Origin of the sequence: Leptospira bouyouniensis, assembly GCF_004769525.1 — a bacterium.
Classification (GTDB): Bacteria; Spirochaetota; Leptospiria; order Leptospirales; family Leptospiraceae; genus Leptospira_A; species Leptospira_A bouyouniensis.
Window position 1 is genome coordinate 287,572 of sequence record NZ_RQFT01000003.1, and the last position, 56,794, is coordinate 344,365.

The window sequence follows — 56,794 nt, forward strand, 5'->3', positions numbered from 1 at the left end:
AGGTAATCATCGAGTTTTAAAGCATACACAGTGATGTCTGCTTTCACATCATGGAAACGTGGAGAGAGTTGTAAGGCTGATGTATAGATAAATGGTCTTAAGTATACATTTTGTTTGGCTTCATTTTTACGTAGCAAATCCAAAATGATAGATTGGATTTCTTCTGGTGTGATTTTGATTTGAAGTTGCATGATCTTTGTGGAGTTCACAAGACGTTTGCAATGTTCAGGCAATCGGAAAACAAAAAGATTTTTTTTCGCTTCGTTGTAGTAACCTCTAATTCCACCAAAGACACCTGTGCCATATTGAAGAGCATGGGTTTGGACGCTGACTTTTGCGTCTTCGGAAGGAACGATTTTACCTTCAAAGTATGTATAAGGGAATGAATTCTGAGCCATTGAGATTCCTATCCTTCCAATCTTCAGGAGTTTCGAAATTAGAAAATGAATTTTATCTTTTTTTCTCTCGAAGCATAGGCCGATGGTTTTGATATCGTTCTAGAGAGTAGTCTTATCTCTCCTTTATTTTCATAAGACATAAGAATCGTTACACTAAGAAGACATAATATGAATCCATCCTTTTATCCCAACCAATTTGATTGTATCGTTGTTGGTGCCGGACATGCCGGAACAGAAGCCGCTTATATCTCAGCCAAAGCTGGACTCAAAACCTTACTCATCACAATGAACTTAGATACCATTGGCCAGATGAGTTGTAACCCAGCGATCGGTGGGATTGCCAAAGGACATATGGTTCGTGAAGTGGATGCACTCGGTGGCCTTATGGGACGTGTGATCGACCAAACAGGGATTCAATTTAAAATGTTAAACACTTCCAAAGGTCCTTCTGTTTGGGCACCTCGTGCACAAGCAGAGAAGAAACAATACCAACTCATGATCAAACATCAGTTGGAAAAGTTACAACAGCTTTCGATCAGACAAGATACAGTTGAAGATTTGATTGTGGAAGGAAACCAAGTGACTGGTGTCATTACAGGTCGTGGTTTTACTTTTTATACGAAACATGTGATCTTAACTACGGGTACATTTTTATCAAGTGTGATCCATATTGGAACCTATCAAAAAGAATCAGGTCGTATCGGTGAGCCTACCACGAAAGGATTGTCACATACACTTGCCCGTTTTGAATTACGCCTTGGTCGTTTGAAAACAGGAACCCCTGCTCGTGTTCACAAGAACTCTATCAACTTTGAAGGACTTGAAATCCAAGATGGTGATGAGAACCCTCGTCCCTTTTCTTTTTCCACAAAGAAGATCGATCGTAGACAGATCCCTTGTTACATCACTTATACTAATGACACTACTCATGAACTGATCAAACAGAACTTGGAATTCTCACCGATGTATTCAGGTCAGATCAAAAGTGTCGGCCCAAGGTATTGCCCTTCGATTGAAGATAAGGTTGTTCGTTTTGCAGAACGAGACAGACATCAAATTTTTATCGAACCAGAAGGTTATGAAACAAACGAGATGTACCTCAATGGTGTTTCCACAAGTTTACCAGAGGAAGTGCAATGGAAGTTTCTTCGAAGCATCAAAGGTTTAGAAGAAGTAGAACTCATGCGTCCTGGGTATGCGATTGAATATGATTATGTTGATCCAACAGAATTAAATCCAACTCTAGAAACAAAAAAGGTAAAAGGCCTTTACCATGCCGGACAAATCAATGGAACCACTGGTTATGAAGAAGCAGCAGCACAGGGACTAGTCGCAGCATATAATGTGATTCGTTCGGTTCGTAAAGAAGAACCTATTTTATTCAAACGAAGTGAATCCTATATTGGTGTCCTTGTAGATGATCTTGTTTACAAAGGTGTTGAGGATCCGTATCGAATGTTCACAAGTCGTGCCGAGTACCGCCTACTCCTCCGACAAGACAACGCAGACCAAAGACTTATGCAGTATGGATACGAGATGGGTTTAGTGGAAGAATCCTTATACAAAGAAATGAAGGATCGTTATGCAAGAATAGAATCCATCAAATCTCATTTGTTTGTTTCGGCGATGAAACCATCCGAAGAACTCACAAAAGTTTTGGAAGAGAAACAAATCACGAATTATAAATTTGGTCACTCGCTTGCTTCATTTCTCAAACGATCTGATATCAAAATTAAAGATTTAGAATCCATAGTATCTGAACTTTCAATTTTGAATGAAGATGAAAAAGCAGTATTGGAAATGGAAGTGAAGTATGAAGGGTATTTAAAACGGGAACTCGAAACAATCGAATACCGTAAGAAGTTTTTGAACTTCCAGATCCCTTCTGACTTTGATTACACAAGTGTAAAAGGATTGAAAACGGAAGCCATCGTGAAATTGGAAAAACACAGGCCACTTAATTTGGAGACTGCGTTACATATTTCTGGTGTGGATCCTTCTGATGTTGACCTACTCCTCTATCATTTGGTGGATCGAAGATAATTTTAAACAACTAGTCCACACGCTTACACTACCATCCATCGAGAAAACAAAACAACCAACCGAGACGGATCACTTCTTGGTTGGTTTTCTTTTATCTGAATTTTCGAATTTCATTTTCTCTAAACAATTATGGAAAATTCATTTTTAGATTGGAAAGTGTAGAGACATGAGATCTATCAAAATTGCAAATTTTCTAAGCTACTGATCAACCGTCGTAACCAACTTTCTAGATTACATACCTTTGTTCCATTGGAAGGTCATGGCTTGCAATGGTGAGATGTGAATCTAATGTTTCAGCACGAATTGGAAAGGCAACGGAAAGGTGACTGATAAGATGTCGTTTGGTATTTTTTATCCGAGTCATTCATGAGGAGAAACAGATGTGAAACCATATGAAGAATGGAATGATAAACCGCAAACTCCCACAAACGTTTGAACAATCGAAACATACCCAAAACAGAGATGAGATTTTGTTTTCGTATCTGATTCAACAATTGATAAGATAATGATGCTTTCCTTTCGTAAGTGAATGTCCTCGCGAACGGTTATGGATAAATTGATTCTGATTTTAATCGTAAACTAGGACATGGGTTTTTTCCAAGATCCAATTGTCCCCTTGTTTCACGTGAAACGAATGTGACTCCAAACTACCATCTGCTTTGTATTTTAATTTGTGAACTCGGCGAGTTTCCCCTTGGAAAAATTCTCTCTCTACCAAATTACCTTTGCTATCAAATTTAAAGTGAATCTCTCCAAGTTCTTTTTTTTTGTCATCTGTCAGGTACTGGATTTGGACATTTGGTCTTTTAGGATCGATTTGGAAACGGAAGGATTCGTTGTCTTTGGTTTCCATGTTCTTTCCTTCTGCGGCAAAAACATTTCCTTCACCATCACTCTCGATCGAATACACCATCACAAGCTTTCCTTCACTGTCTTTCACATGCATTTTTTTCAAAGCACGACCCTTAAATTGAAAGTCTTTCCGTTCCACAAGATGACCACCATTGTCATAAACTTCTTCACTCGTTAGCAAACCTTCAGTGTATCGAAAAGTTGTTTTACCGTCACCTTTTCCTTCTTTGTCTGAATATGTTTCAGTGATCAATTTTCCATCAGAGTTGTATTCATATTCTGCGACATAAACAACCTGCCCTTCTGCATTCCGAACGATTTCTTTGGTTGGAACCCTTTTCACTTTTTTAAAAAGATAAGCATCTTTGTGGGACCATTTACCCGGTGTGTAACCCAAGATAGGAAAGGATAAGATAATGAAAAAAATAAATGTTCGGAACATGGAAATGATTTCTCCTACAGGAGACATCGGCGAAATTCTATAAAACGATAATACGATTATGTCAGAAAAAACGATCCAAGAAGAAATCCAGTCCATCATACCTGATTTATTTCCTGTCCTTGAACCTGAATTTGATTGGGAACTTGTGAAACACTTTTATGAATTCTTAAAGCGAGACAATGAAAAGGGAGGTTTCTTTTCCAAAAACGATTCTGAAAAAATCCTTGAGAGGCATATTCTAGAATCGCTCATATTTGTTTGGAAAATGAAAACCACAGGGTATGTTTCACGTGAAACAAATATAGCTGATGTAGGAACTGGCCCTGGTCTTCCTGGATTTCTTTTTGCGGTTTTGAAGAAAGCACCCCATGTCTTCCTTGTGGATTCTCAGAAACGAAAACTTGCCTTATTGGAAACTGAGGTGACTTCTGGAAGTTTGACTAAAGTTTCAAAACGAGTGGAGTTTATCTTTGCAAGGACAGAAGAGATCAATTCCAATTTTGATGTTGTGACTTCCCGAGCAATGGTGCCCTATCCTTATATTGCGGAAGTGACAACACGAATGGTGAAACAGAAAGGAATCTTATGTCCCTTTCTAGCACAACCATATCAAGACTTAGAAAAGGAAACTGAAGTTCTCAGCAATAATGGATTCATAATGAAAAAAGAAATTCCCATTCCTGAATTAGAGTTTGTTGGAAAGAGACATATCAAAATACTGCAAAAGAATTCACTTCCGAAAAAGGGATACCCCCGAGAATGGAAAGAAATCGTAAAGGAGACAAAAAGCAAGAATGGGTAAAATCGTTTCGATCAGTAACCAAAAAGGTGGTGTTGGTAAAACAACAACTGCGATCAACTTAGCATCTAATCTTGTTGATTTGGGTAAAAAAGTTTTACTCCTTGATATCGATCCACAAGGGAACTCAGGATCTGGGCTTGGATTAGAAGTGCAGTCTCTGACTAAAACAACTTATGAAGTGATGATTGGAGAGTTATCAGCAAGAGAAGCGATCCAAAAAACTTTCATAAATAATTTGGATATCATTCCTTCAAACATCAACCTTTCGGGACTTGAAGTAGACTTTCTTGGTATAGAGAAAAAAGAATTTAAACTCAAAGATGCCCTCGCTTCTATCAAAGAATCATATGATTATATTTTAATCGATTGTCCTCCTTCTCTCGGTGTTTTGACTATTAATGCTCTTTGTGCTTCGCAATCAGTTATGATCACTTTGCAAACTGAGTACTTTGCACTCGAAGGACTTTCACAACTCATGCGAATTATTTCTCTCGTTCAATCGCAGTGGAATCCATCACTTGCATTGGAAGGAGTTCTTCTCACGATGTATGACAAACGAACCAACTTAGCAAACCAAGTCGCTGAAGATGTGAGAAACTATTTCAAAGAGAAAGTTTATGAGACAGTGATACCAAGAAACATTAAACTCTCCGAAGCACCTTCTTTTGGAAAACCAATCAACTACTATGATCCAGATGGAGTTGGTGCAAAAAGTTATAAAAGTTTAGCGGAAGAAATTGTAGGGAGGGCATAAGTTATGGCACTCGGCAAAGGAAAAGTTTTAGGAAGAGGACTTGGGAATTTAATCCCAGTCAACGAAAACAATGTTGAAATTTCCAAAGAGGAATTATCAGGCCTTCGTGAAATCAAAGTGTCTGAAATAGCACCGAACCCTCACCAACCAAGAAAACAATTTTCGGATGTTTCCATCCAAGAGTTATCGAATACCATTATTGAACATGGTGTGATTCAACCCATCGTTGTGCAAAAGAATCCTTCTGGGTCTGGATTCATTTTGGTAGCGGGGGAAAGAAGGTTACGTGCGTGCAAACTTGCTGGCTTTGCAAAAATTCCAGCCATTGTCCGCGATCTCTCAGAAGCAGATATGATGGAACTTGCACTCATAGAAAATATCCAAAGAGAAAATTTAAATCCGATGGATGAAGCGTATGCATATCAGGCAATCATCGACAAACGAGGATTAAAGGTAACTGATCTTGCGACTCGTGTTGGAAAAAATCGAGCTACCATTTCAAATTTGATACGACTCCTTTCCTTACCGAAACCATTACAAGATAGAGTAAAAGAAGGTAAACTTTCAGAGGGTCAAGCCCGCCCACTCCTTTCGATCCCTGATTCCAAAAAACAATTTGAAGTGGCAGAGAAAGTGATTAGTGAAGGTTGGAATGTTCGCGAAGTGGAAAACTATGTTTCCAATTTATTGAACCCAGATAAAAAATCGAATTCTTCATCCCAAGTTCCTGACAAACGAGATGCAAGCATTGTGAAACTTGAAACGAAGTTACGGAACAAATTTAGTTCCAAAGTAGAAGTCTCTCATAATGAAACGAATGGAAAAGGAAAGATTGTTTTTTCGTATGCGAACTTATCTGATATGGAAAGAATCTTAGAGCAGCTCGGTGTGAAATTGTAATTTTGCCAAACGTTCATACAATTCACTTTGTTTTATGAGCTCGTCATGTGTTCCCACGGACTCAATCTCCCCTTCTCTGATCACTACAATCTGATCTGATTTGACTACTGTTGAAAGCCTATGAGCAATCATGATGGTAGTCCTTTCTTTTACCAAATGGTCGAGTGCCCTTTGGATCATTTGTTCGGATTCGGAATCAAGTGCAGAAGTAGCTTCATCTAACAAAAGAATTCTTGGATTACGAAGGATGGCTCTTGCAATCGCAATTCGTTGTTTTTGACCACCCGAAAGTCTAGTTCCCAGATGACCTAAATTGGTATCATAACCTTGGGGGAGTTGATTTAAAAATTCTGTTACGTATGCACTTTCTGCTGCTAACGTGATCTCTTCAAAACTTGCATTGGGTTTTCCATAAGCAATGTTTTCACGGAGTGTTCCACTAAAGAGAATGGGTTGTTGGGGGACAAAACCAATGAGAGATCGTAAGTCTTCCAATTTTAATTCTTTGGCATCAATTCCGCTGATGGAAATTTTTCCTGATGTTGGATCATAAAAACGAAGGATGAGTTCGAATAAGGTACTTTTACCACCACCTGAAGGACCAACAAGTGCAGTGGTTTTGTTAGCTGGGATTTCTAAGTTTATTCCTTTGATGGCTTTGTGTTCTGGCCTTGATGGATAAGAAAATTCCAAATTTTCTAAATGAATGGTTAAACCATTTTGTTTCTTGGATCCATTCATGTTCGAATGTGTATCGATGGATTGGAAAATTTCTGAAATCGGTTTCGGAAACCTCGGGTCTTTGATTTCTGATTCGGATAATAATAATTCCATGAGTCGTTCTGTTGCACCAGCTGCTCTTTGTAAATCACCGAGTACTTCCGAAACCGCCCCCACACTATTGGCAACCATGATGGCATAAAATGAAAAAGCGATGAGTTCCCCACCTGTGATTTTTCCTTCGAGTACATCAGTTCCCCCGACCCACAACATAAAACTTATCCCTGTGAGTATGAAAAGGATCACAGTTCCAATAAGCAGTGCCCGTTGTCTGATCCGAGCAACTGCCACAGTAAATGCATCTTCTACGGTTTCCGAAAATTTTTGAATGTCTACGTTTTGGTGGTGGAAGGATTGTAAGATTTTTATATTGAGAAGGGATTCACTTACATAGGTTCCAATGTTTGCAATTTTATCCTGTGTGTTTCTCGATAAGTTTCTTACTTTTTTACCATAAAATAGAATTGGAAATACAATGAACGGTACACTGAAAAGTACAATCATCGTTAGTTTTGCATTGGTGATAAAAAGAAAAATGATGCCACCAACAAACATTAAAATATTCCTAAGGGCAATGGAAGCAGAGGAACCAATCACTGTTTGAATGAGAGTGGTATCGGTAGTGATGCGCGACTGGATTTCTCCTGGAGAGTTCGATTCAAAAAAACTGGGATGGATGAAGATGATATGTTGGAAAACATCTTTTCTGATGTCAGAGGCAACTCGTTCCCCAATCCAAGAAACAGTATAATGGCGGATGTAAGTTCCAATTGCGAGAAGGATTCCAACGAAAATGATAAAAACCAAAGCATAACCTAATTCCTGTTTGGAGCGTGCTGAAAAACCAGCATCCACCAAATGCCTTAAACCTTGTCCAAGTCCTAAAGTGACTCCTGCTGTGAACAAAAGTGCAAAAGAAGAAAGGATCATTTGCAATCTGTATGGTTTGAGATAAGAAAATGTTTTGGAAAGAACACGAAGATTTTTTGACTTAGGTCGGTCGGGTGTTTGCAAAGAATTATCCTTTTAGATCAATCAGTAGACCCCTTATTTCATCTAATTGTTTCAAAATAACAAAGGCACTGTTATTGGGAGAAAACATTGTTTTTGCCAATAAATCCAATTTTTCATCAACTACCTTTACATACCGAACATCTTTCTGGTCGTTACGGCCACGTTGTGGCGCCTGCATCACCTTATAATTTTTTTTCAATATGAGTTCAGCGATTTGTTTTATGTGTTTTTTGTAAGATTCGAGGTTTTTATGATTTGGTTCTTTGATGAGTTCTTTTTCTAAGTCTGGTAAATCTTTCCAAAGTTCATTCAGTTCTCTTGTTTCTTCTTTTCCTGCTGGAACAATGGATTCTAAAATTTCCAAAAAACTTTGTTTGGATTCATCAATGGGAGCTGAAGGCGAAGAGAGTTTGTCTTTAGAACCTTTTTTTGTCTGAGTGGATACAGACTTAGGGTTGTTGTTTTGGATGATCATAAACCCGCCTAATGACGAGTGGGGTTAATTGTACACTTTCCATGGAACACTACACCTTCCTCAACGATAAGCCTTGGAGTGACAATGTCTCCTTCGAGGCGGCAACTGGAAAGTAGTGTCACACGTTCTGTTGCATAAATATTACCACGAATTTCTCCGCCGGCAACCACCACACGTGCTTTGATATCTGTATCGACGATTCCTGATTTTCCGATAAGGACCTTTCCTGTGGTTTCTAAAACTCCACGGAATTTTCCATCGATTCGTATGAGGCCAGGGAACTTAAATTCACCAGTGAACTCAGCCCCTTCTCCAATGATGCTATTAACTAAAAATTCTTCTTCTGTAGATGGGTTCGACATTATTCTTGGATTTGGTTGAGAAACGAAAACGGATTCAACGCCTGAGTACCAACATGTACTTCATAATGAAGGTGGTAAATCGGATTTTCAGGAGATTTTCCAACATAACCAAGAATGTCACCCTTGGAGAGTTTTTCGTTTTTCTTCACGCGGATACGATCCAAATTAGAATAAATCGTTTTCCATCCAAATCTGTGGGAAATTTTTACATAATAACCAGTGGCAGGTGAATACCCTGTATCAAACACTAAACCTGGTGCCGTTGCGATCACTTCTGCACCAGGAAAGGATCCAATATCTAAACCACGATTGATTTCTTCTTTTCCTGTAATGGGAGAGATGTACTTACCAAAAGGAAATAAGACATACCCTTTTGTAGGCCAAATCGATGGTGTGTTTTTGATGATACTTTTTCTTTTTTTAATGAGTTTGATGATTTCTTCAGAAAGTTCTGATGATAACTTTAGATTGTGAATGTCTTCTTTGATGCGAAACGATTCATCTGTGATGTCGGTTTGCGGTGTACCTTGCAGTGCAAGGAACTGACCTGCTTGTCCACCCATCCCTTTGGAAACACGAGATGGATCACCACCTAATTTGATATAAAGATTCGAAATTCTTTCGTAGTAGTATTGGATTGTTTCATGAAGAGAGTTCACCTCTTCTTTCATTTTCGAGGATTGTCTGATAAAGTCTTTGTTTGTAAGATTGAGTTCTGTGAGTTGGTGAATGGATCCACTATGAGATAAAACATTCACGGCACTAATGACAAGTAGGACGACCATGATTCCAATGAAAATGGAAATGGCTTTGTAAGAGATAACGAAGTTAATGGTTTTGCGGTCGGTGTGAGGAATGACCATGATCGTCAACTTTTCACGACCCTTTTTGTCCAAATCCTCATAACGTTGGGATAACTTAAGCTTCCATTCCTGGACTTTATACCGAAGTCGGTAAAAAATTAAATGTAATCTTTGTTTTACTTCCACGTTCGTTATAGACCTACGATGATTTAAACAAAAGTTAATCTACCCACTATATCTTTCGATTGAATTTTCATTTTCATCCAGTGGAAATTACAAATCTTGCTATTTATGGGATATTCGACCATAGACACTCATTGCCACTTAGACATAATTCGAGAACAAGGACAAAGCATCGAAGAAACCCTGGAGAAATCCCGAAAGGTTGGAGTAGACCAACTGGTACAAATTGGAATAGATTTGCCGAGTTCAATCGAAGCAGTACGTATTTCAGAAACTCATTCAACCAATGAATTAAAAATATCGTATTCCATTGGTTGTCATCCAACAGAGACACATGAATTTCCGAACGCAGAACAAATTTTAGATTTAGCTAAATCCCGAATCGATGATCCACATTTTGCGGCAATCGGAGAAATCGGTGTCGATTTGTACCATGATGCTAGCACACGTTTCCAACAAAACGATGTATTGCGAAAGTTTTTACAATTCTCATCAGAATACAAACTTCCTGTTGTCATCCATTCTCGTGATGCTTTCTCCGATACATATGAAGCATTAAAAGAATTTAAAACAAAAGCGTTTGGTGTGATCCATTGTTTTACTTATGATTATGAAGCAGCAAAACAATTTGTAGATCTTGGGTATTATATTTCTTTTTCGGGCATTGTGACGTTTAAATCAGCTACCGATATTCAGGAAGCAGCAAAGAAAATTCCACTCGAATCAATGTTAATTGAAACAGATGCACCATTTTTATCACCAATGCCCCATAGAGGGAAAAGAAATGATTCTTCTCATTTGCCTTATGTGTTAGAAAAAATGTTTAGTCTACGCACAGAACCAAATGCAGAAGTAGCAGATCGTATCTATCGGAATTCAATAAAATTTACAGAAAGAAAGGCTTATCACCATGCTTGATATCAATCGAATTGTTCAAAACCCAGAAGAGTTACTTTCCACCTTACAAAAACGAGGTGTGGTTTCTTCTGATATAGAAGCAAAAATCAAATCCGTATCTGAAAAACAAAGAAAACTAAAATTAGAAGTGGAAGAACTTCGTGCAGAGCGGAACCGAGTTTCCAAAGAAATTGGAATACAGAAGTCACAAGGAAAAGACATCACTGAAATTTCCAATTCGATGAAAGGTGTGGGAGATCGAATCAAAGCCATCGAAGAAGAACTGACAAAAGAAGAAGAATCCTTACATGAACTGAATTTGGGTTTACCAAATTTACTAGATCCATCCGTTCCAGAAGGAAAATCAGAAGAAGACAATGTACTTGTTCGTCAGTGGGGTGAAATTCCAAAACTAAGTTTTGAAGCAAAAACTCATTTTGATATCGGAGAAAAATTAGGTATTTTTGATTTTGAAAGGGGAGTGAAACTTTCAGGTGCTCGCTTTTACACCTATCGGGGTTTAGGCGCAAAATTGGAACGAGCATTGATGAATCTAATGCTCGATACTCATACAACAGAAAATGGATATGAAGAAATGTGGGTTCCAGTGCTTGTAAACGATGAGTCGATGACGGCAACCGGACAACTTCCTAAATTTGCGGAAGATTTTTATCGTTTGGAAAAAGATGGACTCAACCTCATTCCAACTGCTGAAGTTCCTCTTACTAATTATTACCGGGATGAAATCATCCAAGAGAAAGAATTACCGATTTCTGTTTGTGCTCACACTTCTTGTTTCAGGCGAGAAGCCGGTTCTTATGGCCGTGATACAAGAGGTCTCGTACGGGTTCACCAGTTTCAAAAAGTGGAACTAGTTAAATTTGTAGAACCGGAAAAATCTAGCGAAGAACATGAAAAGATGTTAAAGGATGCAGAAACCATTTTGCAAAAATTAAAACTTCCTTACCGAGTGATGTTACTTTGCAGTAGAGATATGTCGAGTGCATCTTCCAAAACCTATGATATCGAAGTTTGGATGCCAGGACTTGGTCGATTTATGGAAATTTCTTCGGTTTCTAACTTCAAAGACTATCAAGCAAGACGTGGAAAAATTCGATACAAGTCAAAGGAAGGAAAAAACCTGCTCGTCCATACTTTGAATGGTTCTGGTCTTGCGATCGGTCGAACACTGGCAGCAGTGATTGAAAATTACCAATCTGATGATGGAACCTTCCAAATTCCGGATGTGTTAAAACCATACATTCGTTAAGAATTTTTGGGCAGATGACCGAGGTGTCAAATGCCCACATTTATATTTTCAAGATGCAAAGGTAATTTTTTAAAAGTTATTAGCTGTAAATTCTTAAGGCTTCATTTCTATTTCACGAACCAAAAGGATAGGTTTAAAAAACGGAAATTTGCTTATAATCGAAATTCGGTTAAAACCAGATTATTGGATGATAATAGAAATTCGCATAAAAACCCAAATTTTTTAGTTAATCGAATTTCGTTTAACATCCAGATAGAGGATAATAGGCGAATTAGATTTAAAACATTGCGATCCTTAAAAATTTTACCTCAATTTCTAATCCTGAACTTCACAATGGTTCTTTCGATCTCTAGTCAATCAGCTGCTAAGGAAGAGACTTTATTAGTGGCACCAATCCAAGGACCAATCAATACCGAGTTTCAAGAATTTGGTCCTACAATGACACCAGATGCAAAAACACTATATTTTTATTCAAAAAGATCAAATCGAGGTTATACGGAAATTTTTAAATCGGATCGGAAAAAAGATGGAACTTGGGATTTTCCAGAAGAAGTCAGCGAGTTAAATTCACCATTTGATGACCAAAGTCCTTTTATATCTCGCGATGGTAAAACTCTCCTCTTATCTTCTAATCGAGATGGATCCGTAGAGGTAGTCTTACCCGATGGAAAGGTAGGAATTTCAAGGGATTTGTATGTATCAAATTGGGATGGGAAAAAATGGTCTATGCCAGCGGCATTACCACCTGTGATCAATACGGAAGAAATTGAAGAAAATCCTCATCTGTTAGGTGATACATTGCTATTTACACGTTATCCCTTTGGTAAACCAAACTTGGCAAAAGTATACTATAGCCAATTCATTAAAAATGAATGGACTAAACCTAAACTATTACCTTCGCCAATTAATGATAATCATGCGACGATTGCGGCTGCATTTAATGATGACGGTAAAATAATATTTTTCGCATCCAACCGGCCTGGTGGATTTGGTGGATTTGATTTGTACATGGCAACGATCGAAGGTGAATCATTTACAAATGTCGAAAATTTGGGTGCACCGATCAATTCAACAGAAGATGAAGCTTATATAGTCTTTCAACAGGTAAAGAAGACATTTTTATTCTGTAGGAGGGTAGAAGGAAAATCTTTTGATATTTATTCTGCTTCAGTTCCAAAACAAGAAAATATTGTACAAAAGAAATTAGAAGAAACAAAAAAGATATCACTCGACTCGGTTTATTTTGAAAGAGCATCTTCAATCTTAAAACCTGAATCTTCTGGTCCTTTAGATTCAATTGTGGATTACCTACATGAAAATTCAGATAAAAAAATGAAAATTATAGGTCATACAGACTTAACGGGAACGTTCGATGATAATATGATTTTATCAAAAGAAAGAGCAGAGTCCGTAAAACAATATTTAGTCTCCAAAGGAGTGGATCCGAATCGTTTGGTTACGGAAGGAAAGGGTCCAACTCAGCCAATGGTGCAAGGAACGGATGAAGCTTCTTCAAAAAAGAATCGCCGAACAGAATTTGTCCTACTGAATCCTTAATTTTTCCTTGCCGATTCTATTTCGAGAAAGAAGTTTAATTGGATGTCCTATATTTACTGTCGCAACTTGTGGAAAATAGCTATTTTGATCTTGTTTGTGCCTTCTGTAATTATGGGCCAAACGAGTCCTACTTTAGAAAAAATTAAAAAAACAAAAACATTAACGGTCTCTGTTAATGAATTTTACGATCCATTTTATATTGAAAATCCAAATGAAGATTTTCCAGGTCTCGATGTTGAGTTAGCACAAGAATACGCAAAGTTTCTGGATGTTGATCTTAAAATTATACCGCTAAGAACCTTTGACCAACATGCTAGAATGTTAGAGAAAGGAGACACTCAAATTGCGATGGCTGGAATTTCATCTTCCATCAATCGTTTTCGCGATGTTTATTTCACTGATCCTTATTTAATTTCAACTCCTGCTGCACTTGTCAATCGTACGGCGCTTCCTCCGGAACCCGAAGGACAAATTGTAACAGTTCAGTTGTTTCGTAATTTGAATGACCTAACAAATATAACTGGGATATCATATTCAGTTTTAGCCAATAGTTCGAATCATCAGTTTTTACGAGATGCCTTTCCAAAAGCACAGGTATTTTCCTATTTCACCAATGAAGCAGCACTGAGCGAATTGAAGAAAAATAATGTAAATGCATTTGTTGCTGATTCATATTACATCCAAGCATTATTACAAAAAGATTCTTCCTTAAGAGCAAATTATTTGCCGATCCTAGGAGTTGTGCAAGAAGATCATATTAGTATGGCTATTGCCAAAAGAGATATAGAATTTTTATATCATCTAAACTTTTTTATCAAAGAATTGAAGAGAATTGGCAAAATTCAGCAGTTGGTAAATAAATATTTCAAATCCAATAAATGGGTCAAAAAAGAATAAATTCAAAATGTTAACACGTTTATTTACTGTTATCCTATTATTCTTTCTACCGATGGGTTTTTTATTTTCACAGGAAGAAGAATCACAAAGAACGATTATGAATTTCAATGGTTCTTTTCGTGTTCGTGCTACAAATGTAGGTCGTGATGTTTTATTAGAACGAAAAACTCCAGTCACTCCAATCACAAATTTGGAAAAGGAAAATGCTGAAAGACTTCAATCAGAGCAAGAAACAATTCAAGCGGATTTAGAAAGAAGGCAAAAAGGTTTACCGAGTCAAATCACACCCCGGAAAGAAGACGTAAGTTATTATGATTCTCGTTTTCTTTATAACATGAGTTTTTCCGCAAACAAATATGTGGAAGGTATTTGGGGAATGCAAGTGGGTGATATTCCTTTTGGTGGTCGTGGGCTAAGGGCTACAGGACCAGATGGTTTTGATCCTGGTCTCATTGGTCCTGGGTCGGGTGGGGAACGAGGAAGAACAGCCGCAGTCAATGTACAAACTAACTTTTTATACTTAAATTTTCGTATCCCTGAATCTGGTTTATTTATCAAAGTTGGACAACAATTATTTAGTTCGGCACAGGGTCGTGTTTTATTTTCCACTGGAACAGGTGTTAGTATTTTAAAAAATTTTCAATTCCTTAGATTGTCTCTAGAAGGTGGGGTACTTCGTGCACGTGATCAAAGTTTTTTGGATGTTGATAAAAACGGATTTGCTGATAAAAACTACCAAAGTTCAAACATATATTATAACCGATTAAAATTTGAATACTTTCGAAACATTCGAAATGAAGTTTATGCATATTTTTTAGATGACAATGATAAAACAGATAATGAAACCGCAAGGCTTGCTTGGTATGGTCTTCATAATGAATTCAATTTTCAAAAATTCTCATTTATTGTACATGGAATTCTTAATACTGGAATTGTGAAAAAATTAAATGCGGTAAATGATTCAAATGATGTAACAATTTATAATACAACTCGTCGTCATTTTATCAAAGGTGGAATGTATGATTTTCAATTTACATATCGTTGGAATGAATCATTAAACTTTAATTTAATAGCACTTGGTACAACTGGTCGACCAGGTTATGATGAAAATGGACAAGAAGCCAATTTAAAAGGTAATGGATATCGTACTCTTGCTCCCGGATTTTCAATTTCTAACATTGCTACCGACTTTACTGGTGGTTATGCATTGTTTAATGGATCAAGTTTTTCAGGTTTAAATGAATATGGTCTCTATTCCAATATCATTGCCTTTGGACCTTATCAGTTTACCTTCGGCTATTACCAATTGTGGGCTACAAAATCACCTGAAATTAAAATCAATCGAGAGTTTAGCGAAAGGAATGGTTATCGAACTTCCACTTATATGGGTATGGAATATAATTTTAATATCCGTTATAACGTAACTTCAGATTTTCAAATCATCTTTCGATCAGGCTATTTTGTTGCAGGTGATGCACTTTTTGTTTTGTTAGATTCAAAGTATGGAAGGGTGTTACGTGAAGCCTTTATCGTATTTGAACATCGATTCTAAAATCTCGCTTTTTTCATTTTGGGATGGACTGTAAAATCTCAGAATGAGATGGATTTCTCTTTAAAATAAGGGAGAAAATGATGTTAAAAGTAATAGATCTGATTTCCAACTATGCACCTATCCAAAAGGTTTGAGATATACTAACGAATACAATGTTTATCAAAGAAAGGGACGATTTACCTAAAGATTATACAGGTGGTCGACTCACATTGAATTCAGTCATCGAATGGTTGAATACAGCAAAATTAAAAATTAAAGAGTGAGCAGAAAGTAAATAAAACTTTCGCATTATTTTGATTAAAGAGTCAGTCTCGACTTTATTGCTTTGCCTAATGTGTATTGGTCAGAATATTCCAAAGTTCCACCAATAGTAATTCCATGGGCAATTCTTGTGATTTTAATTTCCATTGGTTTGATCACCGTTGATAAGTAAGATGCTGTTGCATCACCTTCGAGAGTTGGGTTTGTGGCAATGAGAACTTCTTTGATATCTCCAGAATCCAATCGTTGCATTAATTGTCTGATTCGTAATTGTTCAGGACCAATTCCATCGAGTGGAGAAATCGCACCATTAAGTACGTGGTATTTACCAGAATATTCTTTTGTATTTTCTATAAAAAAAATATCTTCGGGTTGTTCAACGACACAAAGGATTCCTTTGTCCCTTCTATCTGATTGGCAAATAGAACAAATAGGTTCTTCTGTTAAACCACCACATTCATCACAAAATCGAAGTTTGGATTTTGCTTCTTCAATGTTGTTTAACCAAGATTGAAAAGAAGTTGGATCCATTCTTAAAATATGAAATCCGATTCGGGTTGCACTTTTTTTTCCGATCCCTGGCAAACTAGAAAACGATTGGATGAGTTTTTGGAATTGTAGATCAGACAGGTGGAAACCCTCCATCCTTTTGAATTTGGTTAAATACACCTTCAAAATCACTTGGATTGAATCCAAGAACATTCTTCATTTCATGCGCCATTGTTTCTTTTGCTTTGCGTTGCACTTCATTGGTAGCAGATAGAATTAAATCTTCTAACATCTTTTTATCATCTGCATTGAACATAATGGGATTTATATTCAAATTCGTGAGAGTTCCATCGGCGGTTGCCGTTACCTCAACCATTCCTGCCCCAGCGGATGCTGTAACACGAATTTGAGCCAATCGTTTTTGAAGTTCTTCTTGTTTTTCTTTGATGTTTCCAAGTTGCGAAAAGGTTTCTCGCATTTGTTTCATTTGATCAAAAATTCCCATACATACCTTTGGACTTATAGATTTTTAAATTGGTTTGGATCCACTTCCATTCCAGAGAATTTTTCTTTTAATAATTTTTCCATGTCTTCTGGTGAGGACTTAGGATTACTATTTTCTTTTGTTTTGGGTGAATCTTCTTGTTTGGTAACTGCCACTTTTGGATTCAGATTTTGACTTTTTTCATCTTCTAATTTATGGTTTTGCTTCTCAGAATGAGGTTTCACTTCTTGGGGTTTTGATTCCGGTGTGCTTTCAATTTTATTTTGTGTGATGGGCGTAGATTGTACAGGTGTTGGTTTATTTACTTGTTCTACATTGTCCGGTATGATACTGATATCACCTTGCACAAGTTTAGTGAGTTCTGAAATCTTTGCCAAGAGCCCTGAAATACTAGGTTTCTCTCGGTCCAAAATCAGTTTTCGAAATTGAATTTCTAGATAAACTTTCATTTCGTATGAACTACGAAGTTTCATTAAATTCAATCTTTCGTGAATTGAGAATATCCTTTCGGCAAGTAATACCAAAATTTCACGGTCAAGTTCCCTGTAGTTTTGTTTTAGTTTTTGAAGGTCTTCTTGAGGAATGTTGATTGATTCACGATCAGCCAAATTGTCCTTAATTAACAATAGGGAATTTAAAAATTCAATAAAATCCCAGATGAATTTACTTAAATCAATCCCTGCTTGAAATAAATTTTCTAATGTTTCAAAAATTTGTGCACTTTGTGAGGAATCAATTAATTGGTTTAGAAAATCAGTGAAAGTATCAATACCATGATACCCGATCATTTTCCTTAATTTAACACCCGTTAAGTTTCCATCAGTGAAAATGACAGCCTGTTCCATAAAAGATAAGGTGTCTCTGACGGATCCATCACCCTTTTTTGCGATCCAAAAAAGCCCTTCTGAATCATACTTTAATCCTTCTTTCGTACAAAGAGTTTCAATGTAGTTTTGTAAAACAGTGACGGGAACTTTTCTAAAATGGAAATCTTGGCACCTTGATAAAATGGTCTCAGGAATTTTGTGATATTCGGTAGTCGCTAAAATAAAAACAACATGAGCTGGAGGTTCTTCCAGAGTTTTGAGAAGTGCATTAAAGGCAGCGCCGCTGAGCATATGCACCTCATCCAAGATATAAACTCGGTACTTGCCACCCATTGCATTGAATTTTACATTTTCTCTTAGTTCTCGAATGTTATCAACACCGCTATTTGAAGCAGCATCAATCTCAAATACATCATTGGAATTTCCCTTCGTAATTTCTAAACAAGAAGTACATTCGTTACAAGGTTCCACACCATCTGGATTTTCACAGTTAAGTCTTTTTGCTAAGATTCTTGCGATCGTTGTTTTACCCACTCCACGTGGACCAATAAAGATATAAGCGTGACCAATTTTTTTAGATTTGAACGCATTTTGTAATGAACCAACAGCGAGATCTTGGTAAATCACATCTCGAAAGAATTGTGGGCGGTATTTTCGAAAGAGTACTTGGTGGTTTTCGCTCATTTGGTTCGTATTCAACTTTCAATAAGATTCGAATCGTTCAGTTTCCCTTTGAGAATGAAAATTCATGGCTTAGTTGCAATGAAATAATTTTGATTGAGAATAGTATTTTGAATAGATGCGGACGGAAAAAGTGGCGGAGAGACCGGGATTCGAACCCGGGGTGCTTTTGGCACACATGCTTTCCAAGCATGCACAATAGACCACTCTGACATCTCTCCAGTGATTTCTACTGCCTTCCATAAAAAGAAACGGTCGTTAGAATTCTACCTTTTCTCTTTGAAAAAACTCAGAAATTCAAATTTTATGTGAGACTTTGGAACGAGAGTACATTTTGGAAAATGGTTCAAAAGGTAAATTGATTCCGTTGTGTAAGAGGAAATTCCTTCACCAGGCTTTGCTGGCACAAAATATACCACTTCGGGTAATTTGACTCGGAGAATGGCTCCTGCGCATAATAAACATGGTTCTAAGGCAGTTAAGAGAATGTGTTCTGAGAGATAACGTCCTTTTATTTGAGACAAAGCCATCTCAATCGCTAGAAGTTCACTATGTTTGGTTGGATTTAATGTTTGTTCGACGGAGTTAAAAGATTTTGAAACGAGATAACCCTCTTTTGTCAGAATCTCAGAATAAGAGGGAATTTCGTTTTTGAATTTGGAAACTTCTATTGAATATCGCTCTAAAAACGATTCATAGATTTCCACGCGCGCCCAAGAGGATTTGAACCTCTAACCTTCTGATCCGTAGTCAGATACTCTATCCAGTTGAGCTATGGGCGCAATGAATGCTTGGAGCATTTTTACCCAGTCCAAAAGAACGGGTATCACTATGGTTTTTTGCAATCGGATGGAGTAAATCAAAAATCCCGCAATTCCTAGATAAAGTAGAATAGAAAGCAGATGGATTGTTGCGGCAAGGTAAAGCCCAATAAAAGGAAGGAGGGAAAGGATTTGAGCAAGGACCAAACCTAATAAAAACAAACAGGTATTAACTGCAGAGTACAAAGATATGGTCACAAATTCTGGAATTTGTCTTTTCCAGGTAAAAACAGGAACCCAAGAAAAATAAAGTGGTAGGGCAGCAAAAATTTTCGCCGCCTCATCTGTGAGTAAATAGGCTTTGATCGTTTCGAATTTTTCTTTGATTTGGGCGAATTTCATGGCGGTTACTTCGGAGACGCAGGGATTCGAACCCTGGGTACGATTGCTCGTACGACGGTTTAGCAAACCGCTCCTTTCGGCCACTCAGGCACGTCTCCAGCGACTCGGAGAAGGTAGGATTCGAACCCACGGTGGGATTACCACGACGGTTTTCAAGACCGCTGCTTTAGACCACTCAGCCACTTCTCCAAGAGTACCTATCCGTTATGTTAAATGCGAGTGCAGTGTCAAATGAATATTCATTGAATGGTTAAAGAGAATGGAAAAGTTGCGGATTAAATTAGAAAAGTGGGTCAATGGTGGTTATTGCCTCGCCCACCATGATGGTCATGCAGTGTTTGTTGAAGGTGGACTACCGGGTGAATTGGTAGACATAACTGTCATCAAACATGGGAATCGGGAATGGTTTGGCATTGTTGACTCCATTCTCGAACCGTCTCCGAATCGAATCCCTTCAGATTGTCCTGTTTATTTGGAGTGCGGAGGGTGTAGTTATCGTCATCTTTCCTATGAAGGAGAATTGAAACTCAAAACAGAACTCCTTACTTCGATGTTTCCGAATTGGAATGGAAATACGGAAGTTTTTTTTGGACGAAGTGAAGGTTACCGCAATAATGTCCAGTGGCAAGTCGCCGATAAAAAGATAGGTTTATTTGCCAGAAATACGCACCGAATCATCCAAAATTCGTCCACTCATTGTAAAAATGTCGACAAACGATTATTAATCGAGAATTCGAATACATATTTGGAACAATATAGAATTTCAAAAAAATCTAACTTTCGAAAAAATCAGAAATCAGATAAAACCATTTCTCTCAGAATTTCCAAAGAAAAAATTGTGAGGTATGATTCTGAAGAAACAGAAGTAGAAGTTCTCAACACAAACTTAAAAGTACCTTCCAAAGGTTTTTTTCAAATCAATCAATTCCTTTTGGAAACTTGGCTTACCAAAATCAAAAACCTACTCCCAAACTCAGCAGATGTTTTAGAATTATTTTGTGGGTGTGGCACGATTGGGATTGTTCTCAGGGATAAAATATCTTCCCTCTATGGGATTGAATCCCATGAGAAAAGTATTGAATATGCAAAGTTTAATGCAAAAATGAATGGAATCAAATCGTTTCATTATGAAACAAAAGATTTATTCCAAAGGTCACTCCCGCAAGAAGTGAAAAAATATTCCGTTTGGCTCGTGAATCCTCCGCGCGCCGGTTTATCTAAAGGAATTGTTGATTCAATTCATACTTTTAAACCTAAATCGGTGATTTACTCCAGCTGTAATCCCAGTACATTGCGTCGGGATATTACTTCTTTAGAAAAGTTCGGTTACCAATTGGACAGTTTGAATCTTTTAGATTTTTTTCCGAGAACCAATCATTATGAAGTATTGGTTCGGTTAACATTAAATTAAACAACTCACTCAAAAAGTGAATTGTTTATCTAATTTAAATAGCAAATTGAAATCGATTATTTTCCTTTTGTGGAAATTTTAAATGGTAAATAAGCTGGGCAAAATCCGATTGCGGATGTGGCAATCATCACTAGTCCAATTACAAATAATACAATGGCAGTGGTTCCTTCCACAACGCCACCAAGGTACAATCCACCTAACACAAGTCCCACCACAACACGAATGATTCGATCGTATAATCCCATATTTTGAAACATAATCAGACTCCTACAAACAGATGAGACGATGATTTCATCCAAATTCTAGTTATTTTTTTCTAACCACTCTAAGATGAGTTTGGTGACTTCATCTCGTTTTTCCCAATGTAGGAAATGACCCGCGTGATCAAACCCAATCTTTCGAAATCCTCTTGGAAAGTCGGTTTCGTCAAGAAGGTGTTCGAATAGATTTTTATGGAAACAACCATCATTTAAGCCATATAGAACTTGTGTGGGAACCGTCACATGTGTATCAAAAATCCCAACTATACTTTCTCTTCCTGATTCGGTAAACAAATCATTCAAGTTTCGATAATAAGCAAGCGCCGATGAAAGGATCCCTGGATTTTGGAAATTGGCTTTGATTTCGGCCAAGTGGTCTTGGTTCGGAGTGAATCCTGGTGACCAATCCTTCCATAAAAAATCAACTAAGGCAAATTGATTGGAACGAATGGTTAACTCAGCAATGTAAGGGATTTGGAAAAGAGCAACATACCAAGAGTGTATGGTTTGTAGAGGTGCCCATAAAAAAGAATCTTGGAATGTTTTTAGGAGAGGTACACTTAAACTTGTGATGGATTTAAAACGATTTGGGTAGTACATACCTGCGGCATAGGCGATAATTGCTCCCCAATTATGACCAACTAGATGTACTGTTTCAAAACGGCGATCTTCCATCCAGGCAAGCAAATCGTTTACCAAATCTACTACATGGAGTTTGTTTGCATGGGAAATTGTTGATGCTTCATAGCCTCGCATAACAGGCGCAATACATTGGAATCCCTTTTTTCCGATTGTCTCCATAATGGGAGAAAAGGTTTTGTGATTATCGGGAAACCCGTGTAAAAAAAAGACAGGATCTCCTGAACCTGTTTCCAGCGTGGTAAAAACGGTAGATGAATTTCTAATTTCCGAATGGTGCATTGTTTACCAACTTTTCTTTAGTATCGGCCTTTCGGAAAAATTGTATCACAATCTCTCTAGTATCCAAGTCCTTACTCAAATAACCGTATTGTTTTTCATTTTGGTAATAGAATCCATTTGGCCAAATATGACCGCCACCTGGGATCAAATACCCTTCTACCACTTCATCGTGTGTACAATCCGAAAATTTAGTGTATTCGATATCTCGCTTCCAAAATTGGTTTAGATGCCTTTTTTTCCCTTTTGTTTCTGTTTTACAGGTATAACTTTGACTCCAGTATTTTAGAGAATCCACAAAAGACAAAACTTCTCCAGCTGGGATGCGGCTTGCATTGGGAGACATATCTTTTGGGATTGAAACTGTACCACCAGAAATTGGAATTATATCATCGGCTGTCCCCATAATAAAACCAATGGATTTAGTAGGTGGATTCGGACAAATTTCTACAATGCCTTTTGAAGTTACTGCAGCAACGGCATAACCAGATCGGAATAAATCTTGCGCTTCGCATAACAAACGTTGCGTCATGAATCCACCATTGGAAATTCCAACCGCATGGATACGGCTATAATCAACAGGAATTCGTTTGTCCAAATATTGGACCATATCGCGGAAGAATAAAACATCTTTTGTATTTCGTTTGTCGGTTAAAGAGTGAGGGATATTTCTACCATCATTCCACCTGTTTGCGAACCCATCCGGGTACACGGCAATAAAACCATATTCCTCTGCTTTTTCTGACATCCTTGACAAATAGATCATCCCTTCCCCACTCCCACCTCCACCATGTAAGATAAACACAATGGGAAGACGAGTATTGGATTTGTTTTTTGGAATGTAATAACGAAATGTTCGAATGATACCATCGGAAACAATAGACTCCAATGTATGTTCTTTCACCGGAACCACAGAAGGTAAGGATTTACAAAAAAAAGATAAGGGAATCGTGAACATAAGTAAATGGATGAGCCGGAAAAAAATCCTATTTTTTTGAATCATATAAAGAAGGATTCAAAGAATCTGATGGTTTCCGGAACTTTTTCATCACCTTCTAACGGAAAGTTGGTGTGGAATTCTTTGTCGATCTTTGGGTCATATGGTCCAGATTTACCTTCGAAACAAACTGCTGTCTCAGATAAGCATACTAAACTATGCCAAACTCCTGGTTGTAAATCAATCCCTCGTTTTGGTCCTTTTGAGGATAGTTTATGGTATTCTTGGATCTCTCCATTTTCTTGGAAGATTAAAAAACCAATTTCACCATCGAGCACAACAAAAGTTTCTGGTTTTGGATCCGACAAATGTCTGTGAGGTGAAATGTAAGTGTTTTTGGTTAAAACGTTTAAAAACCTTTGGTACACCTCTTCCTGTTTGTGGAAGTTATGGTTTGTTCGTTTTCGTTCTGCGTTTTTTGCTTTTATAACGAGGGTTCCGATCAAATCGGAATCAATGATTTGTATTTCCTGCAAGTTGACCTTCCAATTCCTGTTCGATGAAGGCTAACATATCCGGAACACAAGCCGTACAAGTATCTGCCGCTCCCATCTCACGGGCGACCTCTAATATAGGGCGGTTCGATTCTTTGACAACATTTAAGATGGTTTCAAAGAAAACTTCTGCGCAGTGACACTTGATCATGGTTCTGAGAATCAGTCTCGAAGTTTTCAAAAAACTGACAAGTACTTTTGGAAGAAAAAAGGAAGAATTTTACTTCTTAACTTTTTTTGGAGATTGGTTTTTTTGGTGGTGGGACAATGCCCATTGAGATAGTTCCAGAATCACCTTTTCCAACGATTTACCATGGGCCGTAATGGAATACTCCACTCCTGGCGGAAAGGAATCGATGACCTTTCGGTCGATAAGCTGAATTTTTTCTAATTCCTTCAGCTCTTTTGATAACATCTTATCTGTGATGCCAGGGATTTCTTCGCCTATTTCTTTGAATCGTTTGTTTCCAAAGGATAGGGACATGATGATCGGCAGTTTCCATTTTCCACTCAGAATCTCTAAGGCATCTCGCAAAGGCAAGATGAGATTGGCACATTCTGTATGGTCTGGTTGAAAGTCTGTTGGTTTCCCTTTTGCCACTCTGCTTCTAACTTCTCTATCCCTAGCCGAGTCGTCAACCGAACGAAATTTTTGAAATTTGCAAATTTTTTTTTCTCCAATTCCTCGAAACGTCTATCTAAGAAATAGTAGCTATATAAAAGATAGTAGCTATTGAATGTAAATTCAAGGAGAATCAAATGAATTTAAAAACTATAATCTATTGGGTCACGACTGTGCTTATTTCGGTAGCAATGGTATTTAGTGCAGTTTCTTATTTTACAAACCCAGAAGTGAGTGAAGGTTTTAAACACCTTGGGTATCCAAATTACTTTCGGGTAGAACTTGGAATTGCAAAAATACTAGGAGCAATCGTTCTCTTGGTTCCAAAAATTCCATCACAAATCAAAGAATGGGCTTATGCGGGATTTGGAATTACATTTCTTTCGGCGGCTATTGCTCATTCACAAAGTGGTGATCCTTTGTCAATGGTCATAACGCCCTTAGTAATTTTTGGAATATTGTCAACTTCCTATGTATATTACCATAAAACAAAAGTTTAATGGTAAATGAATCTATCCTAAAATCGAATTACGATTCCTTAAGGATTGAATGGTACATCTGGTAATAAGGTTTTAGGACATCTTTCCATTGGAAACGATTTGCATTCAGAAGTCCCTTCTTCTGGATCTCTTTCTGTAATTTTTGATTCGAGAGTAGTGACAATAATTTTGTTTGGAAACTTTGATTGTTTTTTGGGTTAAAGAAAATTGCTGAGTCCATTAAAACCTCTGGCAGAACACTTGATTCTGAAGACAAAACAACGGTTCCCATGGTTTGGGCTTCTAGGACAGGAAACCCAAATCCTTCAAAGAGTGAAGGATACACAAAGAGATTTGCTGCTTGGTAGGCAAGGGGCAACAAATCATACGGGAGATGTTCTAAAAAGAAAATTCGTTTTGGATTTTGTTTTTGGAAATCCAATAGTTCGTTTGGAATCTCTTTGCTGATCCCTCCTATCACCAATGGAAGTTTAAGAGAACCTTGCTTCCATAATTCCTCAAGATTGGACAATAAAAAGGGAAAATTTTTATGCGATTTTCCAATCCCTACAGTAAACAGAAATTGGTTTGGTAAATGATACTCTTTGAGAAAGGTATTTACCTTTGTCTGCGGACGTTTTGCAAAATTATTTAAATCGATTCCATTATAAACAACTGATATTTTTTCACTTCGGTATCCAAAACTTTTGATGAGATCATCTTTCGTGTATTTCGAAACAGCAATAATGGATTTTGCAAACCACTTGATTGATCGTAGTACAATTTGTAAGTAGATTCGTTTGGATAAAGATGCATGTGTTTCTTTGAAATGATATGGAATCAAATCATGGATCGTAACATTACATTTGCGAAGGTAACGAAGTGGTACATTAAAATGTGGGATGTCTAACACATCCATTTCAGCCATTTTTGGATGACCAAAAAATTCTTGGTGGGAATAAATCTTTGTTAGATAGGGAATGATTTCAGCATGTTTAGGTAGGGCATATTTTTTTAAACGACTTGGATCACCAAAGACATACAATTTGGCTTCCTTTGGATTTAAAGACCAAAATTTTAAAATATGTTGGATGCGAATTCCGATCCCAGAATTTTCGATCATCCTTGCATCATAGCCAATTTTTTTTTGCATTTGAATGTTGATTATGTCCTTTCGAATTAAAAAAAGGAAATGTATCTTTTCCTGAGAACTCAAGTCTAGTCAAATAAGTAGTGAATATTCTGCATTCAAATTTTGAAAAGCAGGTTCACAAGGAACTTACTTTCAAAAAGGAATCGGATGGAAAACTTAATCGAAGAAATCCTTAAACAAATTGGTGAAGATCCAAACAGAGAAGGTCTCGTCAAAACTCCTAATCGTGTCAAAAAAGCTTATGATTTTTTAACAAGTGGTTACAAGGCTGACATCAACCAATTGGTGAATGGTGCTATCTTTGAAGAGAACACTACAGGTATGGTTCTTGTTCGTGACATTGAAATGTATTCCTTATGCGAACACCACTTGCTTCCATTTTACGGAAGAGCTCATGTTGCCTACATTCCAAATAAAAAGATCATTGGAATTAGTAAAATTCCAAGGATTGTTGATGTGTTTGCGAGACGATTACAAGTACAGGAACGGCTAACAGACCAAATTGCTCAAGCCATCCAAGAAACTTTGGATCCGCTGGGAGTGGGTGTTGTCATCAAAGCAAAACATTTGTGTATGATGATGCGCGGCGTGGAAAAACAAAACTCAGAATTATTCACTTCTAGTTTACTCGGTTTGTTTAAAACGGACTCAACAACCCGCAGCGAATTTTTAGATTTGATCCGAACCGGTTCCCATTAAGTTCAATTTTTAAATTCTTTTTTTCTGATTCATGCTGGACTTTTTTTCAAAAAAGTTCAGTCTTTTTCCTCTAGAGGGACACAATGCCGAAAGAAAGAATCGTGGCACCATCCAAAGAATTTGCCAAACTTGCAAACGTTAGCTTAAAAGAATACAAAGCAAAATACAAAGAATCGATTGAAAAACCTGAAAAATTTTGGGCGGAACAAGCAAAACGCCTAACATGGTTTAAAAAATGGACCAAAGTTTTAAAACATGACTTTGCAAAAGCAAAAGTAGAATGGTTTGTGGGTGGGAAACTGAATGTTTCCTATAATTGTTTAGACCGACACCTTAACTCTCCCTTAAAAAACAAAGCTGCTCTCATCTGGGAAGGTGACAATCCAGACGAATCCAAAGTCCTCACTTACCACGACTTACATAGAGAAGTGAATCACTTCGCAAACGTTTTAAAGAAGTTCAAAGTGAAAAAAGGAGACAGGGTTCTTATTTACCTTCCGATGGTCCCTGAACTTGCTATCGCCACTCTTGCTTGTACTCGCATCGGTGCCGTACATTCTGTTGTCTTTGGTGGCTTTTCTCCAGAAGCACTTCTTGGTCGCATTGAAGATTGTAAACCAACCTTGGTCATCACTGCCGATGGTGGTTATCGCGGTGGTAAACCCATTGAACTGAAAAAAAATGTGGATGCGGCTCTTGCTGAAACCAAGTTCAAAGTGAACGATGTCATCGTTGTCAAACGAACGGGTGATGAAGGAAATCTGAATTGGAAAGAAGGTCGTGACCATTGGTACCATTACCTCATGAAAGACCCTGAGGTGAAAAAAGATTGCCCTGCTGTTCCAATGGATTCGGAAGACCCCCTGTTTATTTTATACACTTCTGGTTCCACAGGCAAACCGAAGGGAGTATTACATACAACCGCTGGTTATCTGTTAGGTGCAAATTTAACCTTTGCCACCATTTTTGATTATAAAGATACGGATACCTATTGGTGTACAGCAGACATAGGTTGGATTACAGGTCATAGTTATATTTTGTATGGACCACTTTCCAATGGAGCCACATCTTTAATGTTTGAAGGGGTCCCGAGTTACCCTGACATGGGTCGTTTTTGGGACGTCATTGATAAGTACAAAGTCACTGTGTTTTATACTGCTCCGACTGCCATCCGAGCTCTGATGCGAGAGGGGTTGGAACCGATCAAAAAACGTTCACTCGCATCACTTCGGTTACTCGGATCGGTTGGAGAGCCAATCAATCCGGAAGCGTGGGAATGGTATTATGCCAATATTGGTAAATCCAAATGCCCTATTGTTGATACTTGGTGGCAAACGGAAACGGGATCGATTATGATTTCTGGAATCCCTGGTGCCATCCCACAAAAGCCAGGTTCGGCTAGTTGGCCATTTTACGGCATCAAGCCAGTGTTAGTGGACAATGAAGGTGTGGAGATCAAAGAGAAAGGCGAAATTTCAGGAAATCTCTGTATCGCAAAACCTTGGCCTTCTATGATGCGTGGTGTGTATGGAGATCCAAAACGATTTTTTGACACTTATTTTTCCCAATTCAAAGGATATTATTTTACTGGGGATGGTGCCAATCGTGACAAAGAAGGTTATTTTCGCATCACAGGAAGGGTGGATGATGTTCTCAACGTTTCAGGACACCGCATTGGATCTGCAGAAGTAGAAAGTGCTCTTGTGGAACACAAATCGGTAGCGGAAGCAGCCGTTGTTGGATTCCCACATGACATCAAAGGGCAAGGGATTTATGCCTATGTAACGGTGAAACAAGGTGTTGTCACAAACGACCAATTGAAAAAAGAACTCATTGCGATGGTGGAAAAGGTAATTGGGAAAATTGCAAGGCCCGATGTGATCCACTGGGCGCCAGGCCTTCCGAAAACACGTTCTGGAAAAATCATGCGTAGAATTTTACGTAAGATTGCCAACAACGAATTTGATACGTTAGGTGACATTAGTACACTTGCCGACCCATCCGTTGTTCAATCTTTGATTGATGACAAAAAAAAGTATCACAGTTAGACAAACAATCTATAATTCCTGCGGGAGAGCGGCAAAGGGTCCCATCACTCGCAGGAATTCTGATTCTTCAAATTCCAAATCTCTCTCCTTTAGTTTTTTTCTGTATTCGTTTGTTTTTGCTTCATCTCGGGTTGAAAACCAATAGATAGAAAATAGTAAATACTCTCTGTTTTTACGGTACGTTGCTACATGGTTTTCCAATTCAGTTGCTTTGAGATTTTTTTGGTTTATAAAATCTTTGACAAGAGAATCGATTGCTAATGTGTCGCGGTCTTTTCCGAGATTCGCATAACTTTGGCGGATGAGAAATAAAATTTCTTTTGCATCTGAGTTTGGATCATACTTAAGTAGATTGTAAAAACCTCTACGAAACAAACTCAAAGATTCTAGATACCTTTGTTTCTCTTGCAGAAACACTCCATACCGAGTGAAGTATCTTGTTTCTTTTAAAAATACAGTGGATGTCCAGATGTAAGCTTGTTCTAAAAATTCTGAATTCCGACCCCGCCTTGCTAGGATTAAAGTTTCGTACATCCCTTCTTCTCTTGGAAAATAAACAAGATACCGAAGACTCAAATCATCCGCTTCTTTCCATTTTCTATTTTTAATGTTTTTGAGAAGGCTTGTTTGTAGGGCATCTTTTTCTGATACAAAAGTTTTATCAGATTCGAGAATACTCATATACGATTCGTAATCCGTTTCTAACCCCAATTGCCGAGAAAGGATGGCAGCAAGATACAGTCTGTACTTTGCATTCGGTTTTTGTTCTAAGTAAAATTTGGTAAATTGAAGCGCTTCTCTTGGTTTTTTTTCTTTTTCATAAAAATCAGCAATGAATAAAACCAGATCCAATTGGTCTTTTTTCCGTTTGATGGATTCTTCGTAAGCATGAATTCCATCATAAACCTGACCGAGTTTCATATGTGCCTCGGCCGACAAATTATAATACCGATAATCTGGATCTGGGTTTAATTCTTTGGCTTTGATGAGAAAATCAAATGCTTTGGCGGGTGTTTCTTGGGTGATTTTGTCCTCAGCCATGCGGAGTAAGTCCTCATAGCCATAAAATGCTTTTACCGGGTTTAGGGGTTCTGGTTCCGCTAAAATTGGGTAAAAGGATAGAAATAGACTTGTTACCAGAACACTAATTTGCCATATTCTCCTAGACCGAAGTATCATCTATGGATTCTCATCGGTCATCTTCTAAAATATCTTAGAAATACAAATAAACAATCTCAAAAGAGGATCTCATGAATGTAGAGTTAATCATTATCGTCATGGCGCTTGTTTCCATAGCCACGGCGATTTTCTACGCCGCTAGGGTCGTTCGAATCCAAGTGGGCGCAGAGGGTGGCAACGAAAAAGAAACCGCCAAATTAAAAGAAATCTCCGCCGCGATCGCAGAAGGGGCTATGGCCTTCCTGCTTAGAGAATACCGAGTCATTCTGCTTTTTATCAGCTTCATGACAGTTCTCATTTACCTTTTATTAGATAACCCTAAGACAGAATTTAATGAAGGCATTTATACTTCGATCGCTTTTGTTTCGGGAGCCCTTATTTCCTGCCTTTCTGGTTTTATTGGAATGAAGATCGCAACAGCCGGAAATGTTAGAACGGCACAAGCGGCAAAAACATCTCTTTCCAAGGCGTTCCGAGTAGCGTTTGACTCCGGAGCGGTTATGGGATTTGGTCTCATCGGTCTTGCAGTCCTTGGGATGATTGGACTTTTCCTTTTATTCACTGGAGCTAATCCTACTGTCGCAAAACACATCCTTATGGAATCCCTTGCTGGTTTTGGTCTTGGTGGGTCATCCGTTGCCCTCTTTGGTCGTGTGGGTGGTGGTATTTATACAAAAGCAGCTGACGTTGGAGCTGACTTAGTCGGAAAAGTAGAAAAAGGAATCCCGGAAGATGACCCTCGTAATCCAGCAACCATTGCTGATAACGTTGGAGATAACGTAGGTGATATCGCTGGTATGGGTGCTGACCTTTTTGGTTCTGCTGCTGAAGCAACTTGTGCAGCCCTTGTGATTGGTGCTACCGCATCAGCCCTCGCTGATAATAACTCTGCACTTTTATACCCACTTTTAATTTCTGCGATTGGAATCCCTGCTTCCCTTATCACAACATTTTTTGCACGAGTGAAAGAAGGTGGAAACGTAGAAAAAGCTCTCAAACTCCAACTTTGGATTTCTACATTTATCGTTGCAGGTGCATTGTATTTTGCAACTGACCTATTTATGATTGATAGTTTCCAAATCGGCGACAAAACCATCACTAAATGGGATGTTTACACTTCAGTCGCATTAGGTTTGTTTGCTGGTATGTTCATCGGCTGGATTACAGAAATTTATACATCACACTCTTACAAACCAGTTCGTGAAGTAGCTGATGCATGTGATACTGGTGCTGCCACAAACATCATATACGGTTTAGCACTTGGTTATAAGTCTACTGTCATTCCAGTGATTTTACTTGTGATTGTGATTGTGGTTTCCAATATCCTTGCTGGTATGTACGGAATTGCCATTGCAGCCATCGGTATGATTTCTACCATTGCGATTGGTCTGACCATTGATGCATACGGCCCTGTGTCTGATAACGCGGGTGGGATTGCTGAGATGGCAGAACTTGGAAAAGAAGTTCGCGACCGCACTGACAACTTGGATGCAGCTGGAAACACAACAGCAGCTGTTGGAAAAGGTTTTGCGATTGGATCTGCAGCTCTTACTTCCTTAGCTCTTTTTGCAGCCTTTATCACAAGAACACAAAATGCTTCCAAAGAAATGGGGGAAGGTGCGATTGATTTAACTTCCATCGAACTCTTAGATCCATTGGTTTTTGGTGGTTTACTCTTCGGTGCAATGTTACCATTTATTTTCTCTGCGATGACAATGAAGTCTGTTGGAAAAGCAGCCCTTGATATGGTAAAAGAAGTTCGCCGTCAATTCAAAGAGATCCCTGGTCTTATGGAAGGAAAAGCAAAACCTGAATATGCAAAATGTGTGGATATCTCTACTTCTGCAGCTCTTCGGGAAATGATTCCTCCAGGTCTTTTAGTTCTTTTAAGCCCAATTGTCGTTGGATATTTGTTTGGTGTAAAGTCCCTTGCAGGTCTACTTGCTGGAGCTCTTGTTTCTGGTGTTGTTCTTGCGATCTCTTCCGCTAACTCAGGTGGGGCATGGGACAATGCGAAGAAATACATTGAAAAAACTGCAGGCGGAAAAGGTTCTGAAAAACACAAAGCAGCAGTGGTTGGTGATACCGTAGGTGATCCATTCAAAGATACATCTGGTCCAGCGATCAATATTCTGATCAAACTTATGGCGATCACCTCACTTGTGTTTGCTGAGTTTTTTGTAACAAAAGGTGGTATTGTTTTAAATTTCTTTAAATAAGGATGGAAACAATATCATACTGTTGGTGTGATCCAGATTGAAAGTGCCAACACAAATTTATGGGCTAGAATAAGTCCATAAATTTTAACAAATGAGAAGCCGGCGGAAACGTCGGCTTTTTTGTTTTAGAGTGTGGTGAAACTAAAACTGGTATTGGTCCCAAGTGTGAGGCCAAAGATGGATTGGATGTTTTGGTTGAGTGTGATCGTATAGGTCACCCCTGAAGTAAGAGCACTTGTTGGAGTGAGAGTGATGGTTCTGTTAGAAGAACCTCCGGTTAAACTTGGGCAAGAAGGGGAACAAGATATATTTGTATTGAGTGAAGTTGGTTCAATTGCTTGTGTCATCACAATGGAAATGGTTGGGGTTAATGAGACTCCAGTTGATCCATTTGTAGGTGATGTGGATTCAATGGTAAAGTTTCCAGATGTTTGTGTGACGAGTGGTAAGATGAGAACGCCAAGTAGGGACGGCGAAGGTTCAGGTATACATTGGAAAGTAGAAAAAATAAAAACGAATATGATTCTGAATTTTTTCCACATAAACTTCAACTCTATACTTAGTTTCGACTAAATTCCCTTTGTTACCGTACATAGTTTTGCGTAAATCCCGAGGAAATTATAGGTTTCTAATTCAATTGACGTAATTTCTTTGATGTTTCCTTGTTTTTGAGCCTCTTCAATGGATGCATCCCCCATAGCAATCAGTCCTAAATAGGATTTGGCACAAGAAAAACCTTCTTTTGTCGTAGGACTACCCGTTTCCATGATTGAGATCCTTTGGTTTTCATAGAGAAGGCCTTGGGTTCCAAATCCGGAACTTGCACAATTTTGAAAAACAATAGTGAGGATGATCAAAGATACATTTCGAACCAACTGGAACTGCAATGTACCAAACTTGTGTTTTTGAATCATCAGGAAACTTGAAATAGTATGTCTTGAAATGAATTTGTTCATAGAAATAGGCAAGAGAAACACGAACAGAATCTGATTATATGGTTTATTTTTGGAGCTCTTTGTCCAATAGGTTCGATAGTTTGTTTTGTAGTTGGATAATGTCATCATACAGTTTTTCGATCTGTTCTTCTTTTTTTCGAATTTTATCTGTCAATACATCCAAAGATTTGTTAGGTTTGTTTGTTTTTTTAGAATGAAATTCTTTAAGTTTAGATTCAATTTCTTCATAAATCAAACCACTCTTAATTTTTTTAGAAAACTCTTTCAGTGAATCGATGTTTTGTTTCATACACCCGTGATCCTAAGGCAAAGTTCTTGGAAAAAGAAGTATTGGTTCTTATAATAATGATCCAAACTATGTATTTCTTTGAAATGGTTTTTTTTGGAAACCCAGTCATAACTTGCGTTTCCAATGCTCACTAGACCAAAGTAATTGGTGGTACAAGATTCCACGTAGGTTTCACTCGGAACTGGAATTTTTCCAGGGGAATGCCAACCTGATTGACCTTTATTTTGCAATAGAGTGAAGGAAGGATTTCCAATTTGGATGCTGAGGCAATTTATGAACAACAACATCCAAAGGAAACAGAAGAAAACCTTCATAGAGTTTTAGTTGGTATCAAAGAAGTAAAAATACGAAAATCGAATCCCTCGATCGATCGCATTGTCTGCTTTTGGAAGCACTCCAAAGGATAAACTAAAACTAAAGGTTCCTAAACTTTCTGTATTCATTGAAATTCCAGGAAAAAAATTGAAATAACGAAGATTTTTATCCGCTATTTTATCGATTGGTTCTCTGTATTCTAATTCAGTAAAGATTCTTACTGAATCGGCAATGGCAAAACTCGGAGCAATACCGACTTGGTAGTATCGTTTGAATTCTTCCAGTTTGGATTCTCTTCCATGTTTGTTGGTTTCAGATTGGTAACGAAATTCAGTCATGATTTGAAAAATCCCGTATTTGTATCCAAAACCAAAATTTGGTCGGATCAAATAATAATCGGGATTTTCATATTCACGAAAAACTGAATTTCTCTTTTTGTCGTAGATACGCAAACCGCCCCCAATTAAAAATTGAGAGCTACCCATCTCAAAAATCTTACCATATTTGAGACCAACATTATAACGATCCCACGTAACTTCTTTTGCCGTATCTGTTTGAGAGTATTCTGTTCGACCAAGAGATGAGATTACAGAAAATGATTCATTAAATTTATATTCACCTTCGATACTGACGTTTTTATTAATTTCTTTGACTTGGTTAAAGTCTTTATCCCAATAACCTAAGTTTCCTCTTACCTTAGAATAAACCGCAACAGGTTCAATTTGCAAAGGATGAGCAAAACCTTTATTATTGTACTGTGAATAAATATTCGATACGAATGTAAAAAATAAAATTAATACTAAGTATGTTTGTTTCATTGTTAAAATCCTATATTGGTGACAGGGTAAATCAATCTTGCTAACTTATCTGCGAGTAAAGTATAACCTATATTGTTTGCATGGATACAATCCAACATCAACTCCGCTCTCGAATTTGGTTTACCACCCAAAGTATTACGTAAATCTACATAGATAAGCGAAGGTTCTTCTCTAGTGATTTCTACAAGTAAGTTATTGAAGGCATCAAGTTGTGTTGAAGTAAAAACTGCTGCATCGGGAACAATTAAACCAATTCTATCAAATTTTGTTTTACAACCTTCATCGGAACCAGCAATGACTGCGGGCATATATGGATTTGGGTAATCATAACCGTGGATGATCCATTTGATAGGTGGTCCACCGAATCTTGCAATTTTGTATGCGTTTCCTGTGATGATCAGGTGTTTTAAATTAGCTTTGATAGTTGCAAATCTTTGGGCTTGGACAGCATTTACATTTCCAATGTATTCGGCTAAATTGGCTTGGATATCATTCCCACCCAATGAAAGTAAAACAACTTTCATATCTGCGCCACCTTGATCGATGACTTGGAACTGAAGTCCTTGGCTAACTACTTGTTGTAAAGTTTTGCCACCAAGTGTTGCCCCAGCAAATTTGTAGTTAAAGCGATTCTCTAATTGAGGTCTAAGTGTTTCGACAATTGGAAATCCAAATAAAATATCTGTCCAACTATCTCCGATGATTCCCGTTTTCGCTGGTGTTTCTCCGTTACAAATTGCAAAGGAAGTACATAGGAGATTTGTTTCTAGGTCATTGATGGGATCTTTTTTTTTGTCACAATGAATCAAAAATACAGACATTCCTATCAAAATTATTAATCTAATTTTTTTCATAATTGTTTTTCTTCCTTCCAGATATGGTCCATGATGTAAGCGCAAGATAGATCACCAGTAAGATTTACTGAAGTTCTACACATATCTAAAAACCGGTCAACACCAAAAAGAATTGTGATGCCTTCGATGGGAATGTGAAAGGTATATAGGATAGAAGATAAAATCACAAGACCTACTCCAGGTGTTGCGGCCGTACCAATAGAAGCCGCTGTAACAGTTCCAACTAACAAAAACAAATCTACTGAACTTAATTCAATTTGGTACACCTGACTTAGAAAAACTGTGGCTACTGCTTGGTACAATGCGGTTCCATCCATATTGATGGTGGCGCCAAGTGGCAGAACAAAATCGGCAACTGATTCTTTTAACCTTAACTTCTCTTTGGCTATTTTTAATGAGTAAGGTAACACGGAACTTGAACTTGATGTAGAAAATCCTAAAATCGGTATTTCACGGATTTGGTTAAAAAATACAAAAGGATTCTGCTTTGTAAAAAAGAACACCATCAAAGAATAAAATAAAAGGATGATAAAAAGTCCAGCTAACACAGTCAGGATATAAGTGAGAAGTCCATAAACCAAAGAAAAACCAATTTGAACCATTGCATAACTCATAAGACCTAATACTGCAAGTGGTGCAATTTTCATTGCTGTAGAAACGACCCATAAACAAAAACTTTCTAAAGAATAGAAAAACGTTTTGAGTGTAGTACCCGATTCTTTCGAAGTCAGAAAAAAGACTCCAAGAATCATTCCCAAGAATACAATGGATAACATCTGCTGTTTGGACCAAACATTAACGATATTTTTAGGTATAATGTTTGCGATGATTTCCGGAATCGTTTCTTCCTTTTCTTTTTTTTCAATCGAAGTCATCTGACTTTGTGTCAATTGATTTTGAATATTGGATTGGATTTTGAAACCGGGTTTGGTCAGCGAAGTCAGTAAAATCCCAATACTTACTGAAACAACAGTAGTAAAAATAAAATAAACTAAGGTTTTACTACCTAAACTCCAAAGATCTTTCAGATTCTTTAAACTCGAAACTCCAAGTGCAATCGAAACGATCACAAGGGGAACCATGATCATTTGTAATAGATTTAAAAAAATATCACCTGGAAGTTTTAACCAACTTAAATATGGTTTGATTTGATCAGATTTTACAAAGCCAGATTCTGGATTTAATAAAATTCCAAAAACCAAACCTAACACTAAAGAGATGAGAATTTGTTTCCAGAAGGCTATTTTTGGGAAGGACATTCCCAAATTATTTAAATTTTCAATTCTATGTAAATGAAATTAAATACTGATGTATGTTTGGAAGAGTTGGATCTTATGGAAAATTTTTGCTCCATTTTTGATTTTCCGCATTTCGACAGTATATTCGTCTTTTGCTCTTTGGATTTCTTTCATGGTTTTATGAAGGACTGCTTTTTTTTCTGGACGATTGTCCCATTTATAAGCAGCTTCTTGTCTCATAAGTTTTTCTTCTAACTGCCGGATAGTTTTTTGATGCGAGAGTTCCACTTTATATTCTTCCTTTTGGAAAATTGAAAGTGTTTCTTTTCTCAATGTTTCTTTTTTGATTTCTGCTTCTGATTCGACGATTGGAAAACATTGGATAAATGCTTCTTCGAGTTTTGAAAGTGGGATTTCTTTTTCCGGAACGTAAGTTTTTCCTTCCACCCAATCTTTTGGTTTTTCTGACAAAACAAGAGATTTCTTTTTCTTTAAATCATATTCGATAAAGAATAAATCTTTGCGTTTTAGAGAAAATTCAAATTCCACTTGGAAAATGAATAAAATCTTTTGAGAAAGATTATTTGATAAAATATATTTTTTCTTTCGACCAACATTACTTTGTGTTAGAAGTTCGGTTACTTTTTCAACAAACGGATGACCAAAAGCCATAAATTCAAGTGAATCATTTGTTAAAGCTAAGTCAGAATCAAATGTTGCTTTTTTGGTTTTTCCTTCAGCGTTTTTGTATTCATAACTTCCTTTTCCAGTGACGGTCAATGAACCTGGAAGTTGATTTTGGAAAAATTTAGAACCTTCGGAAACCACTTCTTCTAAGTGATAGTTATTCCATTCTCTTTCTTCTAAAGTGTGGTCGTAATAATCTTTTAAATTAAAATCTAAAACTTTAGGTGTTACAAGGGCATTCAGTTTTTCGAATCCTTTTTGGGCTACTTGGATACGTAAGTCAAATTCTGTTTCTAATTCTTCTTTGGTTTTGGTTCCTGTTACGAACTTCATTAAACTTGAATTAAAATCCAATTCTTCTTCAATTGTGCCGAGTAAATCGTCAGATGCTCCAATGGATTCTTCAAACAAACGAATTTTGTTTGTGAGAACTTCTAGGATTCTTTCCGCTACTGTGTCTTTGGACGCAAAGTTGAAAATATATACATTATCCTTTTGGCCAAAACGATGTATCCTTCCAATCCTTTGTTCAATTTTTAATGGGCTCCAAGGTAGATCGTAGTTGAATAAAATATTTGCAAATTGTAAGTTACGCCCTTCTCCACCAGCTTCTGTACAAATCAGAATTTCATAGTCTTCTTTGAATTTTTGAATTGCGACTTCTTTTTCATCCATACTAAGTGAACCATGGAAAGGAGATACTTTGAAATCAGGTTCGAGAACGGATTGTAAATGATCTTGTGTGGTTCGAAATTGTGTGAAGATGATAAACTTTTTATGACCTTCTTTCTTCAAACGGTAGAGAGTTTCTTTTAACTTTTGGGTTTTTTTATCTTCTTTGATTTGTTTCCCTAAATGAATCAAACGATTGAGTGTGAATAACTCACGTTTGATCCTTTGGAAACTAGACATCTCTTCGTCTTCTAGTTCTGTTATAAAATCTTCAACACCTTCTGTTTCATCCAGATCCCAATCATCTAAGTTGGTTTCGTGTTCTTTCATGTAATGGAATTTGGATTCCAACATAAACTTTCTTTTTTGAAGGGCAGATAGGAGTGCTATGACGGAAGAATCCAATAATTTTTGAAAGACAACCATCACAAAACCAATCGCTCGGTTTTTGGTTCCCATTGCCATATTGTATTCTCGTTTTACATATTCAGTGGTCTCATCGTAAAATGCACGTTCAATGGGAGACAGATCAATACGAACTGTTTTGGCAAAACGTTTTGTAAAACCACCTACTTCGACTTTACGACGGCGGAGTAATACCTTAGAAATCTTTTCTTTTAAATCCCCTTTTTGACCTACCACATAGTCATTGATAAAGGTATGATAGGGTCCTAAAATATTTGGATCCACTAAGTGCATGAGATAGAATAACTCTTCTAACTTTCCTCGAAACGGCGTAGCGGTGAGTAGGAGCAAACATTCTGTTTTACGTGCAATTTTTTCAGCAAATAAGTATCCACGTGTGATTTTTGAATAGTCGCGACGAAGTCTATGGGCTTCATCAAAGACAACAATATCCCACTTGGTTCCTAAAATTTCTTCAGCATACCTTGGATTTTTGATAAAGTCGATGGAGGTAATGATTTTATTAAAATTTCTCCAATGATCGGGTCCATTCGTAACAAAATTTCGACGACGAACAATAGCAAATTCCTCATTGAATTTGTTTTTCATCTCTTGTTGCCATTGGACTAAAAGAGGTGATGGAGCGACGACTAAAACCCGTTTGAGACCACGACGGAACATAAGTTCCTTTACTGCAAGTCCAGCTTCGATTGTTTTACCAAGCCCAACTTCATCAGCCAAAATAAACCGTGGTTTTAAACTATTGGCAACGATGAAAGTGGATTCAATTTGGTGAGGTAATAATCTTGTTCTAGAATTTGAAAGTGAAGATAGTTTATTGAAATTGTAAGTGAGTTTCAGCTGGCTTGCCGTGAGAGCAAGTTCCATAGCTTTTGGAAATTCTTCCCAAACTCTCAAAGACTCAGGGTATTGGTTTAAAAATTGTAAATTACGATTTGATTTGTTTACTGTTCTAAATATTTCTTTGGATTCAAAGAATAGTTCGACGGAAGTTGGAGTTTCTTTCGTGATTCTAGCAAGACCTAACTCAGGTTCGTCGATTAAAAAACCATACTCTTTCGATTGTTTTGGTTCAACCGTTGTTTCGAAATCTAAACTTAACTGAGTAGGGATATCCATCAAACTCCTTTCTGATTTCCCCAAAGAACTTTATGAATTTGAAGCGACAAACGACACTTAGGTGGGTTGTCTATTTTGATCCATTCAACTAGTTCTTTGGCATCCACTTCACCGTGGACTGGCGAATACAATATATTTGTCTGTATTTTTTGTTCGCGAATGACTTCGATACTTCTTTCAAAGTCGATTCTATCTCGCACAACGAACTTAATTTCGTCAAGTGAATTATGTCTCTTTTCTAAGATCTGGAAATTTTCTGAGTCCATACGGTTTTCCATCCCAGAACCAGGGAGTTTATAATCCATGGTAAAAATAAAAAATGGATCGAGGGTTATTTTTTCGCTGCCATTTGTTTCCACACGGGATGCTGGATATGGTTTTCCATGTTTTGTTCGGTAGGAAAAAATAGTTTGTGCTATGGTGATCGAAAGGTCTCGGTTTTTTCCTTCCAGTGGTTCTCCACCAGTGAGTAAAATTTGATAACCATGGTTTTTGTCCAAGGTTTCTATTTCATCCATGATGTTGGATACTGTTTTAGTTTCCCCTTGGTTTGGACCGAGTGCATAGGGAGTGTCACACCATAATGATTTTGATTCGGTTTTTCCACAGCGAAGGGAACAACCTGCAAATCGGACAAATACTGTCGGAACACCTTGTGAGATTCCTTCTCCAGAAATGGATGAATAGATTTCATGAATTTTTCCAAACATTGACTTTTCCCTTCCCGTCAGTTTCTTTGAAATTGTTCTTGCGAAAACATTAATTCGGAATTTGCTTTTGAGGTCATGTTTTTAGAAGCAAAATTGGAATACCCAATCATCGAAAAAGAGGAAGTACAAGAAAACCATTTGTTACTACGTTTTCGTACTCCTGCCAATCCAAAAGTGGATGAAAGAAAACCACTCGTGATTGGTCTCGCCATCGATAAAAGTTGGTCGATGAAAGGTGAAAAAATGGAAGCCGTCATTGATGCATCTTGTGCGTTAGTCAATTGGTTAACAAGGCATGATGCAGTATCGATTGTTGCCTATTCTTCCGATGTCCAAATCATTCAACCTGTCACCCACCTAACAGAAAAAGTATCCGTTACAGATAAAATACGAAATATTCAAGTCGCAACATCTACAAATTTGAGCGGAGGATGGTTATCTTCTTTAAAGAGTCTTACCCAATCCAAAATTCCAAATGCTTATAAACGTGTATTACTTTTAACCGATGGCAATCCAACTTCAGGAATTAAAGAAAAGGAAGCTCTTGTTGGGATAGCGAATGATCATTTGGCGATGGGCATTTCGACCACAACTATTGGTGTTGGAAACGATTTCAACGAAGAGATGTTAGTTGAAATTGCCAAGGCTGGGGGTGGAAATTTTTATTATATTGATAATCCTGAAATTGCATCAGATATTTTTTTTGAAGAATTTGGAGATATTGGAGCTCTTTATGCGCAAGCGATTGATGTAGAACTTCAAATGGCACCCGGTGTTCGTTTAAAACAAGTATTATCGGAAACTTCTCACCAAGTTTTGGAAGAATTTGATGAATTTTTAGGTGATGCCAAAACCATTTCAAGGCAAAAGATAAACGTTCAATTAGGTGACCTACGTGCCGACGATTTAAGGAATTTAGTGTTGCGACTAGAGATTGATGACCGAGTCCATCAAACCAATATTCCATTTTGTGAAGTGAATGTTTCTTACTATAATCTTTTGAAACAAAATGCATTGGAAACAGTAAAAGACTCATTTGTTTTTGAACGGGGACAAGGTAAAGGAAAACAAGATCCAGATGTTTTGGTGGAGATTTTAATTGCCAATGCAACATTAGGAATGAAGGAAATTACAGATTTTGTAAAACGAGGTCATATAGAAGACGCAAAAACAATGTTATTTGGTCTTATACAAGATATTCGTAATAATCTACATTTTGCTCCGAATGCACTCGGTTCACTACTCAATCGATTATTAGTTTTAGAATCTAAAATGACAACCAAGTCGGACGATTTACATAAACATTTTTTTATGAATTCTCAGATGATCTCTAAAGGACCTGAGAAAATAGATATAAAGGATGTTGTAGTTCACAATGAAATTTTTGAATACCATACAGTTGGTGACATCGATTTATACAAATGTCCGGAAATCAAACAGCTTATCGAACAAAAAATGGCTGAAGGATACCGTTATATGATTTTTGATTTTTTACATACTTCCCATATCGATTCCTCTGCGATTGGAATGGTAATACAAATCGTTGGTTGGTTAAGAAGGAGAGGAGGAGAACTGGTTGTCACAAATATCCGGGATTCAGTGAAAAAAATATTTGAGCTGACTCGGTTGTACAACCACATAAGAGTAGCAGAGGATTTGTCCTCTGCAAATGAAGTTTTACAGAGGATCGTGTATGCTAATGAAGGAGATGAAATTGTTTAGGATACGTAATGTATCTTTAAGCTAACCAACGTTCAGCTTCTTCAATAGCCTCTTTTAATTCACTCACAAGAGTTGGTGCAATTGCAATCCCCTTTTGTGTAGGTTTTAACTCTCCGTTTGGATCTGTATACCAAACTCGAATATTAAAAAAAGTTTGTCCCTTATATTCGGAAATCTCTACTCTAATGACTTCCCCTCTACCTTTATCAATGTCTCGGATGATTCCTGTTTTTGCCATGTTAGTATGTCTCTACAAATAATTGTTCTTTTTCTTCCAGGTGTTTTTTAAAGGCTTCATATGTTAAATCAGTTCCACAAGCAGACATGATTTCCTGAATGACTCCTTTTTCCATTCCCTTCGGACCGCCACAAATATAAAACTTACCGTTTCCATTCACAGCATTTTTAATCGCTTCCGCATTTTCTTTTGCTCGGTGTGTGATGTACATTTTCCCACCATCAAATGAGTTTTTTTCTTCACGACTAATTGCAGTTACAAAATGAAAATTGGAATAATCTTTTGTTTTGTCTTCAAAATAATCACGGAGAACAATTTCGTCAGAATATGGTGCACCATAAATCAGCCAAAGCTGACCTTTGAATTGAATGAGTTTTTGAACAAGAAGTTCCTCTACCATTCCAAGGAATGGACTGATTCCTGTCCCTGTTGCAAAAAAGAAAACATCGCCAAAGAAATCGGTTTGGGGAAGGAGGAATTTTTTCCCTGCAGGTCCTGTCATCGTGACAACGTCCCCTGGTTTTAGATCGCAGAGATAATTGGAACAAACACCTTTATGGAGTAAATTTCCCTTATCATCATAAACATTGTCCCTTTTGACAATGAATTCAATATTGTCCTTTGTTTGTCCAAAACTATAGGATGGGGAAGCTATGGAATACAAACGTACCGTATAACTTGCATCTGCTAGGCCTTTTGCTTGTTTTTCAGGGTCAATCCCCGGTGGGATGATTCCGGCACTTTGTCCAATCATGTATGGATAAACCGAATGGTCGATGGCGATCGTAATGCGGTGGACTGCTGCATCGCCTTCTTGATTGGAGCGTTTGCCTTTTCCTAGCTCTGGAGTCAAACGAGTGTTTGCTAGGACTTGGGCTTGGATGGGATTTGATTTTTTGAATAAATTGATCTGAGGGGTAAGCAAAGTCGTCCTCGTAACAGGTGGTTTTACGTCAAGTTTGGCAATGGGAGGGTTCGGGAAAAGGACAACTTGGAACTTTCATTTTTCCTCATCGGAATTATGTCTCTTCCTTGACTCATAATTTGGATTTTTTAAACTTTAGTCATTCCGGCCCTCCCGCCGATCCTTAAACCATAAGGGAAATACGTTACATGAGATCGACAGAAGTACAAGAAAAGAAGTCCTATCCATTTCCGAACTCCGTCCTTCAACAAAAATTGGAGAGTTTTACAAATACAATGCTCCAATCTCTACAAACCCAAACCAATGAAGAAACCACTTGGGCTGTCATTTCGATGACAGGAGAAGTGTTAGCCCATGGATCCAATCATCCTCAAGTAGATCGATTTTCCGATTCTCTTTTTACCTTTTAATATAGGAGTTTTTATGTTTTCTTCTCGAAGTATTCCTTTTGTTTTCTGTCGTATAACAACGATTAGTTTTCTAATCCTACTAAGTTTTCAACCGGTGGTAGCTGAACCATATGGTATGGCGGGTTGTGGTCTCGGTTCGATGGTTCCTGTTTGGAAAAATGATATCGGACAAATTCTTGCCGCTACAACGAATATGAGTTTTTCCTCTCAAACATTTGGAATCACCTCGGGAACTTCCAATTGTACGAATGATGGGATTGTGAAAAAAGAAATGGCTCAGGAAGTTTTCATCGCATACAATGAAGCCCCATTGGAACTTGAAACATCAAAAGGTTCTGGAGAAAGGATTCGTGCTATGGCATCTTTATTAGGTTGCCCTTCCCATGCACTTGAGTTAGGAAAACTTATGAAAGATAACCATTCTTATCTTTTTGCAAAATCAAATTTGGAAACAGAAACAAGATCCAAAGAAATTCTAGTTCGATTAAAAACACAAATTGCTTCTGATAAAAATCTACGTTTAGTCTGTATACATTAATCCCGAATCACTCTAGAGATTTCGGAATTGTATCGAAATGCAGCCTCTGTTTGGCTTAAAAAACCATAAGCCCCCAATTCAAATAAAAAAGAAGCAGTGATTCCGTAACCACCATCAGGAACAGAGTCACAACCTTTTTTTCCCGCTGGGTGGATCTTCCAATCCCTAGTGTTTAAAAATGGAAAATCATCTGGACAAACCACATGACTATAATTTTTCCCATCTGCATGCCTTGCTTCATGTAATAATACGAGTACCCGATCCAACCGATTGAGATTAAAAAATCCTCTACCTAACAGGACTTCTCCATCTTGGTACATAGCCACATAATCTCCAGTGGAACCAATCGAATATTTTTTGATCCTAGTTTGGATCCAACGCGAAATTTTTTTCCCAGAAAATGGAAACTTAAAAAACGATTCGAACTGTGTGTGGCGGTTGTAAGTAGTTTTGTCGATTTTGATTCGTTTTGGTTCTAAGGTTTCTAAATAACTAAATGTTTCTTTTAGAGTTTTGTTCTGTTTTACGTTTAACTTTGATTCATCGGAAAAAATAGGATGGTTAAAAAATGAAAAAATGAAAAGTCCGGTGATTAAAAGAAAAGGCGAACTGAATTTAGAAAGTAGCTTGGAGCCCGCCATAGTAAAACCTTGGACGAATAGGATTGTATGTAAGCTCGTATTGGTCCAAAACATTGTCTACTCCTAAAAATAGCGACATCCTCCCTTCAAAAAATTTTTTCTCCATCCGAACATTGAGGAGAGTGAAAGGTTTTCCATACACAACTTTGTTGTTCTCCTCAACACTCTTAGTCTGTTGGTCGATGAGAGCCGTACTTGTTCCTGCCGTAAAATCATTTGTTGTACTATAAAAAGGCCGTTTGTCTAATCGTTTGGCACGAAGAGCAAATTCCCAGCCACCTGGAGCATTGACAAAAAAGTTCATCGTGCCTTGGTGGAGTGCACGTCCTTCCAAAGGTCTATCCGTTGTTAGGTCACGAGTATCTGTTTGGTTGTAACCCAGTTCCAAAGCAAAGTATTTCCAAAAACGAACTCGAGAACCTGCTTCCACACCTCTTGTATAGGCTCGTTGAACATTCTTTAATTGGAAATTGGCAAACTCGCTTGTTCTTGTTCCAAAACTATATTGGATAAGATCTGTGATATCATTTCGAAAAACACTTAGCGACAAAGTCCAAAATTTATATGGAGTGTATTCAATATCCGCATTGACGGTTGTTGATTTTTCAGGACGGAGTTTGTCATTTCCTTCAACAACATATCCAACACCAGGGTTTTCAAACCGTAAGTACAATTCACGAAATGACGGTGGGCGAAACCCTTTTCCATAACTGGCTCGAAACACTAAGTTACTCGTGATATCTACTTTGGTAGCAATTTTGGGTGTGGTTTGTCCGCCAAATTGTGAATCAACATCATGTCGAACTCCAGGAACTAACCGCCAAACAAAGCCTTGGCGCCAAACCACCCATTCATCCTGAATAAAAGCGGCTCTCCTAGTTCTGTAAGCATTTCTTCTTTCCAATCGGTCCGTTTGTAATTCTTCTGAAAATGATTCAAATCCGGCTGTGATCATGTGGTCCTTATGAACCTCATGGTCAATTTGTGCAACGCCTTGCGAAGAGAATTCGTTTGTGATTTCTTTTACATCAAGTTCATTGGAATTTCTTTGGTCCAATTTGTAATGATTTTCCCAACGAGAAAAATTCCCACGAAGAGAAACCATATTTCTTTTTCCATAAGTGTATTCCAGTGCACCTAATGCCAAGAAGTCGTTTGTCATGTTGGAACGATCAAACACACCTCCAGTTGCACGTGAATCCACACCAGCTTGGTTACGATTTAAATAATTGATACCTGTTTTGACTTTGAATTGTCCATCTGGATTGAATGTCATATTCCCACCAAGGTTATTGTCTTGGAAGGAATTACCTGTTGTTGCTGGAGTTCTCGGATCTAGGTCGTATGCTCCTGCTTGGTTAAAACCACCAAAAAAATTAGTCGCAACAAAATCATTTTTGAATCCAACATCGGCGATCATATTTTTTTCGCCTTGGGATCCGAAGTTCATTTGACGGCCATTTCCATAGGAAGTACGGAACTGGTAATGTTCTGGTTTTTCTGCTTGTTTGGTGATGATATTAATCACCCCACCAATGGCATCCGCGCCATAAAGGGAAGATGAACTTCCTTTTACGATTTCGATACGTTCAATGTTTTGCACTTTAAAACGTGTTAAGTCGATTGTATTATTAAGTCTACCTGCTACACGTTGGCCATCGACTAAAAATAAAACATACTTGGAATCAAGACCCAACATTTGTACTTGTGATCCACCAAAAAAAGGTGTGACGTTGATTCCAATTTGAGTATCAAGCACTTCACCAAGGTTACGTGCTCCTGTTTGTTCGATTCGTTTACGAGAAATAACTTCTGTCGCTACAGCTGAGTCTTTGAGACGTCGTTCTCCTCGAGATCCGGTAACTACGATTCCATTTTTGTTGTCTAAGTCTTTGAACCGATCTTCTTCAACTTGTTCTTCAGGTTTTGATTCTTCCGTCCCCGATTGTGTGTTAGGTTTTATATTTGTTGGGTCTTGTGTTGCTTCGTTTTTAGGTTCGAGAGGAGTTGCTTCTGTTTTAGAACTTGGTTTCGTTATTTTTCCATTCGGACGAGTTTGCGCATGGATCTCTCCTATGAATAGAAGGAACAGACAGAGGATTGGAAAAATAAATTGTAAGTAGGAAGTCATTAAGGAAGTTTTTTCCATCGGATGGTCGGGTAACCAGAAGTCCCCGCATCACTATAATAATTTTCAATATGTACGGCATAGATCGCATTTCCCGTACCAGACCGAATCAAAAAGATATCTGGTTTGGGAGTTAAGAAACCAATTGTATAAAAATACCATTCGGTTGCGAGCGGATTCCCGACATACACAGCACCAGCACCACCAATCCCTTGTGTTGTCGAGGAAACATCGATTGTAAAATTGGTACAACCTTGTGAGGCAGCTGATGTCGTGCTTGCAATTCCAAAATCTGTTGTATTACTTTTGCAAGCGCCACCGAGACCAAATCGATTGGTTTCTCCAGAGTTGGTTGCCACCTTATACCGATTAAATGCTATATCCCAAGTGAGTGTATCTTTTTCTGAAAATGGAATTTGTTTATTCCCTTCAAATTGAAAATAAATATAAAAATCTAAATTGGTAGCATTGAACCTTGTGGAGAAACTCCCGTCCCCAATGGAACGAGAGAATACAATTTTATCTAAGGCATTAGGATTTCCTGCATTTATTATGTTGGTGATGAGTTGGTTCACCAATAAATCTTGGTCAGTTAGCGCCGCTTTTTGTCTGGCGCAAAAACTAAGACAGATTAAAATCCCAATAACAAAGAATTTCAAATTTTTTATAACCCAGTAACCGTATATGAAATGGAAGCCGATTGACCTCTAGACGGAATGGCATAGAAGAATATATAATAATCTCCTGCGGTAGTGAAATCGATATTCCCAGTTGAAGCTAATGTATAGGAGTTTGTAAACTCACTATTAGAATCAGAAAGCGACGTTACTGTGAATCCAGTTCGTGTAGATGTAGTTAATGGACAGCTTGAAGATTGGTAAACGATGACAAACGAATTTCCCGTCATAGCTACTCTTGTACCATTTTTTGCAGTTAATTTGAGTGCTGCTGTTTGATGACCAACAACTGCTACGGTTCCTGTTTTCGTAATGGAAGATGATCCATTTGCTGTAACCGCATTTTGGAAAGTATTGATACTTGCTCTTGGAGGAGCATTAACGGTACAGTCTCCTTGAGAACTTGCTACTAAGCTAATCGCCAATAAACTCTGCAAATCCGTATCGTCTTCTTTTTTTTCACACTGGAAGGTGAGTCCACCTATGAGAGCCAGTAGAACCAATGTTTTAAACTTTGTAGCTAGGGAATTCATAAGAACCTCGGTCTTTTTTATCCAAACTTCCGTACTGTTATTGAGAATCAATTTCATTTTATAAAGAATGATCTTTTTTTCCGTAAATGACAGAAACGTGACAGAAACTGTTGGTTCATGAAAGTATTGGTCAATTTCATAAGACTACATGTATCAATACAGCCCTGGCATCGCATAAGCGTATGGTTAAAAAAATCAATTGTAAGGAAAAGGATTTTTCGTCTACTATGCCTAGGTCATGTCACTTAAGCAGATCACAATCTATATAGAAGAGTCAGAAATAAATTTCTATAATCGATTATTAAGGGACATAACAAACATTGAAACATGTCATGTCCATAGTTTTCCTTCAATCTTAAAGATCAAACCTGGAACCATTCAAGAATCTGCTGTCTTTTTGTTTTGGAATGATTCCAATGCAATGGAAAAACAGAAATTTATTTTTGAACATTTTCCAGAGTCACCATATGTTATTTTATCTCAGAACATACTTACACCAGAAGAGTTGTCGCAAGTAGCTCATCCAACGTTTCTACATTTATCAGAACCAACATACTCGGTTGGAACTTTAGATTTGGTTTTAAACTTCGCAGAACGCCTGATAGAAGACATGAATCGATCAATTGCTTATGATAAAATCCGTGAGAAGGTTGTTGTATTAGAAAACGTGTTTGAAGAATCACTTGATATTTTAATGCAAATCGACCCAAACACCAAACAAATCATCAATGCTAACAAACAAGCTGTCGTTGTATTAGAATATGGATTGGATGAAATTGTTGGTAAAGAATTTTCCTACTTTATGCCACCTGTAGAGGTAGATGAAGATGTTGAATTTGCAGGCAATTTAATTGAGAGTACTGCTTTACGAACTAAATCTGGAAGATTGATTCCAACTGAGTCCTCCTTCCGTTTGTTTCCTGTAAATGGTAAGATGGCAATTTGGGCCACCTTTCGTGATATCACTGAACGCAAACGATCCCAGGAACAGGTCAAAAACCAAAAAGCATTTTATGAATTCATTTTGGATAATTTGGATTCCGATATTGCAGTATTAAATTCCAACTTTGAATATGAATACACGAACCCAGTTTTTTTATCCAATCGTGAGATTCGTAAATGGGTTTATAAAAAAACAGATATAGATCTTGCTGAAAAACTAGACCTACCACCAGAATTTTATGAACGTCGAAAAAAATTCTTAGATATAGCAGCAAAAGACAATGAAATTGTCGAATTTGAAGAACTCATCCAAGATCAAAATGACAAGGTTACTTATTTACTAAGAAAATATATTCCTATCGATGATTCAGAAACAAATCAAAAACGATTTATTAGTTTTGGTGTTGATATTACGGAAAGAAAGTTATCGGAAGAAAGAATCACCTATCTTGCATACTACGATGCTCTTACTGGATTGTCTAATCGAACTTTATTTATAGATCATGCCAATCAAGCATTGAAAAATCATAAATCTACAGAAACTTTACTCGCCTTTTATTTTTTCGATATCGATAATTTTAAATTCATCAATGATAGTTTGGGTCATACAAAAGGTGATATTTTATTACAAATGGTAGGTGCAAGGCTCAAACGGGTGATGACAGAAGTGGATACCGTTGCTCGTTTTGGTGGGGATGAGTTTGCAATTCTGAAAGTTGATGTCCCCAACAAAAGTGCTGCTGCTGAGTTTGCACAAAAAATTTTAGATATCCTTAGCCAACCTTTTCATATTATGGGTCGCGATTTGTTTACCACAATTAGTATGGGAATTGCACTATCACCTAACGATGGAGTCTCTTCCGCTGAATTATTAAAAAATTCAGACATGGCTATGTATAAAGCAAAGGAACTAGGTCGCAATAATTATAAATTTTATACAAACGAACTTATCTTACGATCTGAAAAAAGATTGTACATCGAGAATTCACTTCGAAAGGCAATTCAAAACGAAGAGTTGATACTATTTTTCCAACCAAAAATTTCAACTATTACCAATCAAGTTTGTGGTGCTGAAGCACTTATACGTTGGAAACACCCAGAACGCGGTTGGGTCCCACCTATTGAATTTATCCCGGTTGCAGAAGACTCAGGAATCATCGAAAGGATCGGGGATTGGGTTTTGGAAGAAGCTTGCAGATTAAAAAAAACTTGGTGTGAAATGAATTTACCAAGATTTCCACTAAGTATCAATGTGAGTGGAAAACAGCTAGCGCGTGCTAACTGGTCACATCGCGTACAGGCAACCATTTTACAATATGGAATTGATCCTGAAGAAATTGAATTGGAACTCACAGAGAGTTCTATCATGGAAAATCCTGAGAAAAGTATCGAAGCTTTTGAATATTTATCAGAATTAGGAATCAAAGTTTCGATCGATGATTTTGGAACTGGTTATAGCTCATTAAGTTATTTAAAAAAGATCAATGCAGATGTGATCAAAATTGATCGGTCTTTTGTTGTTGATTTAGAACTCAATGAAGATGACCGGGCAATTTGCAAAGCGATCATCAATATGGCACATTCATTAGGTCTCGAAGTGATTGCAGAAGGAGTAGAAAACTCTGCCCAAAGGGATTTATTACATGATTTGGGATGTCATATGATCCAAGGTTATTTTTATAGCAAACCATTGCCTGAATCAGAATTTGTTGCGTTTGTGAAAAAATTTAACGAATCTGCCAAAACAAATTAGCCGAAATTTGGAGAGATGGTCCGTTTTATTTCTATTGTTTCTCTCATTTTCTTTTTTGTCCAAGCTGTTCCTGCGGAGTCCCGGGAAGTAAAAAAGAAAACACCAAAACATACATCAAGTTCAGGGAATTATTTCGTAAAAAAAGAAGAGAAGAATTTTTCACTCCTCATGGAAGCTCGTCGTTTTGGAAGAGGAGAAGTGATCTTTTTAAGGTTAACACCCAAAGACAAAAAATGGATCAATGAATCCTACAAAGTGAGCTGGCTAGGCAAAGATGTGATCCTTACGAAACGGGAGAATAGTATGATTGCCTTTTTGCCGATCTCACCTGACACTCCGGCAGGCGCGATGACATTGGAAATCGTTTCCAAAATTTTTTTTGTTAAACGCGGCCAAAAACAATACCAAATCATTTTAGAACCAACCAAATTCCAAGTGATCAAAAAAAACCAACAGATCAAAGTGGATGAAAAATTTGTGACCAAAGAACTACCTAAAGAAGTTTTGGATTTTATACAAGAATGTAAAAACGCAAAAGAAGCAGCTTTTGCAAAATCAAGCCAATTACAATTCCAAAAGAATTTTAAAAATCCACTTGAATCAATTTATATCACTAGCAAATTCTATGTTAGGCGAGATTATAACAATAAACAAGGACGGCCACATGGTGGAGTTGATTTTCGTGGCAAAACGGGAACACCTATTTATGCCATCCAAGATGGTACCGTTGTATTAGCTCAGAAAACTTATTATGAAGGTAATTTTACAATTATTGATCATGGAAACAAAATTTTTTCCTTTTATATGCACCAAGATGAAATCAAAGTTAAGGTTGGTGAAGTTGTAAAACAAGGCCAACAAATTGGATCAATTGGTACAACAGGAATGTCAACGGGTCCCCATCTACATTTAGGTGCTAAAATCAATGGTGTTCTGGTGGATCCACTTTCTTTGATTGCATTACAATCAATTGCGGAATCGAATTGATGCCAAAAATTCACGAATAACTTGTTCGTGAATTTCACCTTTTTCTAAATTTTCAGTGATATGTAACAAAAGTTTGTCGTGAGTTGAGTTTTCCAAAATCATAAATCCAGTTTTGGAATACCTTGGTCTCATTAAGTCATAAAAAGTCCAAAACTTGGAAACAAGAATAAAATCTTCGACTTCCTTTTGTTGGATTTCTTGTAAGTCTTCAATGTCGCCTTTACTTACTTGGATTTGTAAAAATTCAGAAAATTCTTTGATAGCTTGGTCTTTTTGAAATCCTACATAGTCTGGAAAATAAAAGATTCTTACAAATGGATATTTTTCTGCATCATGGTCACTCGCAGAAAGTAATCCTGCAATTTGCCCAACGCCGGTTTTGTTTTCTAAGGAAAGATCTTCTGGTTTGTAAAAAAACATTCCTTCCGGTAAGGTAAATCCAAACTGAAGTTCCTCATTCCAATATTCGTTGTTATTTGTAAGGATCCATTTGTTGAGATCTTTTTCTTCGATATGGTATTTGTTTTTGAATAATAGATATGCTGAAAAAATTTCTGCACCTTGTAATGCTTTAAATGAAATCAATGCATTGCTTACAACCAGGCAGAATGCAAGAATGAGCCTCGCATACTCTGTGAGTTGTAAAATTCGAATGAAAAAAGCAATGGTGATGAAAATAAATAAAAATACAGTCCCTGCTTCAAAAATTAAAACATCTGCTAACCATAAGGCAAATATAAATAAAACCAAAACTCCTATTTCGATTAAAGGATGAAAGGTATCTTTCCAATACAATTGGATGATATACAAACTTAGATAGGTGATGAGTAGTCCTACGATGAGGGAGACAAAACATAAAACTAAAATATAGTGCCAAGGCAAATGTGATTCGTGGTAAATAAAAAAAGGAACCACAAGGATTGTATAAAGTATCAGTAAATTTCTTATTGTGCTAGGTGAGAAAAATTTGGATAAGAAACCACTTGCCTGATTTTTGATTTTGCTTAGTATTTGGTTCATGTCAGCGATTACAGACTTCTTTCAAAAAATCCAAAACCAAATAGTTGAAATCCAAACTACCATCAACCAGATAAAAACCAGTTGGGAGAATTTTCAAAAGTTTTGGGATTTGTTTTTTACTTTAGTCCCTTGGGAAGTTCTCCTCTTACTCATCTTTTCTGTCATCCTCCTTTCTATTTTTAACTCAATCTCTCCGAATACGCCAAAGGCCAATTTGACAATCGCAGTTCTATTCCTTGGGACATTATGGATCTATTTTTGGGGTCTTTTTTCCACAGAAGTTTCGTATCGTAAAGTCATTGTCGCCTCCCTTTACATCCTTGTTCCTCTGCATGCGATTGGTATTTTTATGTGGTTATATGGTTTCGGTAAAAAACTGTATTGGAAAAAAAGAAGGATGAATCCCAAACTTTGGGATTCGGCAATCCACCAAGTTTCATTGGACTACCACCAATTGATGGGAAAGTTACATGGCTTGCATCATTCAATCGAAGAAAACCGTGAATCAATTGAAATAGAGATCCAACAATTGGAAACTTCCTTACAAGGGATTAAATCTCTACTATTGAAACCTTCTGGATCACAGAAAGATCAATCACAAAAAGATTTGGAATCAATTTAGTTTGAATTCCTTTAAAAATAAAAATTTGAAATGATTTCTCATTTAAAATCTGATACGGAAGAAAACCATTGATTTGTTTTCTATTTTGATACAAAGGAAATTGATTTGAAAATACCAAAACGAATGTATGCAAAAATTCATCGACACCTAATCAATATTGAGCAAGCACCAATATTTTTTTATGTGATCCGTTGGACTTTTGTTTCATTGTTGGTTGGTGTATTCGCCGGTTTTGCTTCAGCAATTTTTCTAAAGTCTTTAGATTTTGTGACAAATTATAGAGAAAACAATCTTTGGATTATCTATTTATTACCGATCGCTGGTTTAGCAATTGGCCTTTTGTATCATTACTTTGGACAAATGGTGATTAAAGGAAATAACCAACTCATCGAAGAGATTCATAATCCAAAAAAAATTGTCCCTCTTCGAATGGCTCCCTTAGTTTTATTAGGAACAATTATAACACATTTATTCGGTGGATCTACAGGTAGAGAAGGGACAGCCGTACAAATGGGTGGTGCCGTCGCTGACCAACTAACATATATTTTTCGATTTCGACCAAGAGACCGGAAAATTCTAATTATATGTGGAATCTCTGCAGGATTTTCATCAGTATTTGGTACTCCACTTGCGGGTGCAGTTTTTGGATTGGAAGTTTATGTATTGGGAAGATTACGATACAATGCAATTTTTCCTTCTCTTTTGTCTGCGATTTTAGCTGATTTTTTTTGTAAATTTTGGAATGTCGGGCATACTGATTATTCCCAGTTGATCCAAATTGTACCTGAATTGTCTCTGTTTCTTTTAGTTGTTTCCATTTTCGTTGGCATCTTGTTTGGACTGACTGGAATGAGTTTTGGTATGTTAACTCATTTTTTTACCAAACAATTTCGAAACATAATTCCCTATCCTCCCTTACGTCCTTTTATCGGTGGAGTTTTGATCGTTTTATTTTTTATATTAACAACGAGTACTCGTTATTTGGGCTTGGGTGTTCCTATTATTGTACAGAGTTTCTCGGAACCAATTCCAATTTATGATTTTTTGATCAAAATGTTTTCTACATCATTTACACTTGGTGCCGGGTTTAAAGGAGGAGAAGTGACACCACTTTTTTTCATCGGATCTACACTTGGATCCTCCTTATCTGAAATATTCCCATTACCAAGATCATTGATGGCTGGAATGGGATTTGTAGGAGTTTTCGCTGCTGCTGCAAACACACCACTTGCCTGTACATTCATGGCAATTGAACTTTTTGGAATCAATTCAGCGATTTATATGGGAATTACCTGTGTCACAGCTTATCTTTTTAGCGGGCATACTGGGATCTATTCATCGCAAGTGATTGGGGATCCGAAACATTTAATTTTAGGTAAAGAAGTGGGTCAAAAACTGAGCGAGAAAAAAAAGATGAAAAATTTAAAAATCAAAAAGAGATAATGAATTGGGAATCAGAAATAATTTACAAATGTTTCTGATTCTATCATCTCTCTTCTCAATATTCAGTAGGTTCTAATCATCAATCAATGCATTGATGTTAGTTTAATCGCTCCAATATTTTTTGGATAATAACCAAGAGGAGTTTGTGCATCATTGTCATGGGCTGGGATCACAATTAGATTTGGATTTTCATTGATTAGTTCATGAACACGAGAGATTTCTTCTCCAAGTTCATCCACATTATAATCCACAATCCATCTTGCCCCTCTAGGTTTGTGTTTTAACTCTAGAAAACCTTCTTTTCTCCAAACAATATCACCTGTTAAAAAATAAACGTCACCATTTTCCGTATGTAAAAATAAACCCACTGACCCTTCGCTATGTCCTTTCATAGGAACAAAAACCGCTGATCCATCCCCAAACCAATCATAACTCTTCGCATAAGAAGCATAAGGTTGATCGGTAAAAGTTAAATGTTTCCATTTAACAGAATCACCATCAAATTGTGAGGGTATGTAACCAAGTGCGATGTCTGGATGGTTGAGTTCATCTTTGACACTATGGATATTGGCATTTGGATAGTCTTTTAGACCACTAGCATGGTCCCAATGGAGGTGCGAGAAAAATACATCAGAAATTGTATTGGGATCTACCCCATTTGATGAAAGTTGATCCTTTGTTGTTTGGATAAGTTTGTAATCCATCAATATTTTTAGATACAAAGGAAACACAGTAAATTGTTCCTCAATTTTAGTTCCAAGTCCAGTATCAAATAAAAAATTTCCATTTGGGTGTTGGATGTAAAAGCTAGAATGGTTAACGGTTACTAATTTTAATACAGATCCACCTTCGATGACAAAAGCTTCCAAAGTTTTTGCTTCACCAGTTTTCAAAATAGAAAAAACCAAATTGGACTTACCCTTTGGTTTAGGAATCGAATGAGATTGTTTATTTGGTTCCAGTTTCAGTGTTTGATTGGGATATCCCAAAAAGAACAAAACAAATACGACTGTCGCACTTAATATAAATAATGTGACGATTTTACTTTTTGATACTCTTATCATGGTTTAACTTTCCTAATTTTTTTCTTAAATTTGAATACGTTCATATCGTAATTGATTCTCTTTTTGATTTTCTATAGAAAACAAATGGAAACAAATGTTTCGATGAATAAATTTTATTATTATTTTGTTTCAAATTTGTTTCAGTAAACTCTCTGCCGTTTTTTCTGCCATACGCAATGGTTCGGGTGATTTTTGTAATTTGGTTAGTAATAGTGCCCCTTCCCATAACGAGAGAATGGAAAGGGATAGGTTTTTTGCTACGCGTATATTGTAACCATTGGAACTCAAATAGGATTCAAATGTTTTCAACCATAGGTTGTAGACTTCTTTGCAAGCATTGGAAACAAGTGGAGATTTCCCGGCTGTTTCCATCGCAGTTGTCGCTATGGGACATCCCTTTTGGTAATCACTGGAAACAATTCTTTCCTCAAGCGCATGGAACACTTGTTTGATGGCATGTGTGGGTGTATCACTATTATCAAAGATAGTGAGGAAAAAATCATTTAACTGTTTACCTGAATATTCAATGGCAAGGCTTGTGAGTTCTTCTTTTCCACCTGGGAAGTGAAAGTAAAGAGAACCTTTGGGTGTTCCCGTTTCTTTTCCAAGCTCTGTAAGACCAGTTGCTTCATAACCAGACCCTTCCAAAAGTGAAGCCATCACTTCGATCATCTTTTGTTT

The 56,794-nt window shown here is 37.3% G+C and carries 57 protein-coding genes and 4 tRNA genes (2 of these 61 running past the window's edge); 21 read left to right on the top strand and 40 right to left on the bottom strand.

What is annotated here, in order from left to right; all coding sequences use genetic code 11:
* Nucleotides 1–398: the 5' portion of a branched-chain amino acid transaminase gene (locus EHQ43_RS02970; protein ID WP_135740197.1), read on the bottom strand. It extends 526 nt beyond the left edge of the window; the window shows 398 of its 924 coding nt (coding positions 1–398); it begins with the start codon at nucleotides 396–398; its stop codon lies off the left edge, out of view.
* Nucleotides 399–566: 168 nt separating this feature from the next.
* On the opposite strand from EHQ43_RS02970, the gene mnmG reads away from it, so the two are divergent.
* The gene (gene mnmG, locus EHQ43_RS02975) at nucleotides 567–2,441 is read left to right on the top strand and encodes a tRNA uridine-5-carboxymethylaminomethyl(34) synthesis enzyme MnmG (RefSeq protein WP_135770109.1); all 1,875 of its coding nucleotides are present in this window, start codon (nucleotides 567–569) and stop codon (nucleotides 2,439–2,441) included.
* A gap of 568 nt (nucleotides 2,442–3,009) precedes the next feature.
* Here the strand turns inward: mnmG and EHQ43_RS02980 are convergent.
* A complete protein-coding gene (locus EHQ43_RS02980; RefSeq protein WP_135770110.1) occupies nucleotides 3,010–3,735 on the bottom strand; it encodes a hypothetical protein in 726 nt (241 codons plus the stop codon).
* Between the two features lie 58 nt (nucleotides 3,736–3,793).
* Here EHQ43_RS02980 and EHQ43_RS02985 point away from each other — a divergent pair, with 58 nt between their 5' ends.
* Genes EHQ43_RS02985 through EHQ43_RS02995 form a run of 3 tightly spaced genes read left to right on the top strand, consistent with a single transcriptional unit; the run spans nucleotide 3,794 to nucleotide 6,191 of the window.
* Entirely contained in the window at nucleotides 3,794–4,537 is a 744-nt protein-coding gene (locus EHQ43_RS02985) for an RsmG family class I SAM-dependent methyltransferase (RefSeq protein ID WP_135753922.1), read from the top strand.
* Nucleotides 4,530–5,291, top strand: a complete 762-nt coding sequence (locus EHQ43_RS02990; protein ID WP_135740193.1) for a ParA family protein — start codon at nucleotides 4,530–4,532, stop codon at nucleotides 5,289–5,291. Before EHQ43_RS02985 ends, EHQ43_RS02990 begins: the two co-directional genes overlap by 8 nt.
* A 3-nt stretch (nucleotides 5,292–5,294) precedes the next feature.
* Complete coding sequence (locus EHQ43_RS02995) at nucleotides 5,295–6,191, top strand: ParB/RepB/Spo0J family partition protein (protein ID WP_135770111.1); 897 nt, start codon at nucleotides 5,295–5,297, stop codon at nucleotides 6,189–6,191.
* On the opposite strand, the gene EHQ43_RS03000 is transcribed toward EHQ43_RS02995, so the two are convergent.
* From EHQ43_RS03000 to EHQ43_RS03015, 4 genes are read right to left on the bottom strand one after another with little or no spacing between them, the layout of a single operon-like run.
* Nucleotides 6,165–7,985: an ABC transporter transmembrane domain-containing protein gene (locus tag EHQ43_RS03000; RefSeq protein WP_135770112.1), complete on the bottom strand. Its 1,821-nt coding sequence runs from the start codon at nucleotides 7,983–7,985 to the stop codon at nucleotides 6,165–6,167. The two genes, EHQ43_RS02995 and EHQ43_RS03000, sit on opposite strands and share 27 nt — an antisense overlap.
* Nucleotides 7,986–7,989: 4 nt before the next feature.
* Entirely contained in the window at nucleotides 7,990–8,460 is a 471-nt protein-coding gene (locus EHQ43_RS03005) for a YaaR family protein (protein WP_135633271.1), read from the bottom strand.
* Between the two features lie 8 nt (nucleotides 8,461–8,468).
* On the bottom strand, nucleotides 8,469–8,822 hold the full coding sequence (locus tag EHQ43_RS03010; RefSeq protein WP_012390385.1) for a bactofilin family protein: 354 nt from the start codon (nucleotides 8,820–8,822) through the stop codon (nucleotides 8,469–8,471).
* Nucleotides 8,822–9,811, bottom strand: a complete 990-nt coding sequence (locus tag EHQ43_RS03015) for a M23 family metallopeptidase (RefSeq protein WP_012390384.1) — start codon at nucleotides 9,809–9,811, stop codon at nucleotides 8,822–8,824. Before EHQ43_RS03015 ends, EHQ43_RS03010 begins: the two co-directional genes overlap by 1 nt.
* Nucleotides 9,812–9,916: 105 nt before the next feature.
* Here EHQ43_RS03015 and EHQ43_RS03020 point away from each other — a divergent pair, with 105 nt between their 5' ends.
* From EHQ43_RS03020 to EHQ43_RS03040, 5 genes are all read left to right on the top strand, one after another.
* On the top strand, nucleotides 9,917–10,726 hold the full coding sequence (locus tag EHQ43_RS03020) for a TatD family hydrolase (protein WP_208730869.1): 810 nt from the start codon (nucleotides 9,917–9,919) through the stop codon (nucleotides 10,724–10,726).
* On the top strand, nucleotides 10,719–11,975 hold the full coding sequence (gene serS, locus EHQ43_RS03025; RefSeq protein WP_135770113.1) for a serine--tRNA ligase: 1,257 nt from the start codon (nucleotides 10,719–10,721) through the stop codon (nucleotides 11,973–11,975). The genes EHQ43_RS03020 and serS overlap by 8 nt, the downstream gene beginning before the upstream one ends.
* A gap of 333 nt (nucleotides 11,976–12,308) precedes the next feature.
* A complete protein-coding gene (locus EHQ43_RS03030; protein ID WP_244242617.1) occupies nucleotides 12,309–13,532 on the top strand; it encodes an OmpA family protein in 1,224 nt (407 codons plus the stop codon).
* A 42-nt stretch (nucleotides 13,533–13,574) separates the two neighbouring features.
* Nucleotides 13,575–14,429 (top strand): substrate-binding periplasmic protein, encoded by an 855-nt coding sequence (locus tag EHQ43_RS03035; RefSeq protein ID WP_135770115.1) that lies wholly within the window; start codon nucleotides 13,575–13,577, stop codon nucleotides 14,427–14,429.
* A gap of 7 nt (nucleotides 14,430–14,436) precedes the next feature.
* Complete coding sequence (locus tag EHQ43_RS03040) at nucleotides 14,437–15,981, top strand: hypothetical protein (RefSeq protein ID WP_135770116.1); 1,545 nt, start codon at nucleotides 14,437–14,439, stop codon at nucleotides 15,979–15,981.
* A 297-nt stretch (nucleotides 15,982–16,278) separates the two neighbouring features.
* On the opposite strand, the gene recR is transcribed toward EHQ43_RS03040, so the two are convergent.
* The 8 genes from recR to EHQ43_RS03080 all read right to left on the bottom strand — a co-directional run bounded on the left by recR (nucleotide 16,279) and on the right by EHQ43_RS03080 (nucleotide 20,096).
* Nucleotides 16,279–16,887: a recombination mediator RecR gene (gene recR / locus EHQ43_RS03045; protein ID WP_135770117.1), complete on the bottom strand. Its 609-nt coding sequence runs from the start codon at nucleotides 16,885–16,887 to the stop codon at nucleotides 16,279–16,281.
* Entirely contained in the window at nucleotides 16,865–17,230 is a 366-nt protein-coding gene (locus EHQ43_RS03050; RefSeq protein ID WP_208730904.1) for a YbaB/EbfC family nucleoid-associated protein, read from the bottom strand. Before EHQ43_RS03050 ends, recR begins: the two co-directional genes overlap by 23 nt.
* A gap of 20 nt (nucleotides 17,231–17,250) precedes the next feature.
* Nucleotides 17,251–18,747: a DNA polymerase III subunit gamma/tau gene (gene dnaX, locus EHQ43_RS03055; protein ID WP_135770118.1), complete on the bottom strand. Its 1,497-nt coding sequence runs from the start codon at nucleotides 18,745–18,747 to the stop codon at nucleotides 17,251–17,253.
* A gap of 131 nt (nucleotides 18,748–18,878) precedes the next feature.
* Nucleotides 18,879–18,965 (bottom strand) — tRNA-Ser (locus EHQ43_RS03060).
* Between the two features lie 45 nt (nucleotides 18,966–19,010).
* Nucleotides 19,011–19,451: a nucleoside deaminase gene (locus tag EHQ43_RS03065; RefSeq protein WP_135740183.1), complete on the bottom strand. Its 441-nt coding sequence runs from the start codon at nucleotides 19,449–19,451 to the stop codon at nucleotides 19,011–19,013.
* 1 nt (nucleotide 19,452) lies between these two features.
* Nucleotides 19,453–19,526, bottom strand: a tRNA-Arg gene (locus tag EHQ43_RS03070).
* Nucleotides 19,527–19,918: 392 nt separating this feature from the next.
* Nucleotides 19,919–20,005: transfer RNA gene (locus EHQ43_RS03075), tRNA-Ser, on the bottom strand.
* Nucleotides 20,006–20,012: 7 nt separating this feature from the next.
* Nucleotides 20,013–20,096: transfer RNA gene (locus tag EHQ43_RS03080), tRNA-Ser, on the bottom strand.
* Between the two features lie 70 nt (nucleotides 20,097–20,166).
* Here EHQ43_RS03080 and EHQ43_RS03085 point away from each other — a divergent pair.
* A complete protein-coding gene (locus tag EHQ43_RS03085; RefSeq protein ID WP_135770119.1) occupies nucleotides 20,167–21,318 on the top strand; it encodes a class I SAM-dependent RNA methyltransferase in 1,152 nt (383 codons plus the stop codon).
* Nucleotides 21,319–21,374: 56 nt separating this feature from the next.
* Here EHQ43_RS03085 and EHQ43_RS03090 read toward each other — a convergent pair whose 3' ends face one another.
* The 6 genes from EHQ43_RS03090 to EHQ43_RS03115 all read right to left on the bottom strand — a co-directional run bounded on the left by EHQ43_RS03090 (nucleotide 21,375) and on the right by EHQ43_RS03115 (nucleotide 24,588).
* Entirely contained in the window at nucleotides 21,375–21,575 is a 201-nt protein-coding gene (locus EHQ43_RS03090) for a YgaP family membrane protein (protein ID WP_015677400.1), read from the bottom strand.
* A 45-nt stretch (nucleotides 21,576–21,620) separates the two neighbouring features.
* Nucleotides 21,621–22,499, bottom strand: a complete 879-nt coding sequence (locus EHQ43_RS03095; protein WP_135770120.1) for an alpha/beta fold hydrolase — start codon at nucleotides 22,497–22,499, stop codon at nucleotides 21,621–21,623.
* The gene (locus EHQ43_RS03100) at nucleotides 22,480–23,499 is read right to left on the bottom strand and encodes a CE1 family esterase (RefSeq protein WP_135753933.1); all 1,020 of its coding nucleotides are present in this window, start codon (nucleotides 23,497–23,499) and stop codon (nucleotides 22,480–22,482) included. Before EHQ43_RS03100 ends, EHQ43_RS03095 begins: the two co-directional genes overlap by 20 nt.
* Nucleotides 23,496–23,969, bottom strand: coding sequence for a WbuC family cupin fold metalloprotein (locus tag EHQ43_RS03105; protein ID WP_135770121.1), 474 nt, complete (start codon nucleotides 23,967–23,969; stop codon nucleotides 23,496–23,498). Before EHQ43_RS03105 ends, EHQ43_RS03100 begins: the two co-directional genes overlap by 4 nt.
* Nucleotides 23,947–24,138, bottom strand: coding sequence for a (2Fe-2S)-binding protein (locus EHQ43_RS03110; protein WP_135740178.1), 192 nt, complete (start codon nucleotides 24,136–24,138; stop codon nucleotides 23,947–23,949). The genes EHQ43_RS03105 and EHQ43_RS03110 overlap by 23 nt, the downstream gene beginning before the upstream one ends.
* A gap of 69 nt (nucleotides 24,139–24,207) precedes the next feature.
* Complete coding sequence (locus EHQ43_RS03115) at nucleotides 24,208–24,588, bottom strand: winged helix-turn-helix transcriptional regulator (RefSeq protein WP_135740177.1); 381 nt, start codon at nucleotides 24,586–24,588, stop codon at nucleotides 24,208–24,210.
* 158 nt (nucleotides 24,589–24,746) lie between these two features.
* Here EHQ43_RS03115 and EHQ43_RS03120 point away from each other — a divergent pair, with 158 nt between their 5' ends.
* A complete protein-coding gene (locus EHQ43_RS03120; protein ID WP_135740176.1) occupies nucleotides 24,747–25,109 on the top strand; it encodes a DoxX family protein in 363 nt (120 codons plus the stop codon).
* 28 nt (nucleotides 25,110–25,137) lie between these two features.
* On the opposite strand, the gene EHQ43_RS03125 is transcribed toward EHQ43_RS03120, so the two are convergent.
* Nucleotides 25,138–26,241, bottom strand: a complete 1,104-nt coding sequence (locus EHQ43_RS03125) for a glycosyltransferase family 4 protein (protein ID WP_244242619.1) — start codon at nucleotides 26,239–26,241, stop codon at nucleotides 25,138–25,140.
* Between the two features lie 147 nt (nucleotides 26,242–26,388).
* Here EHQ43_RS03125 and folE point away from each other — a divergent pair, with 147 nt between their 5' ends.
* Together folE and acs are read left to right on the top strand one after the other, a co-directional pair.
* Nucleotides 26,389–26,940: a GTP cyclohydrolase I FolE gene (folE, locus tag EHQ43_RS03130; RefSeq protein WP_135740174.1), complete on the top strand. Its 552-nt coding sequence runs from the start codon at nucleotides 26,389–26,391 to the stop codon at nucleotides 26,938–26,940.
* Nucleotides 26,941–27,023: 83 nt separating this feature from the next.
* Nucleotides 27,024–28,988, top strand: a complete 1,965-nt coding sequence (acs, locus tag EHQ43_RS03135) for an acetate--CoA ligase (protein ID WP_135770123.1) — start codon at nucleotides 27,024–27,026, stop codon at nucleotides 28,986–28,988.
* A gap of 9 nt (nucleotides 28,989–28,997) precedes the next feature.
* Here the strand turns inward: acs and EHQ43_RS03140 are convergent, their stop codons facing one another.
* On the bottom strand, nucleotides 28,998–30,029 hold the full coding sequence (locus EHQ43_RS03140) for a tetratricopeptide repeat protein (protein ID WP_244242620.1): 1,032 nt from the start codon (nucleotides 30,027–30,029) through the stop codon (nucleotides 28,998–29,000).
* 209 nt (nucleotides 30,030–30,238) lie between these two features.
* Here EHQ43_RS03140 and EHQ43_RS03145 point away from each other — a divergent pair, with 209 nt between their 5' ends.
* The gene (locus EHQ43_RS03145; RefSeq protein ID WP_135740171.1) at nucleotides 30,239–32,386 is read left to right on the top strand and encodes a sodium-translocating pyrophosphatase; all 2,148 of its coding nucleotides are present in this window, start codon (nucleotides 30,239–30,241) and stop codon (nucleotides 32,384–32,386) included.
* Between the two features lie 125 nt (nucleotides 32,387–32,511).
* On the opposite strand, the gene EHQ43_RS03150 is transcribed toward EHQ43_RS03145, so the two are convergent.
* The 9 genes from EHQ43_RS03150 to EHQ43_RS03190 all read right to left on the bottom strand — a co-directional run bounded on the left by EHQ43_RS03150 (nucleotide 32,512) and on the right by EHQ43_RS03190 (nucleotide 40,470).
* Complete coding sequence (locus EHQ43_RS03150) at nucleotides 32,512–32,928, bottom strand: Ig-like domain-containing domain (RefSeq protein ID WP_208730871.1); 417 nt, start codon at nucleotides 32,926–32,928, stop codon at nucleotides 32,512–32,514.
* Nucleotides 32,929–32,955: 27 nt separating this feature from the next.
* Nucleotides 32,956–33,300: a TRL-like family protein gene (locus tag EHQ43_RS03155; protein ID WP_135770124.1), complete on the bottom strand. Its 345-nt coding sequence runs from the start codon at nucleotides 33,298–33,300 to the stop codon at nucleotides 32,956–32,958.
* A gap of 85 nt (nucleotides 33,301–33,385) precedes the next feature.
* Complete coding sequence (locus tag EHQ43_RS03160) at nucleotides 33,386–33,631, bottom strand: hypothetical protein (RefSeq protein WP_135740168.1); 246 nt, start codon at nucleotides 33,629–33,631, stop codon at nucleotides 33,386–33,388.
* The gene (locus EHQ43_RS03165) at nucleotides 33,628–33,918 is read right to left on the bottom strand and encodes a TRL-like family protein (protein WP_244242663.1); all 291 of its coding nucleotides are present in this window, start codon (nucleotides 33,916–33,918) and stop codon (nucleotides 33,628–33,630) included. Before EHQ43_RS03165 ends, EHQ43_RS03160 begins: the two co-directional genes overlap by 4 nt.
* A gap of 33 nt (nucleotides 33,919–33,951) precedes the next feature.
* The gene (locus EHQ43_RS03170) at nucleotides 33,952–34,764 is read right to left on the bottom strand and encodes a hypothetical protein (protein ID WP_135740166.1); all 813 of its coding nucleotides are present in this window, start codon (nucleotides 34,762–34,764) and stop codon (nucleotides 33,952–33,954) included.
* 2 nt (nucleotides 34,765–34,766) lie between these two features.
* Nucleotides 34,767–35,618 (bottom strand): SGNH/GDSL hydrolase family protein, encoded by an 852-nt coding sequence (locus EHQ43_RS03175; RefSeq protein ID WP_135753939.1) that lies wholly within the window; start codon nucleotides 35,616–35,618, stop codon nucleotides 34,767–34,769.
* Nucleotides 35,615–36,877 (bottom strand): dicarboxylate/amino acid:cation symporter, encoded by a 1,263-nt coding sequence (locus EHQ43_RS03180; protein ID WP_135770125.1) that lies wholly within the window; start codon nucleotides 36,875–36,877, stop codon nucleotides 35,615–35,617. The genes EHQ43_RS03175 and EHQ43_RS03180 overlap by 4 nt, the downstream gene beginning before the upstream one ends.
* 39 nt (nucleotides 36,878–36,916) lie before the next feature.
* Nucleotides 36,917–39,760 carry a DEAD/DEAH box helicase gene (locus EHQ43_RS03185; protein WP_135770126.1) on the bottom strand — a complete coding sequence of 948 codons (2,844 nt, stop codon included), beginning with the start codon at nucleotides 39,758–39,760 and terminating at the stop codon, nucleotides 36,917–36,919.
* Nucleotides 39,760–40,470: a 7-carboxy-7-deazaguanine synthase QueE gene (locus EHQ43_RS03190; RefSeq protein ID WP_135770127.1), complete on the bottom strand. Its 711-nt coding sequence runs from the start codon at nucleotides 40,468–40,470 to the stop codon at nucleotides 39,760–39,762. The genes EHQ43_RS03185 and EHQ43_RS03190 overlap by 1 nt, the downstream gene beginning before the upstream one ends.
* Before the next feature lie 75 nt (nucleotides 40,471–40,545).
* Between EHQ43_RS03190 and EHQ43_RS03195 the strand changes: the two genes are divergently transcribed.
* Nucleotides 40,546–42,192 (top strand): VWA domain-containing protein, encoded by a 1,647-nt coding sequence (locus EHQ43_RS03195; protein ID WP_208730873.1) that lies wholly within the window; start codon nucleotides 40,546–40,548, stop codon nucleotides 42,190–42,192.
* Between the two features lie 16 nt (nucleotides 42,193–42,208).
* Here EHQ43_RS03195 and EHQ43_RS03200 read toward each other — a convergent pair whose 3' ends face one another.
* Complete coding sequence (locus EHQ43_RS03200) at nucleotides 42,209–42,430, bottom strand: transcriptional coactivator p15/PC4 family protein (RefSeq protein WP_100716083.1); 222 nt, start codon at nucleotides 42,428–42,430, stop codon at nucleotides 42,209–42,211.
* Nucleotide 42,431: 1 nt separating this feature from the next.
* On the bottom strand, nucleotides 42,432–43,355 hold the full coding sequence (locus tag EHQ43_RS03205) for an FAD-binding oxidoreductase (protein WP_135740161.1): 924 nt from the start codon (nucleotides 43,353–43,355) through the stop codon (nucleotides 42,432–42,434).
* 275 nt (nucleotides 43,356–43,630) lie between these two features.
* Here EHQ43_RS03205 and EHQ43_RS19805 point away from each other — a divergent pair, with 275 nt between their 5' ends.
* A complete protein-coding gene (locus EHQ43_RS19805) occupies nucleotides 43,631–43,765 on the top strand; it encodes a hypothetical protein (RefSeq protein ID WP_279631058.1) in 135 nt (44 codons plus the stop codon).
* Nucleotides 43,766–43,778: 13 nt separating this feature from the next.
* A complete protein-coding gene (locus tag EHQ43_RS03215; RefSeq protein WP_135740159.1) occupies nucleotides 43,779–44,303 on the top strand; it encodes a DUF3015 domain-containing protein in 525 nt (174 codons plus the stop codon).
* Here the strand turns inward: EHQ43_RS03215 and EHQ43_RS03220 are convergent.
* Genes EHQ43_RS03220 through EHQ43_RS03235 form a run of 4 tightly spaced genes read right to left on the bottom strand, consistent with a single transcriptional unit; the run spans nucleotide 44,300 to nucleotide 48,282 of the window.
* Nucleotides 44,300–44,944, bottom strand: coding sequence for a hypothetical protein (locus EHQ43_RS03220; RefSeq protein WP_135770128.1), 645 nt, complete (start codon nucleotides 44,942–44,944; stop codon nucleotides 44,300–44,302). The two genes, EHQ43_RS03215 and EHQ43_RS03220, sit on opposite strands and share 4 nt — an antisense overlap.
* Nucleotides 44,919–47,075 (bottom strand): TonB-dependent receptor plug domain-containing protein, encoded by a 2,157-nt coding sequence (locus EHQ43_RS03225; RefSeq protein ID WP_135753976.1) that lies wholly within the window; start codon nucleotides 47,073–47,075, stop codon nucleotides 44,919–44,921. Before EHQ43_RS03225 ends, EHQ43_RS03220 begins: the two co-directional genes overlap by 26 nt.
* Nucleotides 47,075–47,731, bottom strand: a complete 657-nt coding sequence (locus tag EHQ43_RS03230; RefSeq protein WP_135753943.1) for an HmuY family protein — start codon at nucleotides 47,729–47,731, stop codon at nucleotides 47,075–47,077. Before EHQ43_RS03230 ends, EHQ43_RS03225 begins: the two co-directional genes overlap by 1 nt.
* Nucleotides 47,732–47,736: 5 nt before the next feature.
* The gene (locus EHQ43_RS03235; RefSeq protein ID WP_135770129.1) at nucleotides 47,737–48,282 is read right to left on the bottom strand and encodes an LIC20153 family lipoprotein; all 546 of its coding nucleotides are present in this window, start codon (nucleotides 48,280–48,282) and stop codon (nucleotides 47,737–47,739) included.
* Between the two features lie 238 nt (nucleotides 48,283–48,520).
* Here EHQ43_RS03235 and EHQ43_RS03240 point away from each other — a divergent pair, with 238 nt between their 5' ends.
* Together EHQ43_RS03240 and EHQ43_RS03245 are read left to right on the top strand one after the other, a co-directional pair.
* Nucleotides 48,521–50,977 carry a sensor domain-containing protein gene (locus EHQ43_RS03240; RefSeq protein ID WP_135753945.1) on the top strand — a complete coding sequence of 819 codons (2,457 nt, stop codon included), beginning with the start codon at nucleotides 48,521–48,523 and terminating at the stop codon, nucleotides 50,975–50,977.
* Nucleotides 50,978–50,992: 15 nt separating this feature from the next.
* Nucleotides 50,993–51,964: a M23 family metallopeptidase gene (locus tag EHQ43_RS03245; protein WP_135770130.1), complete on the top strand. Its 972-nt coding sequence runs from the start codon at nucleotides 50,993–50,995 to the stop codon at nucleotides 51,962–51,964.
* Here the strand turns inward: EHQ43_RS03245 and EHQ43_RS03250 are convergent.
* Nucleotides 51,944–52,984 (bottom strand): hypothetical protein, encoded by a 1,041-nt coding sequence (locus EHQ43_RS03250; RefSeq protein ID WP_135770131.1) that lies wholly within the window; start codon nucleotides 52,982–52,984, stop codon nucleotides 51,944–51,946. The genes EHQ43_RS03245 and EHQ43_RS03250 overlap by 21 nt on opposite strands.
* Between EHQ43_RS03250 and EHQ43_RS03255 the strand changes: the two genes are divergently transcribed.
* Together EHQ43_RS03255 and EHQ43_RS03260 are read left to right on the top strand one after the other, a co-directional pair.
* Complete coding sequence (locus EHQ43_RS03255) at nucleotides 52,983–53,606, top strand: hypothetical protein (RefSeq protein ID WP_135740152.1); 624 nt, start codon at nucleotides 52,983–52,985, stop codon at nucleotides 53,604–53,606. The genes EHQ43_RS03250 and EHQ43_RS03255 overlap by 2 nt on opposite strands.
* 105 nt (nucleotides 53,607–53,711) lie before the next feature.
* A complete protein-coding gene (locus EHQ43_RS03260) occupies nucleotides 53,712–55,049 on the top strand; it encodes a voltage-gated chloride channel family protein (protein WP_244242621.1) in 1,338 nt (445 codons plus the stop codon).
* 83 nt (nucleotides 55,050–55,132) lie between these two features.
* Here the strand turns inward: EHQ43_RS03260 and EHQ43_RS03265 are convergent, their stop codons facing one another.
* Together EHQ43_RS03265 and EHQ43_RS03270 are read right to left on the bottom strand one after the other, a co-directional pair.
* Nucleotides 55,133–56,113 carry an MBL fold metallo-hydrolase gene (locus EHQ43_RS03265; protein ID WP_135770132.1) on the bottom strand — a complete coding sequence of 327 codons (981 nt, stop codon included), beginning with the start codon at nucleotides 56,111–56,113 and terminating at the stop codon, nucleotides 55,133–55,135.
* Nucleotides 56,114–56,242: 129 nt separating this feature from the next.
* A protein-coding gene (locus EHQ43_RS03270) for a TetR/AcrR family transcriptional regulator (protein WP_135740150.1) crosses the window boundary here: on the bottom strand, nucleotides 56,243–56,794 show its 3' portion. Its footprint extends 24 nt past the window's final position; the window shows 552 of its 576 coding nt (coding positions 25–576); its start codon lies off the right edge, out of view — the gene reads right to left on this strand; the stop codon is at nucleotides 56,243–56,245.

What these genes read in the sequence shown, in the direction of transcription:
- mnmG (WP_135770109.1), top strand. Translation starts at nt 567, where the DNA reads ATGAATCCATCCTTTTATCCCAACCAATTTGATTGTATCGTTGTTGGT.
- EHQ43_RS02980 (WP_135770110.1), bottom strand. Translation starts at nt 3,735, where the DNA reads ATGTTCCGAACATTTATTTTTTTCATTATCTTATCCTTTCCTATCTTG.
- EHQ43_RS02985 (WP_135753922.1), top strand. Translation starts at nt 3,794, where the DNA reads ATGTCAGAAAAAACGATCCAAGAAGAAATCCAGTCCATCATACCTGAT.
- EHQ43_RS02990 (WP_135740193.1), top strand. Translation starts at nt 4,530, where the DNA reads ATGGGTAAAATCGTTTCGATCAGTAACCAAAAAGGTGGTGTTGGTAAA.
- EHQ43_RS02995 (WP_135770111.1), top strand. Translation starts at nt 5,295, where the DNA reads ATGGCACTCGGCAAAGGAAAAGTTTTAGGAAGAGGACTTGGGAATTTA.
- EHQ43_RS03005 (WP_135633271.1), bottom strand. Translation starts at nt 8,460, where the DNA reads ATGATCATCCAAAACAACAACCCTAAGTCTGTATCCACTCAGACAAAA.
- EHQ43_RS03010 (WP_012390385.1), bottom strand. Translation starts at nt 8,822, where the DNA reads ATGTCGAACCCATCTACAGAAGAAGAATTTTTAGTTAATAGCATCATT.
- EHQ43_RS03020 (WP_208730869.1), top strand. Translation starts at nt 9,917, where the DNA reads ATGGGATATTCGACCATAGACACTCATTGCCACTTAGACATAATTCGA.
- serS (WP_135770113.1), top strand. Translation starts at nt 10,719, where the DNA reads ATGCTTGATATCAATCGAATTGTTCAAAACCCAGAAGAGTTACTTTCC.
- EHQ43_RS03030 (WP_244242617.1), top strand. Translation starts at nt 12,309, where the DNA reads ATGGTTCTTTCGATCTCTAGTCAATCAGCTGCTAAGGAAGAGACTTTA.
- EHQ43_RS03035 (WP_135770115.1), top strand. Translation starts at nt 13,575, where the DNA reads ATGTCCTATATTTACTGTCGCAACTTGTGGAAAATAGCTATTTTGATC.
- EHQ43_RS03040 (WP_135770116.1), top strand. Translation starts at nt 14,437, where the DNA reads ATGTTAACACGTTTATTTACTGTTATCCTATTATTCTTTCTACCGATG.
- recR (WP_135770117.1), bottom strand. Translation starts at nt 16,887, where the DNA reads ATGGAGGGTTTCCACCTGTCTGATCTACAATTCCAAAAACTCATCCAA.
- dnaX (WP_135770118.1), bottom strand. Translation starts at nt 18,747, where the DNA reads ATGAGCGAAAACCACCAAGTACTCTTTCGAAAATACCGCCCACAATTC.
- EHQ43_RS03085 (WP_135770119.1), top strand. Translation starts at nt 20,167, where the DNA reads ATGGAAAAGTTGCGGATTAAATTAGAAAAGTGGGTCAATGGTGGTTAT.
- EHQ43_RS03090 (WP_015677400.1), bottom strand. Translation starts at nt 21,575, where the DNA reads ATGTTTCAAAATATGGGATTATACGATCGAATCATTCGTGTTGTGGTG.
- EHQ43_RS03095 (WP_135770120.1), bottom strand. Translation starts at nt 22,499, where the DNA reads ATGCACCATTCGGAAATTAGAAATTCATCTACCGTTTTTACCACGCTG.
- EHQ43_RS03100 (WP_135753933.1), bottom strand. Translation starts at nt 23,499, where the DNA reads ATGATTCAAAAAAATAGGATTTTTTTCCGGCTCATCCATTTACTTATG.
- EHQ43_RS03110 (WP_135740178.1), bottom strand. Translation starts at nt 24,138, where the DNA reads ATGATCAAGTGTCACTGCGCAGAAGTTTTCTTTGAAACCATCTTAAAT.
- EHQ43_RS03120 (WP_135740176.1), top strand. Translation starts at nt 24,747, where the DNA reads ATGAATTTAAAAACTATAATCTATTGGGTCACGACTGTGCTTATTTCG.
- EHQ43_RS03125 (WP_244242619.1), bottom strand. Translation starts at nt 26,241, where the DNA reads ATGCAAAAAAAAATTGGCTATGATGCAAGGATGATCGAAAATTCTGGG.
- folE (WP_135740174.1), top strand. Translation starts at nt 26,389, where the DNA reads ATGGAAAACTTAATCGAAGAAATCCTTAAACAAATTGGTGAAGATCCA.
- acs (WP_135770123.1), top strand. Translation starts at nt 27,024, where the DNA reads ATGCCGAAAGAAAGAATCGTGGCACCATCCAAAGAATTTGCCAAACTT.
- EHQ43_RS03140 (WP_244242620.1), bottom strand. Translation starts at nt 30,029, where the DNA reads ATGGCTGAGGACAAAATCACCCAAGAAACACCCGCCAAAGCATTTGAT.
- EHQ43_RS03145 (WP_135740171.1), top strand. Translation starts at nt 30,239, where the DNA reads ATGAATGTAGAGTTAATCATTATCGTCATGGCGCTTGTTTCCATAGCC.
- EHQ43_RS03150 (WP_208730871.1), bottom strand. Translation starts at nt 32,928, where the DNA reads ATGTGGAAAAAATTCAGAATCATATTCGTTTTTATTTTTTCTACTTTC.
- EHQ43_RS03155 (WP_135770124.1), bottom strand. Translation starts at nt 33,300, where the DNA reads ATGATTCAAAAACACAAGTTTGGTACATTGCAGTTCCAGTTGGTTCGA.
- EHQ43_RS03160 (WP_135740168.1), bottom strand. Translation starts at nt 33,631, where the DNA reads ATGAAACAAAACATCGATTCACTGAAAGAGTTTTCTAAAAAAATTAAG.
- EHQ43_RS03165 (WP_244242663.1), bottom strand. Translation starts at nt 33,918, where the DNA reads ATGTTGTTGTTCATAAATTGCCTCAGCATCCAAATTGGAAATCCTTCC.
- EHQ43_RS03170 (WP_135740166.1), bottom strand. Translation starts at nt 34,764, where the DNA reads ATGAAACAAACATACTTAGTATTAATTTTATTTTTTACATTCGTATCG.
- EHQ43_RS03175 (WP_135753939.1), bottom strand. Translation starts at nt 35,618, where the DNA reads ATGAAAAAAATTAGATTAATAATTTTGATAGGAATGTCTGTATTTTTG.
- EHQ43_RS03180 (WP_135770125.1), bottom strand. Translation starts at nt 36,877, where the DNA reads ATGTCCTTCCCAAAAATAGCCTTCTGGAAACAAATTCTCATCTCTTTA.
- EHQ43_RS03185 (WP_135770126.1), bottom strand. Translation starts at nt 39,760, where the DNA reads ATGGATATCCCTACTCAGTTAAGTTTAGATTTCGAAACAACGGTTGAA.
- EHQ43_RS03190 (WP_135770127.1), bottom strand. Translation starts at nt 40,470, where the DNA reads ATGTTTGGAAAAATTCATGAAATCTATTCATCCATTTCTGGAGAAGGA.
- EHQ43_RS03195 (WP_208730873.1), top strand. Translation starts at nt 40,546, where the DNA reads ATGTTTTTAGAAGCAAAATTGGAATACCCAATCATCGAAAAAGAGGAA.
- EHQ43_RS03200 (WP_100716083.1), bottom strand. Translation starts at nt 42,430, where the DNA reads ATGGCAAAAACAGGAATCATCCGAGACATTGATAAAGGTAGAGGGGAA.
- EHQ43_RS19805 (WP_279631058.1), top strand. Translation starts at nt 43,631, where the DNA reads ATGCTCCAATCTCTACAAACCCAAACCAATGAAGAAACCACTTGGGCT.
- EHQ43_RS03215 (WP_135740159.1), top strand. Translation starts at nt 43,779, where the DNA reads ATGTTTTCTTCTCGAAGTATTCCTTTTGTTTTCTGTCGTATAACAACG.
- EHQ43_RS03220 (WP_135770128.1), bottom strand. Translation starts at nt 44,944, where the DNA reads ATGGCGGGCTCCAAGCTACTTTCTAAATTCAGTTCGCCTTTTCTTTTA.
- EHQ43_RS03225 (WP_135753976.1), bottom strand. Translation starts at nt 47,075, where the DNA reads ATGACTTCCTACTTACAATTTATTTTTCCAATCCTCTGTCTGTTCCTT.
- EHQ43_RS03235 (WP_135770129.1), bottom strand. Translation starts at nt 48,282, where the DNA reads ATGAATTCCCTAGCTACAAAGTTTAAAACATTGGTTCTACTGGCTCTC.
- EHQ43_RS03240 (WP_135753945.1), top strand. Translation starts at nt 48,521, where the DNA reads ATGTCACTTAAGCAGATCACAATCTATATAGAAGAGTCAGAAATAAAT.
- EHQ43_RS03245 (WP_135770130.1), top strand. Translation starts at nt 50,993, where the DNA reads ATGGTCCGTTTTATTTCTATTGTTTCTCTCATTTTCTTTTTTGTCCAA.
- EHQ43_RS03255 (WP_135740152.1), top strand. Translation starts at nt 52,983, where the DNA reads ATGTCAGCGATTACAGACTTCTTTCAAAAAATCCAAAACCAAATAGTT.
- EHQ43_RS03250 (WP_135770131.1), bottom strand. Translation starts at nt 52,984, where the DNA reads ATGAACCAAATACTAAGCAAAATCAAAAATCAGGCAAGTGGTTTCTTA.
- EHQ43_RS03265 (WP_135770132.1), bottom strand. Translation starts at nt 56,113, where the DNA reads ATGATAAGAGTATCAAAAAGTAAAATCGTCACATTATTTATATTAAGT.